Source organism: Variovorax sp. 10L421, assembly GCF_056395365.1.
On sequence record NZ_JBFTJJ010000012.1, the window covers coordinates 56,781 to 112,932 of the forward strand.

Annotated in this window: 52 protein-coding genes (2 of these 52 only partly in view); 32 read left to right on the forward strand and 20 right to left on the reverse strand. The window is 67.9% G+C overall.

All coding sequences use genetic code 11. The features are described 5' to 3' along the window. The 4 genes from ssb to AC1DFC_RS17010 all read left to right on the forward strand — a co-directional run. Nucleotides 1-19, forward strand: partial view of a single-stranded DNA-binding protein gene (gene ssb / locus AC1DFC_RS16995; RefSeq protein WP_413312380.1) — the end only. The gene continues 533 nt to the left of window position 1, outside the view; 19 of the gene's 552 nt are visible here — the last part of the coding sequence; its start codon lies beyond the left edge, outside the window; it ends in the stop codon at nt 17-19. A 235-nt stretch (nt 20-254) separates the two neighbouring features. Beyond that, on the forward strand, nt 255-3,575 hold the full coding sequence (locus AC1DFC_RS17000; protein WP_478179671.1) for a bifunctional diguanylate cyclase/phosphodiesterase: 3,321 nt from the start codon (nt 255-257) through the stop codon (nt 3,573-3,575). Nucleotides 3,576-3,645: 70 nt separating this feature from the next. Continuing rightward, nucleotides 3,646-4,464: a glycine-rich domain-containing protein gene (locus AC1DFC_RS17005; protein ID WP_413312383.1), complete on the forward strand. Its 819-nt coding sequence runs from the start codon at nt 3,646-3,648 to the stop codon at nt 4,462-4,464. Between the two features lie 231 nt (nt 4,465-4,695). Continuing rightward, on the forward strand, nt 4,696-6,942 hold the full coding sequence (locus AC1DFC_RS17010) for a LamG-like jellyroll fold domain-containing protein (RefSeq protein WP_478179635.1): 2,247 nt from the start codon (nt 4,696-4,698) through the stop codon (nt 6,940-6,942). Nucleotides 6,943-6,952: 10 nt separating this feature from the next. Here the strand turns inward: AC1DFC_RS17010 and AC1DFC_RS17015 are convergent, their stop codons facing one another. The 8 genes from AC1DFC_RS17015 to AC1DFC_RS17050 all read right to left on the reverse strand — a co-directional run bounded on the left by AC1DFC_RS17015 (nt 6,953) and on the right by AC1DFC_RS17050 (nt 16,748). Further along, complete coding sequence (locus AC1DFC_RS17015; RefSeq protein ID WP_478179636.1) at nt 6,953-8,443, reverse strand: NAD-dependent succinate-semialdehyde dehydrogenase; 1,491 nt, start codon at nt 8,441-8,443, stop codon at nt 6,953-6,955. Between the two features lie 23 nt (nt 8,444-8,466). Then, a complete protein-coding gene (locus AC1DFC_RS17020; RefSeq protein ID WP_042672651.1) occupies nt 8,467-9,555 on the reverse strand; it encodes a tartrate dehydrogenase in 1,089 nt (362 codons plus the stop codon). A gap of 11 nt (nt 9,556-9,566) precedes the next feature. Beyond that, nucleotides 9,567-11,192, reverse strand: a complete 1,626-nt coding sequence (locus tag AC1DFC_RS17025) for an ABC transporter ATP-binding protein (protein WP_478179637.1) — start codon at nt 11,190-11,192, stop codon at nt 9,567-9,569. A 117-nt stretch (nt 11,193-11,309) separates the two neighbouring features. Continuing rightward, nucleotides 11,310-12,218, reverse strand: a complete 909-nt coding sequence (locus AC1DFC_RS17030) for an ABC transporter permease (protein ID WP_413312390.1) — start codon at nt 12,216-12,218, stop codon at nt 11,310-11,312. Between the two features lie 10 nt (nt 12,219-12,228). Continuing rightward, on the reverse strand, nt 12,229-13,185 hold the full coding sequence (locus AC1DFC_RS17035; protein WP_478179638.1) for an ABC transporter permease: 957 nt from the start codon (nt 13,183-13,185) through the stop codon (nt 12,229-12,231). Nucleotides 13,186-13,207: 22 nt separating this feature from the next. Continuing rightward, nucleotides 13,208-14,830, reverse strand: a complete 1,623-nt coding sequence (locus tag AC1DFC_RS17040; protein WP_007828495.1) for an ABC transporter substrate-binding protein — start codon at nt 14,828-14,830, stop codon at nt 13,208-13,210. Nucleotides 14,831-14,894: 64 nt separating this feature from the next. Beyond that, the gene (locus AC1DFC_RS17045) at nt 14,895-16,187 is read right to left on the reverse strand and encodes an NAD(P)/FAD-dependent oxidoreductase (protein ID WP_007828493.1); all 1,293 of its coding nucleotides are present in this window, start codon (nt 16,185-16,187) and stop codon (nt 14,895-14,897) included. A gap of 78 nt (nt 16,188-16,265) precedes the next feature. Then, the gene (locus AC1DFC_RS17050) at nt 16,266-16,748 is read right to left on the reverse strand and encodes a hypothetical protein (protein ID WP_478179639.1); all 483 of its coding nucleotides are present in this window, start codon (nt 16,746-16,748) and stop codon (nt 16,266-16,268) included. Between the two features lie 38 nt (nt 16,749-16,786). Here AC1DFC_RS17050 and AC1DFC_RS17055 point away from each other — a divergent pair, with 38 nt between their 5' ends. The 7 genes from AC1DFC_RS17055 (at nt 16,787) to AC1DFC_RS17085 (ending at nt 23,813) form a co-directional block, all read left to right on the forward strand. Then, nucleotides 16,787-17,662, forward strand: a complete 876-nt coding sequence (locus AC1DFC_RS17055) for a GNAT family N-acetyltransferase (RefSeq protein WP_007828491.1) — start codon at nt 16,787-16,789, stop codon at nt 17,660-17,662. Nucleotides 17,663-17,781: 119 nt separating this feature from the next. Beyond that, nucleotides 17,782-18,717 (forward strand): 2-hydroxyacid dehydrogenase, encoded by a 936-nt coding sequence (locus AC1DFC_RS17060; protein WP_478179640.1) that lies wholly within the window; start codon nt 17,782-17,784, stop codon nt 18,715-18,717. A 164-nt stretch (nt 18,718-18,881) separates the two neighbouring features. Further along, on the forward strand, nt 18,882-20,285 hold the full coding sequence (locus AC1DFC_RS17065) for an aminotransferase class III-fold pyridoxal phosphate-dependent enzyme (RefSeq protein WP_478179641.1): 1,404 nt from the start codon (nt 18,882-18,884) through the stop codon (nt 20,283-20,285). Nucleotides 20,286-20,361: 76 nt separating this feature from the next. After that, complete coding sequence (locus AC1DFC_RS17070; RefSeq protein WP_007828485.1) at nt 20,362-20,856, forward strand: Lrp/AsnC family transcriptional regulator; 495 nt, start codon at nt 20,362-20,364, stop codon at nt 20,854-20,856. Nucleotides 20,857-20,875: 19 nt separating this feature from the next. Further along, a complete protein-coding gene (locus tag AC1DFC_RS17075; RefSeq protein ID WP_478179642.1) occupies nt 20,876-21,256 on the forward strand; it encodes a (2Fe-2S)-binding protein in 381 nt (126 codons plus the stop codon). A 5-nt stretch (nt 21,257-21,261) separates the two neighbouring features. Beyond that, on the forward strand, nt 21,262-22,662 hold the full coding sequence (locus AC1DFC_RS17080; protein WP_478179643.1) for an FAD/NAD(P)-dependent oxidoreductase: 1,401 nt from the start codon (nt 21,262-21,264) through the stop codon (nt 22,660-22,662). Then, nucleotides 22,659-23,813 carry an NAD(P)/FAD-dependent oxidoreductase gene (locus tag AC1DFC_RS17085; protein WP_007828479.1) on the forward strand — a complete coding sequence of 385 codons (1,155 nt, stop codon included), beginning with the start codon at nt 22,659-22,661 and terminating at the stop codon, nt 23,811-23,813. The genes AC1DFC_RS17080 and AC1DFC_RS17085 overlap by 4 nt, the downstream gene beginning before the upstream one ends. Before the next feature lie 39 nt (nt 23,814-23,852). Here the strand turns inward: AC1DFC_RS17085 and AC1DFC_RS17090 are convergent, their stop codons facing one another. From AC1DFC_RS17090 to AC1DFC_RS17105, 4 genes are all read right to left on the reverse strand, one after another. Beyond that, a complete protein-coding gene (locus tag AC1DFC_RS17090; RefSeq protein ID WP_478179644.1) occupies nt 23,853-24,524 on the reverse strand; it encodes a haloacid dehalogenase type II in 672 nt (223 codons plus the stop codon). Nucleotides 24,525-24,635: 111 nt separating this feature from the next. Further along, nucleotides 24,636-25,334, reverse strand: coding sequence for an HAD-IA family hydrolase (locus AC1DFC_RS17095; protein WP_478179645.1), 699 nt, complete (start codon nt 25,332-25,334; stop codon nt 24,636-24,638). A 138-nt stretch (nt 25,335-25,472) separates the two neighbouring features. Further along, nucleotides 25,473-25,871, reverse strand: a complete 399-nt coding sequence (locus AC1DFC_RS17100) for a GFA family protein (protein ID WP_007828473.1) — start codon at nt 25,869-25,871, stop codon at nt 25,473-25,475. A gap of 14 nt (nt 25,872-25,885) precedes the next feature. Then, nucleotides 25,886-26,599 (reverse strand): YebC/PmpR family DNA-binding transcriptional regulator, encoded by a 714-nt coding sequence (locus tag AC1DFC_RS17105; RefSeq protein ID WP_478179646.1) that lies wholly within the window; start codon nt 26,597-26,599, stop codon nt 25,886-25,888. 98 nt (nt 26,600-26,697) lie between these two features. On the opposite strand from AC1DFC_RS17105, the gene AC1DFC_RS17110 reads away from it, so the two are divergent. From AC1DFC_RS17110 to AC1DFC_RS17130, 5 genes are all read left to right on the forward strand, one after another. Then, the gene (locus AC1DFC_RS17110) at nt 26,698-28,407 is read left to right on the forward strand and encodes a M14 family zinc carboxypeptidase (protein WP_478179647.1); all 1,710 of its coding nucleotides are present in this window, start codon (nt 26,698-26,700) and stop codon (nt 28,405-28,407) included. A 96-nt stretch (nt 28,408-28,503) separates the two neighbouring features. Next, nucleotides 28,504-29,343, forward strand: coding sequence for an isocitrate lyase/PEP mutase family protein (locus tag AC1DFC_RS17115; protein ID WP_413312410.1), 840 nt, complete (start codon nt 28,504-28,506; stop codon nt 29,341-29,343). Nucleotides 29,344-29,385: 42 nt separating this feature from the next. Further along, complete coding sequence (locus AC1DFC_RS17120) at nt 29,386-30,132, forward strand: energy-coupling factor ABC transporter ATP-binding protein (RefSeq protein ID WP_007828457.1); 747 nt, start codon at nt 29,386-29,388, stop codon at nt 30,130-30,132. Then, entirely contained in the window at nt 30,125-30,718 is a 594-nt protein-coding gene (locus tag AC1DFC_RS17125) for an energy-coupling factor transporter transmembrane component T family protein (protein WP_478179648.1), read from the forward strand. Before AC1DFC_RS17120 ends, AC1DFC_RS17125 begins: the two co-directional genes overlap by 8 nt. Before the next feature lie 31 nt (nt 30,719-30,749). Next, nucleotides 30,750-31,343: a biotin transporter BioY gene (locus AC1DFC_RS17130; RefSeq protein ID WP_042672653.1), complete on the forward strand. Its 594-nt coding sequence runs from the start codon at nt 30,750-30,752 to the stop codon at nt 31,341-31,343. Between the two features lie 9 nt (nt 31,344-31,352). Here AC1DFC_RS17130 and AC1DFC_RS17135 read toward each other — a convergent pair whose 3' ends face one another. Beyond that, nucleotides 31,353-31,838, reverse strand: a complete 486-nt coding sequence (locus AC1DFC_RS17135; protein WP_478179649.1) for a DUF6314 family protein — start codon at nt 31,836-31,838, stop codon at nt 31,353-31,355. A 258-nt stretch (nt 31,839-32,096) separates the two neighbouring features. Here AC1DFC_RS17135 and AC1DFC_RS17140 point away from each other — a divergent pair, with 258 nt between their 5' ends. After that, a complete protein-coding gene (locus AC1DFC_RS17140) occupies nt 32,097-32,477 on the forward strand; it encodes a hypothetical protein (RefSeq protein ID WP_007828449.1) in 381 nt (126 codons plus the stop codon). 78 nt (nt 32,478-32,555) lie between these two features. On the opposite strand, the gene AC1DFC_RS17145 is transcribed toward AC1DFC_RS17140, so the two are convergent. Further along, on the reverse strand, nt 32,556-33,278 hold the full coding sequence (locus AC1DFC_RS17145) for a hypothetical protein (protein WP_478179650.1): 723 nt from the start codon (nt 33,276-33,278) through the stop codon (nt 32,556-32,558). A 218-nt stretch (nt 33,279-33,496) separates the two neighbouring features. Between AC1DFC_RS17145 and AC1DFC_RS17150 the strand changes: the two genes are divergently transcribed. Further along, on the forward strand, nt 33,497-34,102 hold the full coding sequence (locus AC1DFC_RS17150; RefSeq protein ID WP_007828446.1) for a DUF6891 domain-containing protein: 606 nt from the start codon (nt 33,497-33,499) through the stop codon (nt 34,100-34,102). A 72-nt stretch (nt 34,103-34,174) separates the two neighbouring features. Next, nucleotides 34,175-35,167, forward strand: a complete 993-nt coding sequence (locus tag AC1DFC_RS17155; protein WP_478179651.1) for an LLM class flavin-dependent oxidoreductase — start codon at nt 34,175-34,177, stop codon at nt 35,165-35,167. A 6-nt stretch (nt 35,168-35,173) separates the two neighbouring features. On the opposite strand, the gene AC1DFC_RS17160 is transcribed toward AC1DFC_RS17155, so the two are convergent. Then, a complete protein-coding gene (locus AC1DFC_RS17160; protein ID WP_478179652.1) occupies nt 35,174-36,904 on the reverse strand; it encodes a long-chain-fatty-acid--CoA ligase in 1,731 nt (576 codons plus the stop codon). A 188-nt stretch (nt 36,905-37,092) separates the two neighbouring features. On the opposite strand from AC1DFC_RS17160, the gene mnmA reads away from it, so the two are divergent. Continuing rightward, nucleotides 37,093-38,199 (forward strand): tRNA 2-thiouridine(34) synthase MnmA, encoded by a 1,107-nt coding sequence (gene mnmA / locus AC1DFC_RS17165; RefSeq protein ID WP_413331811.1) that lies wholly within the window; start codon nt 37,093-37,095, stop codon nt 38,197-38,199. A 1-nt stretch (nt 38,200) separates the two neighbouring features. On the opposite strand, the gene AC1DFC_RS17170 is transcribed toward mnmA, so the two are convergent. The 3 genes from AC1DFC_RS17170 to AC1DFC_RS17180 all read right to left on the reverse strand — a co-directional run bounded on the left by AC1DFC_RS17170 (nt 38,201) and on the right by AC1DFC_RS17180 (nt 39,952). Next, on the reverse strand, nt 38,201-38,692 hold the full coding sequence (locus tag AC1DFC_RS17170; protein ID WP_413331812.1) for an NUDIX hydrolase: 492 nt from the start codon (nt 38,690-38,692) through the stop codon (nt 38,201-38,203). 13 nt (nt 38,693-38,705) lie between these two features. Beyond that, nucleotides 38,706-39,140 (reverse strand): DUF4019 domain-containing protein, encoded by a 435-nt coding sequence (locus AC1DFC_RS17175; protein WP_007828441.1) that lies wholly within the window; start codon nt 39,138-39,140, stop codon nt 38,706-38,708. 98 nt (nt 39,141-39,238) lie between these two features. Next, the gene (locus AC1DFC_RS17180; RefSeq protein WP_042672645.1) at nt 39,239-39,952 is read right to left on the reverse strand and encodes a response regulator transcription factor; all 714 of its coding nucleotides are present in this window, start codon (nt 39,950-39,952) and stop codon (nt 39,239-39,241) included. Nucleotides 39,953-40,392: 440 nt separating this feature from the next. Between AC1DFC_RS17180 and AC1DFC_RS17185 the strand changes: the two genes are divergently transcribed. The 10 genes from AC1DFC_RS17185 (at nt 40,393) to AC1DFC_RS17230 (ending at nt 51,661) form a co-directional block, all read left to right on the forward strand. Continuing rightward, nucleotides 40,393-41,523, forward strand: coding sequence for a Re/Si-specific NAD(P)(+) transhydrogenase subunit alpha (locus tag AC1DFC_RS17185; protein ID WP_007828439.1), 1,131 nt, complete (start codon nt 40,393-40,395; stop codon nt 41,521-41,523). A 24-nt stretch (nt 41,524-41,547) separates the two neighbouring features. Further along, the gene (locus AC1DFC_RS17190; protein WP_007828438.1) at nt 41,548-41,877 is read left to right on the forward strand and encodes an NAD(P) transhydrogenase subunit alpha part 2; all 330 of its coding nucleotides are present in this window, start codon (nt 41,548-41,550) and stop codon (nt 41,875-41,877) included. Then, complete coding sequence (locus AC1DFC_RS17195) at nt 41,874-43,301, forward strand: NAD(P)(+) transhydrogenase (Re/Si-specific) subunit beta (protein WP_007828437.1); 1,428 nt, start codon at nt 41,874-41,876, stop codon at nt 43,299-43,301. The genes AC1DFC_RS17190 and AC1DFC_RS17195 overlap by 4 nt, the downstream gene beginning before the upstream one ends. A gap of 100 nt (nt 43,302-43,401) precedes the next feature. Further along, complete coding sequence (locus AC1DFC_RS17200) at nt 43,402-45,081, forward strand: long-chain-fatty-acid--CoA ligase (protein ID WP_413331813.1); 1,680 nt, start codon at nt 43,402-43,404, stop codon at nt 45,079-45,081. Between the two features lie 50 nt (nt 45,082-45,131). After that, complete coding sequence (locus AC1DFC_RS17205; protein ID WP_056515149.1) at nt 45,132-46,136, forward strand: ABC transporter permease subunit; 1,005 nt, start codon at nt 45,132-45,134, stop codon at nt 46,134-46,136. A gap of 4 nt (nt 46,137-46,140) precedes the next feature. After that, nucleotides 46,141-47,049: an ABC transporter permease subunit gene (locus AC1DFC_RS17210; RefSeq protein WP_007828433.1), complete on the forward strand. Its 909-nt coding sequence runs from the start codon at nt 46,141-46,143 to the stop codon at nt 47,047-47,049. A gap of 118 nt (nt 47,050-47,167) precedes the next feature. After that, the gene (locus AC1DFC_RS17215; protein ID WP_042673286.1) at nt 47,168-48,193 is read left to right on the forward strand and encodes an ABC transporter ATP-binding protein; all 1,026 of its coding nucleotides are present in this window, start codon (nt 47,168-47,170) and stop codon (nt 48,191-48,193) included. Next, a complete protein-coding gene (locus AC1DFC_RS17220; protein ID WP_478179653.1) occupies nt 48,190-49,221 on the forward strand; it encodes a dipeptide ABC transporter ATP-binding protein in 1,032 nt (343 codons plus the stop codon). Before AC1DFC_RS17215 ends, AC1DFC_RS17220 begins: the two co-directional genes overlap by 4 nt. A 37-nt stretch (nt 49,222-49,258) precedes the next feature. Continuing rightward, a complete protein-coding gene (locus AC1DFC_RS17225; RefSeq protein WP_007832675.1) occupies nt 49,259-50,890 on the forward strand; it encodes an ABC transporter substrate-binding protein in 1,632 nt (543 codons plus the stop codon). A 3-nt stretch (nt 50,891-50,893) separates the two neighbouring features. After that, the gene (locus AC1DFC_RS17230) at nt 50,894-51,661 is read left to right on the forward strand and encodes a 5'-methylthioadenosine/adenosylhomocysteine nucleosidase (RefSeq protein WP_007832677.1); all 768 of its coding nucleotides are present in this window, start codon (nt 50,894-50,896) and stop codon (nt 51,659-51,661) included. Here the strand turns inward: AC1DFC_RS17230 and AC1DFC_RS17235 are convergent. Both AC1DFC_RS17235 and corA read right to left on the reverse strand, forming a co-directional pair. After that, a complete protein-coding gene (locus tag AC1DFC_RS17235; RefSeq protein ID WP_007832679.1) occupies nt 51,654-52,406 on the reverse strand; it encodes a YoaK family protein in 753 nt (250 codons plus the stop codon). The two genes, AC1DFC_RS17230 and AC1DFC_RS17235, sit on opposite strands and share 8 nt — an antisense overlap. Before the next feature lie 57 nt (nt 52,407-52,463). Then, nucleotides 52,464-53,450, reverse strand: a complete 987-nt coding sequence (corA, locus tag AC1DFC_RS17240; RefSeq protein ID WP_007832681.1) for a magnesium/cobalt transporter CorA — start codon at nt 53,448-53,450, stop codon at nt 52,464-52,466. A gap of 223 nt (nt 53,451-53,673) precedes the next feature. Here corA and AC1DFC_RS17245 point away from each other — a divergent pair, with 223 nt between their 5' ends. After that, nucleotides 53,674-55,794, forward strand: coding sequence for an ATP-dependent helicase (locus AC1DFC_RS17245; protein WP_478179654.1), 2,121 nt, complete (start codon nt 53,674-53,676; stop codon nt 55,792-55,794). A gap of 328 nt (nt 55,795-56,122) precedes the next feature. Next, on the forward strand, nt 56,123-56,152 hold the 5' end (the start) of the coding sequence (hpf, locus tag AC1DFC_RS17250; protein ID WP_007832687.1) for a ribosome hibernation-promoting factor, HPF/YfiA family. The gene runs 300 nt beyond the window's last position; only the first 30 of its 330 coding nucleotides appear in the window; its start codon is at nt 56,123-56,125; its stop codon lies off the right edge, out of view.

Consider the following 56,152-nt stretch of genomic DNA (forward strand, 5'->3'; position numbering starts at 1 on the left):
TGACGACATTCCGTTCTGAACGGGCCTTTTTACTTTTTGAACAAGAGCCAGGCGTCGCGAGACGCCTGGCTCTTTGCAATTGGGGAGATGACTGGGCAGAGCTAATACTTTGATTTTCAAAATTAGGCAAAAATCATTTGTAACGCCCTTACATCCCCCGTATATTGTTCCAAAATGCAACCGTTGCGTTCTCTACCGTGCCACACTGTTGTCCACGGAGCTACCCGGCTCGTACAAGCGACAGGATCAAACCCATGTCTTTGTCCGTCTGGGCCAGGATTCGCCTGCCGCTGGTAATTTTCATCCTCGGCGCGGCGCTATCGATCGCCCTCAGCATTTCGGCGCGCCAGGAGATCGGGCGCAGCGCCCAGGTGCGCTTCGACGCAACCGCGTTCGATCTGGCACGCAAGGTCGAGGCTCGCTTCGACGACTACATTGCCGTCCTCATCGGCCTGCGTGCGCGATTCAACACCTCCGAGGCCGTGACGCGAAGCGATTTCAGGGACTACGTCGCGGGGCTGAACCTTGCGACCGCGTACCCCGGTTTCCAGGCCGTCACCTATGCGCCCCGCGTTGCGGCGGGCGACAAGCAGTTCTTCGAGGCACGGGTCCGTGGCGATGCCAGTCTCGACGCCAGCGTTGCCTCCCGCTTCGCCATCAAGCCGCCCGGCGAGCGTGACACCTACTACCCGCTGATCTACATCGAACCGCAGGCCGGCAACGAGAAGCTGCTCGGCAACGACCTGGGCGCGATGCCCGACAGGGGGGACGCGCTCGAGCAGGGGCGTGACACCGGCGGGCTCGTCTCCTCCGGGCGCAAGGTGCGCATCCCGGGTCGCGAGTCCGACATCGGATTGGCGATGCGGCTGCCGGTCTATCGCACGGGGCAGCCGCTCGATACGCTCGAGCAGCGGCGCAGCGCCTATATGGGTTCGGTCGGCGCGGGCTTCAGCATCGCAGGCATGCTGCGCGACATGGTGGGCGACGATGCCGCGAGGACGCTCCGGCTGCGCCTGATCGATGCCGGCCCGGGCCAGGGGGCGGTCGGCACGCGCGTCGAGACCAGGTTCGTGAAGCCGACCCCCTTCGGCGAGCGGCAACTGCTGTTCGACAGCGCGGCCTTGGCGAAGTCGGCCGTCGCACCGGCGCGCAGCCTCGAGCGTGTGCTCGGCTTCGAGTTGGGCGGCCACTCCTGGCTGGTCGAGGTCGGCCAGGACGAGCGCCAGGTCTTCGGTCCGCTCGACAAGGCCATCCCCTGGTTCATCGTCCTCGGCGGCCTGGCCACCAGCATGCTGATTGCCGGCATCGTCTTTTCGCTGACCACTTCACGCAGCCGGGCCCAGGTCCTGGCGACCGAGATGACCAGCCACCTGCGCACCAGCGAACGACAGTTGGAGGATGCCCAGCACCTGGCGAGCCTGGGCAGCTGGATCCTCGATCCCGAAACCGGAGCCCTGCAATGCTCCGAGGAAGCCCGGCGCATCCTCGGTTTCGAGACCGACCTCTTGCTGCCAGACCTGCCGGCGCTGCTCTCGCGAGTTCCGGACTCGGAACGCTCCGAGGTCGAACGACAGATCGCGCAGGCCTCCCGGTCCATGGAACGCAGCGAATTCGAGCACCGCCTGTGCCTGCCCGATGGCACCGAACGCTGGCTGCACGTCATTGCGCAGTCGGCCGAGGAAGACGGAAAGACGCTGGTGCGCGGCACCGTGCGCGATGCCACGCGGCGCCGCAAGGATGCGTTGCGCCAGAAGCTCGAGTACGAGATCGCCCGGCTGCTTGCCGGCGATGGCGCGGCAGAGACGGTGATCACGCAGGCGCTGGAGGCGGTATGCACCGAGTTGCGCTGGGACTGCGGCATGTTGTGGCGCGTCGGCGACGACGGCCTGGTTCGCTGCGCCGCCGCCTGGCATGCCGACAGCGGCCCGGCCGTGCGGCAATTCGTCAGCGACAGCCGCTCGCTCGAATACCGGCCTGGCGAAGGCTCGCTGGGCCGCGCCTGGGGGACCGGTGGCGTCGTGCAAATCGACACCCGGGCAGCCCCGGGCGACTTTGTGCGCGATGCGATGGCGGGGCAGGCCGGACTGGCTGGCGGCCTCGTTGTGCCGATGGTCACCACCGGTGTGACCACCGCGCTGGAGCTTTTTGCCCGCAATCCGTACGTGGACGACGCCGAGACGCTGGAGTCGCTGCGTGTGATCGCCCTGCAGATTGCCCAGTACGAGCAACGCAAGCTGGCCGAGCGAAATCTTCGTTTCATGGCCAGCCACGACGAACTCACCGGGTTGTTCAACCGCGCCGCGCTGCAACACGAGCTTGATCGCGCCATCAAGCGCAGCAACCGCCATCAGAAGCAGTTCGCGGTGATGTTCGTCGACCTGGATCGCTTCAAGCACATCAACGACACGCTCGGCCATGGCGTGGGCGACGAGATGATCAAGACCTGCGGCGAGCGCCTCACGGCGCTGCTGCGCGAGGACGACGTGGTGGCGCGTTTCGGCGGCGACGAGTTCGTGCTGCTCCTGGAGAACCTGTCCAGCGCGAACGATGCCGCGGTACTCGCCGAAAAGGTGCTGGCCTGCTGCGCCGAGCCTTTCGTCATCGAGGGGCGCGAACTGCACGTCAGCGCCAGCGTCGGCGTGAGCATCTACCCGGACAACGGCGGCGACGTCGAAGCGTTGCTGAAGAACGCCGACACCGCGATGTACCGGGCCAAGGAAAGAGGCCGCAACACCTTCCGGTTCTACGCGGCGAAGATGAATGCACAGAGTACCGAGCGGCTGATCCTGGAGAGCGCACTGCGCCATGCCGTGGAACGAGGCGAACTGGAGATGCACTATCAGCCGAAGATGAATCTGCAGACCCGGCGCATCGTCGGTGTCGAGGCGCTGATGCGCTGGCACCATCCGGTTCTGGGCATGATCCCGCCCGTGCAGTTCATTCCGATCGCCGAAGAGATCGGCTTGATCGTGTCCATGGGCCGGTGGGCGCTGGAGAGGGCCTGCGCCGATGCGCGCGCGTGGCGGAATTACGGTCTGCCGGACGTGTTGATGAGCGTCAACCTGTCGCCGCGCCAGTTCGAAAGCCAGACGCTCGTCGCCGACATACGGGGCATCCTGGAAGCCTCGGGCCTGGAGCCGGCGCTGCTCGAGCTGGAAATTACCGAAGGTGCGGTGATGGAGAACCCCGAATATGCGGCCAATTTGCTCCGGACGATTCGAGACATGGGCGTCGGCCTCGCCATCGACGATTTCGGAACGGGCTATTCCTCGCTCTCCTATTTGAAGCTTTTCCCGCTGTCGACCGTCAAGATCGACCGTTCCTTCATCAACGATCTCTCGCAGGACGCCGATGCACGGGCGCTCATCGACGGCATCATCACCCTGGCCCACGGGCTGCGAATGAAGGTGGTGGCCGAGGGCGTGGAAACCGAAGCACAACTCGACTACCTGCGCATCCGCGGATGCGACGAGGTCCAGGGCTATTGGCTGTGCAAGCCCGTGCCCGCCGACGAGGCACGCAATTTCATGGCGCGTCACCTGCGCAACCAGTTTGCTCCGTCGGTAGCGGCCTGACGGCCGGACCTTCGGGCAATCGTCACCGGGCACGTTGCTCGGACCTACTCGCAACTTCACAGGAGCATTCATGATCGATTCCACCCAAGGCAAGACGCTCGAGCAGACGATCGCCGCCATCCAGGCCCTCGACCTCACGCTGATCAAGTTCAAGGCCAGCCGCAAAGAGGACGGCTACGGCTGGTCGGCCGGCTACGCGGACCAGATGGAGGTGGCCTACAAACGCTACCTGATACTGCACGCCAAGCACCCCGACCTGACGCTTGCTCCTGAGCAGGACGTCGACCGCTTCTGGCACATGCACATCCTCGACACGAGAAAGTACGCAGCCGATTGCGAAGCCACCTTCGGCCATTTCCTGCACCACTTCCCGTACCTTGGCCTGCGCGGCGAGGATGACGCCAAGGCGCTGCAGGAGGCCTTCCTGGAAATGCAGCGCTTGTCTGCCGAGGAGTTCGGCGAGCCGATGCCCCATCGCGAGCCGGGCAAGGATTCAGCCGCATGGTGCTCGCTCGAAGCGGGCAAGCCTTCAGCCGCATGGTGCTCGCTCGAGGCGGGCAAGCCTTCGGCCGCATGGTGCTCGCTCGAGGCGGGCAAGCCTTCGGCCGCATGGTGCTCGCTCGAGGCGGGCAAGCCTTCAGCCGCGTGGTGCTCGCTCGAGGCGGGCAAGCCTTCAGCCGCGTGGTGCTCGCTCGAAGCGGGCAAGCCTTCAGCCGCGTGGTGTTCGCTCGAGGCGGGTAAACCTTCAGCCGCGTGGTGTTCGCTCGAGGCGGGCAAGCCTTCGGCCGCATGGTGTTCGCTCGAGGCGGGCGCCGCGGCAGGAGCTTCGGTGAAGGCCGGTGTGTATGAGTCGGCAGCTTCGCGTGCGGGTTCGAATCTGCGCGAATAAATGAAGGAATAGCGGCGCCACCGCGAAGGCGGTGCTGGCGCCGCATCCCGGCTCGCTGACATTCCTGGCTTCGCCGGAGGCCTCGCGTGACAACGAATGTCATCCGGAATGCGCGCATCGCCGATGCAGCGGCGCCCATGTATCCATCGGTGTTACCGGCAACGCCAGTTCGCCCGGAGCCAGCGAGTGGCATGCATGTTGCTGAATCATTTTTTTACAATGTATTCGGCAATGACGCATTCGTTGGATGACGGGAGCCGTGTCTCCCTGGACCGCCGTGTTTTCTTTCTCGGCGCGGCAAGCGCCCTCGCGCTGGGAACGACGGCCTGCGGAGGTGGGGGTGGAGGCGGTGGCGCGGGGTGGCTCGCCGGTGCTTCGGGCGCCGTGCCGCAACAGGCGGCGGCCGCTTCGGGCGATGCGGTGGTTGCCGACACCGACGCGGTCGTCCCAGGGGCGACCGACCCGGTGCCCTCGCCGCAGGCGCGCAAGTTCGTCCACCCCGGCCTGCTGCACACCGAGGCCGACTTCGAACGCATGCGCCAGAAGGTCGGGGCCCAGGCGCAACCCTGGCTCGGCGGCTGGAACGCGCTGACTTCCAACGGCCGCTCGCAGCTGGGCGCCACGCCCCGCCCGCTGGCAACGGTGATCCGCGGCGGAGACGGCCAGAACTTCGCGCAGATGTACATCGACATCGCGCGCGCCTATCAGCTGGCGCTGCGCTGGAAGGTCTCGCAGGACAAGCGCTACGCCGACCTGGCGGTGGTCTTCCTGAATGAATGGTCGTCCACGCTGACCACGCTCACCGGCAACGCCGACCGCTTCCTGGCGGCAGGCATCTACGGCTACCAGTTCGCCAACGCGGCCGAGATCATGCGCACCTACGAGGGCTGGGCCGCGAGCGACTTCGCGCGCTTCCAGAACATGATGCTCACCGTGTTCTATCCGCTCAACCACAGCTTCCTGATCAACCATAACGGCTCCGAGATCACCAACTACTGGGCCAACTGGGATCAGTGCACGCTGGCTTCGATGCTGGCCATCGGCGTGCTGTGCGACCGGCAGGACATCTACGACGAGGCCATGGGCTACTACAAGACGGGCCAGGGCAACGGTGCGGGCCTGCAGGCGGTCTACCAGGTGCATCCGGGCTACCTCGGCCAATGGCAGGAAAGCGGCCGCGACCAGGGCCATTGCACGCTGGGCATCGGCCTGGCGGGCGCGTTCCACGAAATGGCGTGGAACCAGGGCGACGACACGTACGGCTACGAGAACAACCGCTTCCTCGCGGGCGCCGAGTACGTCGCCAAGTCCAACCTGACCGACGGCGCCGGCAATTTCTACACAGTGCCTTTCCTCACCAACATCAACAGGCAGGGCACGCAGTCGGTGCTGTCGACGGCGGGCCAGGGGCACCGGCGCGGCATCTGGGAAAGCGTCTACAACCACTATGCGAACCGCCTCGGCGTCGCCGCGCCCTACACCGCGCTGCAGGCCCTGCAGATGCGGCCCGAGTCGGACGGCGGCAACGGCGACCAGCTGGGTTTCGGCACGCTGACCTTCACGCGCGATCCGCTCGCGGCGCAGGGCATGCCGAGCGGGCTCACGGCGCGGGTGCGTGCCACGCAGGTGGTGCTGTCGTGGTGGGGCTGCCCCGACGCGCAGAGCTACACCGTCAAGCGCGCGAGCACCTCGGGAGGGCCCTACACCGCCATCGCCTCGGGCATCACCGACACGCTGACTTTCACCGACAGCGGCGTCGCGGCCGGCGGTGTCTGGTACTACGTGGTCGTCGCCGTGGGCGCTTCGGGCGAGAGTGCCGCCTCCAACGAGGAAAGGGCAGCACTCGAGGCCGAACTGCTGCTGCAGCTCAAGTTCGACGAATCGACCGGCACCCAGGCCGCCGACGCCACCGGGCGGTTCGCCGCCAGCGAGCTGCAGGGCGGCGCGGCCTGGACCGCCGGACGCCGGGGCAACGCCGTCGGCCTCACGGGCACGGGCGGCCATGTCGCGCTGCCGGCGGGCGTGGCGAAGGGCCTCGCCGACTTCAGCATCAGCGCCTGGCTGTACATCGACAGCCTGGCGACCTGGTCGCGGGTCTTCGACTTCGGCTCGAGCACGCGCCGCTACATGATGCTGACGACCCGCAGCAACAGCGGCACGCCGCGTTTCGCGATCTCCACGGTCCATGGCTACAACGAGCAGGTGATCGACGGTTCGGCGGCGCTCCCCACCGGGCGGTGGGTGCACGTCGCGGTGACCGTGTCCGGCGCGCTCGGGACCCTCTACGTGGACGGCGTGGAGGCCGGCTCCAACACGCAGATGGGCTTTGCGCCCATCGACCTGGGCGCCACCACGCAGAACTGGCTGGGCCGCTCGCAATATTCCAGCGACCCGTACCTGAAGGGCCGCATCGACGACTTCCGGATCTACGGCGGCGCGCTGGGCAGCGCGGAGGTGGCGGCGCTGGCTGCCGCGTAGCGGGCTTCTTCTAGACCAGCCCCGCCAGCTGGCCCTGGCAGACGTACTTGGTGTGCATGTAGTCGTCCAGGCCATGCACCGAGCCTTCGCGGCCGTAGCCCGATTCCTTCACACCGCCGAAGGGCGCCGCTTCGGCCGCCAGCGCGCCTTCGTTGATGCCGACGATGCCCGACTCCAGCGCGTCGGCCACGCGCCAGATACGCCGCACGTCGCGCGAGTAGAAGTACGCCGCGAGCCCGAAGGGCGTGTCGTTGGCGGCGGCGATCACCTCGGCCTCGCTCTCGAAGCGCGTGACCGGCACCACGGGTCCGAAGGTTTCCTCGCAGCTGCAGGCCATCGTCGCATCGGCGCTCACCAGCACGGTAGGCGCGTAGTAGTTGGGGCCGTCGCAGCGCGCGGAGCGCAGCCGCTCGCCGCCGACCACGATGCGCGCGCCCCTGGCCACGGCGTCGCGCACGTGCCGCTCGATCTTCTCCACGGCGCGCGCGTTGATCATCGGGCCGATCTGCGAGCCGGGCTCGGTGGCGGGGCCGACCTCGAGCGCGCCGACCCGCGCAGCCAGCTTGTCGACGAACGCGTCGTGCACACGGGCCTGCACGAACACCCGGTTCGGGCTCACGCAGGTCTGGCCGCCGTTGCGGAACTTGGCGGCCATCAGGCCCTCCACGGCGGCATCGACGTCGGCGTCGTCGAACACGATGAAGGGCGCATTGCCGCCGAGTTCCAGCGACAGCTTCTTGAGCGTATCGGCCGAACGCCTTGCGAGGTGCTTGCCGACCGGCGTCGAGCCGGTGAACGTGACCTTGCGCACGCGCGCATCGTCGAGCCAGGCATCGACCACCTCGGGCGTGCGCTCGCGCGAGGCCGTCACGATGTTGAGCACGCCCGGCGGCACGCCGGCTTCTTCGGCCAGCGCCACCAGCGCGAGCGAGGTCAGCGGTGTGTCTTCCGCCGGCTTGCACACCACCGTGCAGCCCGCTGCGAGGGCCGGTGCGATCTTGCGCGCGATCATGGCCGCCGGAAAGTTCCATGGCGTGATCGCCGCGATCACACCCACGGGTTCCTTCAGCGCGAACATGCGCCGGCCCGGCACGGACGCCGGGATGATGTCGCCGTTGGCACGCGTGGCCTCCTCGGCGAACCATTCGATGTAGCTGGCCGCATAGGCGACTTCGCCGCGGCCCTCGGCCAGCGGCTTGCCCTGCTCGCGCGAGATGAGGTGGCCCAGGTCTTCCTGGTACGCGATCACGAGGTCGTTCCAGCGCTTGAGGATCTGCGCGCGCTGTTTGGCCGGCACCGCGCGCCATGCGGGAAAGGCGGCGTGCGCGGCATCGACGGCGGTGCGCGCATCGGCGGCCGTGCCGTCGGGCACGCTCGCGAAGACGGCGTCGGTGGCGGGATCGCTGACGTCGAGGCGGCGCGAATCGCTCGCTTCGCGCCATTCGCCGCCGATGAGCTGGCGTCCGGGCATCAGGTTCCTGTATTCGGGTTCGAGTGTCATGGTCGGAGGGTCTTTCTCTTCATTCAGGATGCGGTTACGCGTTCGGCGATCGCGATGCCCACCTCGGTGGTGCTGGCCGAGCCGCCGAGGTCGGGCGTGCGCGGCCCCTCGCGCAGCACCGCCTCGATCGCGCCCAGGATCGCGTCGTGCGCGGCGCGGCCCGCGCCCTGGCCCTGCGTGAGGAAGTCCAGCATCAGCGCGCCGGACCAGATCATCGCGATGGGGTTGGCGATGTTCTGGCCATGGATGTCGGGCGCCGAGCCGTGCACCGGCTCGAACAGCGACGGGAACTTGCGCTCCGGGTTGAGGTTGGCCGATGGCGCGAGGCCGATGGTGCCGGTGGTCGCGGGCCCGAGGTCGGACAGGATGTCGCCGAACAGGTTGCTCGCCACCACCACGTCGAAGCGCGTGGGCTGCAGCACGAAGCGCGCCGACAGGATGTCGATGTGCTGCTTGTCGACCGTCACCTCGGGGTAGTCGAGCCCGACGGCGTCGGCGCGCCGGTCCCACCACGGCATGCTGATCGCGATGCCGTTGCTCTTTGTGGCCACCGTCAGGTGCTTGCGCTTTCGTGCCCGCGCGGTCTCGTAGGCGTAGCGCAGCACGCGGTCGGCGCCATGGCGCGAGAAGACCGACTCCTGGATCACGATCTCGCGCTCGGTGCCCTCGTACATCACGCCGCCGAGCGAGGTGTATTCGCCCTCGGTGTTCTCGCGCACCACGAGGTAGTCGATGTCGCCGGGCTTGCGGCCGGCGAGCGGGCAGGGCACGCCCTCGAACAGGCGCACCGGGCGCAGGTTGATGTACTGGTCGAACTCGCGGCGGAACTTCAGCAGCGAACCCCAGAGCGACACGTGGTCGGGCACGGTGGCGGGCCAGCCGACGGCGCCGAAGTACAGCGCGTCGACGCCCTTGAGCTGTTCCTTCCAGTCGTCCGGCATCATCTGGCCGTGCTGCGCGTAGTAGTCGCAGCTGGCCCAGTCGACGGTGCGGCAGTCGAGCTCGAAGCCGAAGCGTTCCGCGGCGGCCTGCACCACGCGCAGGCCCTCGGGCATCACTTCCTTGCCGATGCCGTCGCCGGCGATCAGCGCGATGCGGAAGGTGGGTGTCATATCGGTCTTTCTCATGAAGCGTGGACGGCCGCGCGGTCCATCTCGTCGAGCCAGCCGCGGCGCAGCTCGGGTACCGAGCGCGCCAGCAGCTCGTAGTAGGGGTGGTGCGGGCCGCGGTCATAGTCGGCGCGCACCACCTGCGCGAGCTTGCGGCCGTGCTGCATGACAACGATCTCGTCGCACACGGCGCGCACGGTGTGCAGGTCGTGGCTGATGAAGAGATACGACACGCCGAGTTCTCGCCGCAGCTGCGCGATCAGGTCGAGCACCGCCGCGCCGACCACGGTGTCCAGCGCCGACGTGACTTCGTCGCACAGGATCAGGTCCGGGTCGGCCGCCAGCGCGCGAGCGAGGTTCACGCGCTGCTTCTGCCCGCCCGAGAGGCCGCCCGGCAGGCGCCCGGCCACGGTCTGCGGCAGCTGCACCAGGTCGAGCAGCTCGCGGATGCGCCGCTGCAGCGGCTCGCCGCGCAGGCCCTTGTAGAACTGCAGCGGCCGCGCCAGGATGCGCTCGATGGTCTGCGACGGGTTCAGCGCCGTGTCGGCCATCTGGAACACGATCTGGATCTGGCGCAGCTCTTCCCGCTCGCGCTGTGCCAGCGTTGGCTTGAGTGCGCGGCCGTTGAACAGCACGCTGCCGTGGCACGGCTTGAGCAGGCCGGCGACGGCGCGCGCCAGCGTGGTCTTGCCCGAGCCCGACTCGCCGATCACGCCGATGGCCTGGCCCCGGTAGAGCTTGAGATCGATGTTCTCCAGGATCATCTTGGCCGGCCGTCCCTGTGCGTCGACAGGGCCATAGCCGGCGGAAAGCTCGCGCACCTCGAGCAGCAGCTCGGCGCCGCCCGGGGTCGCGCCGGATTCGCGCGGCGCCGGGCGGGCGGCGGCCAGCAGGCACTTCGTGTACTCATGGGCCGGCGTCGCGAGAATCTGCTCGGTGGCATTCACCTCCTGCATCCGGCCGTTGCGCAGCACCAGGATGTGGTCGGCCATCTGTGCCACCACCGCGAGGTCGTGGCTCACGTACACCGCGGTCGCGCGGCGCTCGCGCACCACACGGCGGAAGGCGCGCAGCACCTCGATCTGCGTCGTCACGTCGAGCGCGGTGGTCGGCTCGTCGAGGATCACGAGATCGGGGTCGGCGATCAGCGCCATGGCCGCCATCAGCCGCTGCAGCTGGCCGCCCGACACCTGGTGCGGGTAGCGCGTGCCGATGGTCTCCGGCTCGGGCAGCGCGAGCTCGCGGAACAGCTGGATCGCCTTCGCCTCGGCCTCGGCGCGCGTGCACAGGCCATGGATGCGGCACGGCTCGACCACCTGGTCCATGATCGTGCGCGAGGGATTGAAGGAGGCCGCCGCGCTCTGCGCGATGTAGGTGACCGTTCGTCCGCGCAGCGCGCGCTGCCGGGGTGCATCGAGCGCCAGCACGTCGGTGCCGCCGATGCGCACGCTGCCTGCCGAGATGCGGCAGCCTTGGCGCGTAAAGCCCATCAGCGCGAGCGCCGTGGTGGTCTTGCCGGAGCCCGATTCGCCGATCAGCGCCAGCACCTCGCCGGGCTGCACGGAGAAGCTCAGGTTGTCGACCAGCGTGCTCGCGCCGGCCGCGATGCTCAAGTCGTTGACGATCAGTGTTGCGCCCATGTCAGTGGCTCCCGTTTGCGCCGGGAACACCGCGGAACCGGCTTTGCCGGGCCGCTGGTGTTGCCCCCGGAGAGGGGGTGGGAGGCCACACGAAGTGGGCAAGCCTGGGGGTGAGCTTCATCTTGCTCCTCGTTCGCGGGCGGCGCGGCCCGGCAGGTTGTCGATGACGAGGTTGACCGAGATGGTCAGGCTCGCGATGGCCAGCGCCGGCACGATCACCGAGGCGCCGCCCATGGCCAGTGCGCCGATGTTCTCGCGCACCAGCGAGCCCCAGTCGGCCGCCGGCGGCTGGATGCCGAGGCCGAGGAAGCTCAGGCTCGCCAGCAGCAGCACGGTGTAGACGAAGCGCAGGCCGAGGTCGGCCAGCATCGGCCCGAGGATGTTGGGCAGGATCTCGCGCAGCATGATGTAGAGCGTGCCCTCGCCGCGCGTGCGCGCCACGGTCACGTAGTCGAGCGCGTTGATGTTGACGGCCAGCGAGCGTGCGATGCGATAGGCGCCCGGCACGTAGATGATGGCCGCCGTCACGACCAGCATCGGCACCGAGGAGCCGAAGCCCGCCACCATGATGAGCGCGAACATCTTGCTCGGTATCGCGGTCAGCGTGTCGAGGCAGCGGCTGAGCAGCGTGTCGGTCCAGCGTCCGCTGGCCGCGGCCAGCAGCGCCAGCGTGGTGCCGGTGCCGCTGGCCAGCAGCGTGGCGAGCAGCGCGACGCCGACCGTATAGCGTGCGCCTTCGACGATCAGCGCCAGCATGTCGCGCCCGAGGTAGTCGGTGCCCAGCCAGTGCGCCGCGCTCATGGGCGCGAAGACGCTGTTGCCGCCCATGGTGCCCGAGGAGTGCGACAGCAGCCAGGGCCCGAGCGCGGCCGCGAGCAGCCAGAACAGCAGCACCGCGAGGCCCAGCAGGCCGGAGACGCCGAAGCCGCGAAGCCAGCGCAGCGGATGCCGCCCGCGTTGCTCGCTCGGCGCTGCGACGGCGGTGGCCGTGGCGCCCAGGGCCGATGAGGAGGTGGATGTTTCCATGGGGCTCGCCTCAGCGGTGGCGCAGTCGGGGGTTGGCGACGATGCCGCAGATGTCGGCTGCCGTCACGAGGATCAGGTAGCCGGCGCAGAAGATCATGGCGCAGGTCTGCACCAGCGGCATGTCGCGCTGCGAGACGCCGTCGACCATCAGCTTGGCGATGCCGGGATAGTTGAAGATCGTCTCGACGATGATCACGCCGCCCAGCAGGTACGACAGGCTCAGCGCCACCGCATTCGCGATCGGGCCGACCGCGTTGGGCAGCGCATGCGCCAGCACCATGCGCATCGGCGAGGCGCCCTTGAGCCGCACCATCTCGATGTAGGGCGCCTCGAGCTGGTCGATCACCGCGGCGCGCGTCATGCGCATCATCTGCGCGACGATCACGCAGCACAGCACCAGCACCGGCATCGCGAAGGCGCGCAGCAACTGTCCGACCGACTCGATCTCGTTGACGAAAGAGAGCGCCGGCAGCCAGTGCAGCTTGACCGCGAACACCAGCACCGCGAGCGTCGCGACCAGGAACTCCGGCACCGACACCACCGCCACCGCCGACGTGGAAGCCGCGCGGTCGAACCAGGAGCCGCGCCACACGGCCGAGGCGATGCCCAGCGCCAGCGCGATCGGAACCGAGAACAGGGCCGTCACGGCCGCGAGCAGCAGCGAGTTGGGAAGGCGGCTTGCCACCAGCTCCGACACCGGCATCTGCGTGGTGGCCGAGCGGCCGAGGTCGCCCCTGGCCATGCCGAGCAGCCATTGCGCATAGCGCCGCGGCGCCGGCACGTCCAGCCCCATCTGCGTGCGCAGCGCGGCCAGCGCCTCGGGCGTGGCTTCCTGGCCGAGCTGCTCCTGGGCTGCATCGCCCGGCAGCACGGCGGTGATCGAGAACACGATCACCGACACCGCCAGGAGCGACAGCAGCGCCAGCGCGATGCGCTGGACGAGGAGCTTGAGGATCACATGGTTCATGAAGAATGTTCCGGCGCGCGGATCAGGCTTCCAGCCACACGTTCTCGGCGAAGTTGTAGCCCATCAGCCCGCCCAGCGGAATCGGCGACAGCCCCTTGAGCTTGGAGCTATGGCCGTCGATGCTCGCAAGGAACAGCGGGATGCCGATGCCGGCGTCCTGGTGGATCATGGTCTGCATGTCGGCGTACATCTGCTTGCGCTTGGCCAGGTCGGTCTCGGCGCGCGAGGCCAGCAGCAGCTGGTCGAACTTCTCGTTCTTCCAGCGCGACTCGTTCCAGGCCGCACCCGACTGGAAGAACTGCGTCAGCAGCACGTCGGCGCTCGGGCGCGGGTTGACGTTGCCGAAGCCCACCGGGCTGTTGAGCCAGTGGTTCGACCAGTAGCCGTCGGCCGGCATGCGCTTGATGTCGATCTCCAGGCCCGCGCGCTGCGCGGTCTGCTGCAGCATCAGCGCCATCTCCACCGAGTAGAGCGCTGCCGGCGAAGCCACCATCGGCACCTTGCCGGTGACGCCGGACTTCTGCAGATGGAACTTGGCCTTGTCGAGGTCGAACGGGCGCTGCGGCAGGCCCGCGAAGTAGAAGCGGTTGGTCGGATCGATCGGCTGGTCGTTGCCGAGCACGGCGTAGTCGAGCGCGATCGTCTTCTTCATCTGCGCACGGTCGAACATGTACTTCATCGCGAGCACGAAGTCGGGGTTGGCGCCGGGGCCCGTGTCCTTGCGCATGATGAGGTCGGAGTACTGGCCCGACTGGGTGAGGAAGATGCCGAACCCGGGCGTGCCCTTCACGCGCTCCACCGAGCGCGGATTGACCGAGCCCACGAGGTCCATGCCGCCGGACAGCAGCGCGTTGACGCGCGCGCTCTCGTCGCCGATGCCCACGAACTCGATCTCGTCGAGGTAGGGCTTGCCGGGTTTCCAGTAGGCGTCGTTGCGCACCATCAGCGAGCGCACGCCGGGCTTGAATTCCTTGAGCTTGTACGGGCCGGTGCCGATGCCTGCGTTGAAGTCGGTGGTGCCCTCCTTGACGATCTGGAAGTGGAAGGTGCCCAGGATCACCGGCAGGTCGGCGTTCGGCGCGCTGAGCACCATCGTCACCTCGTTCGGGCCGCTGGCCTTGACGCTCTCGATCTGGTCGGCGAGCACCTTGGCCTTGGAGGCGGTGGCGGGGTCCTTGTGGCGCATGACCGAGAACACGACGTCGGCGGGCGCGAGCGCCTTGCCGTCGTGGAAGTTCACGCCCTTGCGCAGCGTGAACACCCAGGTCTTCGCGTCCTTGGTGGTGAACGATTCGGCCAGCGCGGGCTGCGGCGCGAGGCTGCCGTCGAGCGAGGTGAGGCCGTTGTAGACCATGTTGCAGCGCGAGTAGTCGGTCTGGTTCGACTGCTTGGCCGGATCGAGCGTGTCGGTCGCCGCGGCGGTGGCGCCGGCCACCCGGAGGCGGCCGCCCTTCCTGGGCGTCTGCGCATGGGCGGACATCGCCGCGCCCGCGATGCCGCCGGCCAGCGTGGCCTGCATGCCGCCGGCCATCAGCATCGAAAGGATGTCGCGCCGCGTGGCGCCGCGCTTGAGCGACTCCATCATGCGCAGGCTTTCGCCGGGGCCGACGAGTCTGTCGAAACTCTTGTTGCTGCTGTCGCTCATGATGAAGTGCTCCTGGGGCCGTGGGTTGGAAAAAAACGAACGCGTGTTGCGGGACTGCGGGCCCTCAGGCCAGCCTGTCCTTGAGCCGGTAATAAAAGCCCACCGCCGGCAGGAACCACGGCGGGCCGAAGTGGCCGGGAATGGCGGGCCAGTCGCGGCCTCGCCAGGGGTTGGCGGACGCGTCGCCGTTCATCACGGCGGCCATGCGTTCGCCCATGTGGACCGACATCTGCGTGCCGTGTCCGCTGTAGCCCATCGCGTAGTAGAGGCCGTTGCGCTCGCCGGCATGCGGCAGGCGGTCCTGCGTCATGTCGACCAGTCCGCCCCAGCAATAGTCGAGCCGCACCGCGCCGAGCTGCGGGAAGGTCTCGGCCAGCCCCGCGCGCAGGATGTCGCCGCTCGCGGCATCCGACTGCGGGCTGGAAATCGCGAAGCGCGCGCGCCCGCCGAACACCAGCCGGTGGTCGGCCGTGAGCCTGAAGTAGTGGTGGATGTTCGCGATGGTCGTGTAGGTGCGCCGGGCCGCGAGCAGCGCCTGCGCGCGCTCCGCGCCGAGCGGTTCGGTGACCACGATGAAGCTGCCGATCGGCACGATGCGCCGGCGCAGCCAGCCGAAGCTGCCGTAGCCGCCATGGCGCGTCGCGCCCGTGGCCAGCAGCACCTGCTGCGCAGTGACCACGCCGCGCGCGGTGTGCAGCCGGTGGGCATGGCCCTGGCCCAGGCGTTCGATGCGGCGCACTTCCGTGTCCGTGTGGATCGCGGCGCCGTTGCGCTGCGCGGCCACCGCCAGCCCGTGCGCGAAGCGGCCCATGTGCATCTGGGCGCTGCGCTTGTAGAGCAGGCCGCCGTGGAAGCGCTCGCTCTGCACCTCGGCGCGCACGCGCGGTGCGTCGAGGATCTCGACGTCGTTGTCCACGCCGTCGTCGATCAGGCGTTGCACGCTGCGTTCGAGCGCGGCCATCTGGTTGGCGCGCGTGGCGAGCTTGAGCTTGCCGTGGCGCATGAAGTCGCAGTCGATGGCCTCGTCGCGCACCAGCCGCGCCACGGTGTCGACCGCGTCGTCGTAGGCGTTGTACCAGCCGCGCGCCCGCTCGACGCCGACCTTGGCCGCCACATCGGCGTAGTCGACCGCGAGGCCGTTGTTGACATGCCCACCGTTGCGCCCCGAGGCTTCGGCCGCCACGCGCGGGCCGGCTTCCAGCACCGCGACCCGGGCGCCGCGCCTGGCCATTGCCAGTGCGGCCGAAAGGCCGGTGAAGCCGCCGCCGACGATCGCGACATCGACCTGCGCCGGCAGCTCCTGCGGCGCGGCCAGAAACGCGGGGGCCGAATCGGTCCAGTAGGAGTCGAGCTTCATGGCATCCGGCCCACGCAGGAGCGAGCCGGCATGCCGCGGCGATCGAGGGCGATTTGCCTGGGGCGGGGGCTCATGGTTTCAAGTTCCTTGGACGACAAATGCGACAAGCTCATGACGAAGTGATTGCAGCACGCGGCCGTGCCGCAGGTATTGGGAAATACGGCATCCGGCGCATGAAAGCTGCGGTTTGGAGGGGGTGCGGCGGCATGCCGTGCGGTCTGCCCCTGGCGCGTGCGGCCATGCACCTCGGTGCGTCGCGGCGAAGTCGATCGGCACGCTTTTGAAGCGCAGGCCGGCATCGGGGACGAGGCGTCCGCCGATGAACTGCCCCGGAGGCACGCGGATCTTGAGCGGGCGACGACTTGCATGGGAAGAATGGAAGGAGGCCACGATGGCACCGGAGAATGGACGGACGATGCTAGGCAGGTCGGCGCGGCATTTGTGTGCGTAAGCGAACCTGTGGCGGCAGCGAATTGCAAACCCCGGGCCCTTGGCAGGCGAAGCTTGCGAGTTGCGCCGGCAGGCGATTTCGGTCTGGCATCGGGCGCTGATGTCGTCCAAGATGCAAGGGACATCCCCTTCGCTACAGAGACCCTTCAATGCCCGATCAGACCCCGAATGCACCCGACGACGGCGTGGTGCTCCGACCGATGACGTCCGCCGACTTGCCCTCCACGCATGCGCTGTCGGCCCAGTTGCGCTGGCCGCACCGGCTGGCCGACTGGGCGCAGGTGTTCGCGCATGCCGAGGGCATCGTGGCCGAGCGCGACGGCGAGATCGTCGCCACCGCACAGCGCTGGCACTGGGGCGAGCGCCATGCGAGCATCGGCCTCGTGATCGTGACGCCGGCCTGCCAGGGCCGGCGCATCGGGCACAGGCTGATGAGCGCGATGCTCGAAGGCCTGGAGGAACATACGGTACTGCTGCATGCCACCGCCGAAGGGCGCGGCCTGTACGAGCGGCTGGGCTTCGTGCGAACGGGTGAACTGAGGCAGCACCAGGGCATCGCGCAGCCGGCGCCGCTGGTTGCGCTGCAGCCGGGCTGGCGCCTGCGGCCCGCCGGCCTGAACGAGGCGGCCACCCTGCAGGCGCTCGACGCTGCGGCGCGCGGCATGCCGCGCGATGCGCTGATCGCCGACCTGCTGGCCAACGCCGATGCCTGCGTGGTACTCGACCACGACAACGAAGCGCGCGGCTTCGCGATGCTGCGCCGCTTCGGGCGCGGGCATGTCATCGGGCCTGTGGTTGCGCCCGACCTCGACGGCGCGAAGGCGCTGATCGCTCATCTCGCCAGCGTCAACGCCGGGCACTTCACGCGCATCGACATCGACTTCGACAGCGGGCTGGCCGAGTGCCTGGAGAGCATCGGGCTGCTGCGCGTTGATGCGCCTACGACGATGGTGCGTGGTGTGCCGCTGGTTACGCCGGCTGGCGGGCCTTCGCTCTTTGCTGTTGTTACTCAGGCTGTTGGGTGAAGACTTGCTCTTTGGTGGGGCGATCACGCCGACGGGGTACCTTGCTCCGCGAATGTCCCCGGCGGCCTGTGCACGCACCCCGAATACAGCGCCCGAAAACGCACCCACAAACAAAACCCATGACCACCACCACCTTCCTCTACAAATCCGATCCCGTGCGAGGCCGCCTGTGGGCCGAAGTGTTCCGCCGCCGCGCCCCCGACATCGACTTCCGCATCTGGCCCGACATCGGCGATCCCGCACAGGTTCGCTTTCTCGCCGCCTGGGAGCCGCCGGACGATCTGGCCGAGCGCTTTCCGAATCTCGAAGTGCTGTTCTCCTCGGGCGCGGGCGTCGACCAGTTCGACTTCGCCGCGCTGCCGCCCGCGCTGCCCGTGGTGCGCATGGTGGAGCCCGGCATCGTGGGCGGCATGGTCGAGTACGTGACGCATGCGGTGCTCGGCCTGCATCGCGACATGCCGCAATACAGGCGCCAGCAGCAGGAAGGGCAGTGGAAGCCGCTGCCGGTACGGCCCGCGGGTGAACGGCGCGTCGGCGTGCTCGGGCTCGGCTCGCTCGGGCAGGCCGTGCTGGCGCAACTCGTCGGCATGGGTTTTGATTGCGCGGGATGGAGCCGCTCGCGGCACACGGTCGACGGCGTGCAATGCCATGCCGGTGCCGACGAGCTGCCGGCCTTTCTTGCGCGCACCGACATCCTCGTGTGCCTGCTGCCGCTGACCGATTCGACGCGCGGCTTCCTCGACGCGCGGCTGTTCTCGATGCTGCCTGCCGGTGCCGGCCTGGTGCATGTGGGCCGCGGCCCGCAACTCGTCGACACCGACCTGCTGGCCGCGCTCGCCAGTGGCCAGGTCGGCGAAGCCGTGCTCGACGTGACCGACCCCGAACCGCTGCCGCCGGCGCATGCCTTCTGGCGCCATCCGCATGTGCAGCTCACGCCGCACATCGCGAGCATGACGCAGCCGCTCAGTGCCGCCGAAGCGGTGCTCGACAACGTGCAGCGCTTCGCCGCGGGCGAGCCCATGGTCGGGCTGGTCGATCGCCAGAAGGGGTACTGAGCGCGAGTTGCCGGAGGCACGCCGCACGATCTGCTGTCGCGGCACGCACAACGGCAGCGTGCTTCGTGCAGAGGCCTCAAAGCAGCACCAAGCCGAGGGTCGCGCATCCTAAGCTGGGGGCATCGAAAGCCTCCTTCGCCACCAGCTTCCTCCGGACACAGCCCATGACGCATCCCTCCGCATTGCCTCACCAAGCCGCGCTCGACGCGATCGATCGTGCGCACCTGATCCACCCCGTCTCGCCCTGGCGCGTGCATGAGCAGCGCGGCCCCACCGTGCTGGCCTCGGGCCGCGGCGCCTGGCTGACCGACAGCAACGGCCACGAACTGCTCGACGCCTTCGCCGGCCTGTGGTGTGTGAACGTAGGCTACGGGCAGGAGAGCGTGGTGCAGGCCGCGGCCGAGCAGATGCGCCGGCTGCCCTACGCGACCGGCTACTTCCACTTCAGCAGCGAGCCGGCCATCCGCCTTGCCGAAAAGCTGGTGCAGATCACGCCGGCATCGCTGACCCGCGTGTACCTCACGCTGGGCGGTTCCGAGGCGGTCGATGCCGCCGTGCGCTTCATCGTGCAGTACTACAACGCAACCGGCCGGCCGTCGAAGAAGCACTTCATCGCGCTGGAGCGCGGCTACCACGGCTCGTCGTCCACCGGCGCGGGCCTGACCGCGCTGCCGGCCTTCCACCGCGGCTTCGACCTGCCGCTGCCCACGCAGCACTACATTCCTTCGCCGAATCCGTACCGCCAGCCGGACGGGGCCGACGCGCAGTCATTGATCGCCGCATCGGTCGCGGCCCTGCGCGCCAAGGTGGCCCAGCTGGGCGCGGACAACGTGGCCGCATTCTTCTGCGAGCCGATCCAGGGCTCGGGCGGCGTCATCGTGCCGCCCAAGGGCTGGCTCAAGGCCATGCGCGAGGCGGCGCGCGAGCTCGACATCCTCTTCGTGGTGGACGAGGTCATCACCGGCTTCGGCCGCACCGGCCCGATGTTCGCGTGCGAGGCCGAAGGCGTGGAGCCCGACCTCATGACCATGGCCAAGGGCCTGACCGCCGGCTACGTGCCGATGGGCGCCACGATGATGTCGGAGAAGGTCTATGCCAGCATCGCCGATGGCGTGCCCGAAGGCGCCCTGGTCGGGCACGGCGCGACCTATTCGGCGCACCCGGTCAGCGCCGCGGTCGCGCTCGAGGTGCTGCGGCTCTACGAAGAGGGCGGCGTGCTCGCCAACGGCCAGCGCGGTGCGGCGCACTTTGCGGCCGGGCTCGACGCGCTGCGTGCGCATCCGCTGGTGGGCGATGCCCGCCAGCGCGGCCTGCTGGGCGCGCTGGAACTGGTGAGCGACAAGGCGAGCAAGCGCGGCTTCGACGCATCGCTCGGACTGCCGGAGCGCATCTTCGCCGCCGCCTACCGCAATGGCCTGGTGTTCCGCGCCTTCGGCGACCACGTCCTCGGCTTCGCGCCCGCGCTCACCTTCACCGAGGATGAGTTCGCGCAGCTGTTCGCGCGGCTGAGGAAGACGCTCGACGAAGTGCTCGACGCGCCTGACGTCCGCGCCGCGCTGGCGGCCTGAACAAGCCGGTACACATAGGCCCCGCAAGACCCGGCGGCGACGCAGAATCGGACTTTCCTTCTCTCCAGGCACCGCCATGTCAGAAGCTTTCAAGATCGACCGACTCGACCTGCGCATCCTGGCCCAGCTGCAGAAGAACGGGCGCATGACCAACGTCGACCTGGCCGATGCGGTGGGGTTGTCGCCCAGTCCCTGCCTGATCCGCGTGAAGCGGCTGGAGCAGGCCGGCTACATCGCGGGCTATGGCGCGCACCTGCGGCTCGAAAAGCTCGGCGACACGCTGACCGTGTTCACCGAGGTCACGCTGTCGGACCACCACCGCGAGGACTTCGTGCGCTTCGAGGCCGCGATCCGCGAGGTCGACGAGGTGCTCGAATGCCACCTCGTCAGCGGCGGCTACGACTACCTTCTGCGCTTCCTCACGCGCGGCGTGAATCACTACCAGGAAGTGATCGAGGGGCTGCTCGAACGCAACATCGGCATCGCGAAGTACTTCAGCTACATCGTCATCAAGTCGCCGTTCATCAAGACGCACTGTCCGATCGAACGGCTTTTTCCCCATGAGCGCTGACCGGCGCCTTCATCCATCCATGCCCGAAACCCATCCTCCCTCTGCTTTGCCCAACCGCTTCGTGCGGCTCGCGGAGACCGACCGGCCCGCGTTGACCCTGCACATCGACGGCGAGGCCCGCACCGCGCTGGCCGGCGACACCCTGCTGGTGGCGCTGCTGAGCAACGGACGGCGCGTGCGCGACAGCGAGTTCGGCGACGGACCTCGCGCCGGCTTCTGCCTGATGGGCGCCTGCCAGGATTGCTGGGTGTGGACGCCGGCGGGCGAGCGGCTGCGCGCCTGCTCGACGCCCGTCGAGGCGGGGATGTCGGTGCTCACGCGGCCGCCCGCGGCCCATTGGCCCGCCACGCCCGACCTGCAGCAGCTGCTGGCGCGCGGCGCCGCGGCGGCCGTGCGGTGAGCGCGATGCCGCCAACTTCGCCCTCGCCACGCATCGTCGTGGTCGGCACCGGCCCCGCGGGCGTGCGCGCCGCGCAGGCGCTGGTGCGCGCCGGCGTACGGCCCGTGGTGGTGGACGAAGGCCGGCGCGACGGCGGACAGATCTACCGCCGCCAGCCCGAAGGCTTCAAGCGGCCCTACGCCAAGCTCTACGGCACCGAAGCCGCGAAGGCACAGGCGCTGCACCACGACTTCGACGCGCTGCGCGCCCACATCGACTACCGCGGCGAGACGCTGGCCTGGAACGTGAGCGAGGGCGCGCTGCACGTCGTGCATGCCGGCAAGCCGCAGGTGCTGCCGTTCGATGCCTTGCTGGTCTGCAGCGGCGCAACCGACCGCCTGATGCCCGTGGCGGGCTGGCACCGCGCCGGCTGCTACAGCCTGGGCGCCTCGCAGATCGCGCTGAAGGCGCAGGCCTGCGCCATCGGTTCGCGCGTGGTCTTCATGGGCAGCGGCCCGCTGCTGTATCTCGTGGCGTCGCAGTATGTGCAGGCCGGCGCTCAGGTGGCGGCGGTGCTCGACACCGCGCCGGCCGCCAAGTCCTGGAGTGCCGTGCGCGGGCTGCTCGCGCGGCCGCGGCTGGCGCTGCGCGGGCTCGCGCTGATCCGCGGGCTGCGCAGCGCGGGCGTGTCGGTGCTGCAAGGCGTGGTGCCGCTCGCCATCGACGGCGACGACAGCCGCGGCGTGCAGGCCGTGGCCGTACGCGATGCCCAGGGGCGCGAGCAGCGCTTCGCGTGCGATGCCGTCGGCCTCGGCTGGCACCTGCGCGCAGAGACGCAGCTGGCCGATCTGGCGCGTTGCGAGTTCGACTTCGAACCCGTGAGCCGGCAGTGGCTGCCGCACATCGATGCCGACGGCCGCAGCAGTACGCGCGGCGTGTACCTGGCTGGTGACGGCGTCCGCATCCTCGGTGCCGACGGCGCCGAGGCCGCCGGCCGGCTGGCCGCGCTCGCAGCGCTGGCCGACCTCGGCCACGTGCCGGGCCGCGCGCTCTACGACACGGAGTTCGCCGCGCTGCGCCGCACGCTGGCGCAGATGAACCGCTTTCGCGAAGGCCTCGCGCGCGCCTTTCCGTGGCCGCATGCGCAGGCTGCGGCACTGCCCGACGAGGCGGTCGTGTGCCGCTGCGAAGCCGTGACGGCGGGCGAACTGCGCCGCTGTGTCAACGAGATGGACAGCCACGAAGTCAATCGCGCCAAGGCCTTCAGCCGCGTCGGCATGGGGCGCTGCCAGGGCCGTTTCTGCGGCCATGCGTCGGCCGAGATCGTGGCGCAGGCCAGCGGCGTGCCGGTGCATCTGGTGGGTCGCCTGCGTTCGCAGGCGCCGGTCAAGCCATTGATGATGAATACGCGCGAGGTCAGTCCATGAGCGAAACCACGAACACCGACGTGCTGGTGCTCGGCGGTGGCCTGATGGGCACCACCGCCGCCTTCTTCCTGCGCCGCCAGCACGGCCTGTCGGTCACGCTGCTCGAGCGCGAACTGGTGGGCCGGCAGGCCAGCGGCACCAACTTCGGCAACGTGCGCCGCCAGGGCCGCGTGCTGGCGCAGATGCCGCTGGCCAACCGCGCGCGCGCCGTCTGGGGCCGCGTGAACGAACTGCTCGGCGAAGACCTGGAGTTCGTGCCCTACGGCCACCTGCGCGTTTGCTACACCGAGCAGCAGGCCGTGGTGCTCGAGCAGCACGCGAGAGACGTGAAGCCGCTGGGCCTCGACCTGGAGCTCTTCAGCGCCGCGCAGCTGCGCAAGCGCTGGGGCATCTTCGCGCCCGAGGTGGTGAGCGGTTCGCTGTCGCCGAACGACGGCCATGCCAACCCGCGCCTGGCCGGACCGGCCTTCGCGCGGGCGGCGCGGCGCGCGGGCGCGAACATCGTCGAGCATGCCGAGGTGATGAAGGTCGAGCGTGACGGCGGGGGCTTCGCGGCGCACACCGCGGACGGCCGGCGCTTTCGCGCGCCGCAGCTGCTTGTGGCCTGCGGCGCCTGGTCGAACCGCATGGCCGAGCAGTTCGGCGAGCCCGTGCCGATGGAGGCGCGCGGACCGCAGATGGGCGTGACCGAGCCGCTGCCCTATGCGGTAGGTCCGTCGATCGGCGTCTCCTCGCCGATCGAGCAGGAGGGGCTGTACTTCCGCCAGATCTCGCGCGGCAACATCGTCTTCGGCGGCGGCTTTAAGGGGCCGGCGCACGCCGACCGTATCCGCGCCTACGTCAAGCCCGACAACGTGCTGCGCCAGATGCGCGAACTGCGCCGCGTGGTGCCGGCGTTCGAACACGTGCAGCTGATCCGCGTGTGGAGCGGCATCGAGGGCTACATCGCCGACTGGCAGCCGGTGATGGGACCCAGCGCCCGCGTGCCCGGCCTGCACTACGCCTTCGGCTTCTGCGGCGAGGGCTTCGCGATCAGCCCCGGCGTGGGCGAGACCATGGCCGAGCTGATCGCCACCGGCCGCACGTCGACGCCGATCGAGAGCTTCTCCATCGGGCGCTTTGCGGCGGCTTCGCAGAAACGGGCGGCTTGAAAGAAGCGATCGCCGGCATGACCGGCGATCGCGCCAGACTCAGAGGCCGACCAGCGCCGGCAGGCCGCCGATGTCGGAGATCTCGGTCGTGCCGTAGGCTGGAACACCGGGTTCGTGCTTGCGATTGACGAAAGCCTTGTCCTTGATGCCCACGTCGCGCGCCGACATGTGGTCATAGCGCATCGACGACGACACGTGCAGGAAGTCTTCCGGCTTCGCGTTCAACGAGTCGATCATGTATTCGAAGGCGCGCAGGCGGGGCTTGTAGGCCTTGGCCTGCTGCGCCGTGTAGACCCGGTGGAAGGGCACGCCGAGCAGCTTCACGTTGTGCACGAGCTGCGCGTCCATGGCGTTCGAGATGATGACCAGAGGGATCTTGTCGGCGATCCTGGCCAGGCCCGCGGTCACGTCCGGGTGCGGGCCCCAGGTGGGCACGGCGCTGTAGATTTCCGAGACGTCGGCCTCGCGGAACGGCACGCCCCAGCGGTTGCAGGTGCGCAGGACCGAGTTGTAGACGACGTCGTAGTAGGGCTGCCAGTCGCCCAGCACCTCGTCGAGCCGGTAGGCCGCGAAGTCCTCGCAGAACCGCTCGATGTTTTCCGGACTGACGCGGTCGGCGAAGAGCCTGCGCGCCATCGGTGCCATCTGGAAGTTGGTGAGAGTGCCGTAGCAATCGAAGCTGATGTACTTGGGCCGGAAGACAGTGGTCATGGAAGCTCCTCGTGAATATTCGAATCGCGATATGGGAATGGATCGATGGCAGGCAGGGTGCCTTGGGCGGTCATCATGACGAAGGCGTTGCGATGGCGATGGCCGCCGTGCTCAGCGCCCCGCCTCGACCGCATCGGCCAGCTCGGCCAGCGTGTGGAAGTGATGGTCGGGCACGGTGTGCTTCGACTCGATGGTGCCGCCGGAGCCCTTCTGCGCATGGCGGCGCTCGATCCAGCAGGTGGCAATGCCGAGCTGTTTCGAGATGCCGATGTCGTGGTACTGGCTTTGCGCCACGTGCAGGTTGTCCGCCTGCTTGAACCCCCAAGCGCCTTCGAAGCGGCCGCGGGCGTAGGCGAAATAGCGCGCGTCGGGCTTCTCGCACAGTGCGTCGTCGCAGCCCAGCAGCATGTCGAAGGGCGAGCCCAGGGTCTTGTCGAAATGCGCCAGCGCCCAGGCCTGCGCGTTGGTCATCGTCACCAGCTTGAAGCGCTTGCCGAGCCGCTTCAGCGCTTCCACCGAATCGGGGAACGCCGGCCACCGGGCGACCGAGTCGCGCAGGCCCTTCGCAATGGCATCCGTGTCGGGCAGGCCCAGCGCGGGGGCGATGGCGTGCCAGCAGCGCTCGAGGTCGTCGGGATACCAGCCGGCGCTGCCATCAGCGCGGGCTCGCCGGTAGGCGGCGAGGAAGTCGTCATCACTCACGTCGGCATCGGGCGCCGCGCTGCGCAGGTAGGCGAGCATGCCGCCCTCGAAGTCGATCAGCGTGCCGACGACATCGAAAGTGAGGACCTTGAAATCTTGCAGTGACATGGGAAAGCTCCACGGATGAAGAAAGAGAGTTCATCGAGCATAGGAGCGCTCCCTGCTTGCGCAGGCCCGAACTGGGGCCGCGCTACGGCACAGGATGTCGTTGTCGGCGCCGGGCCGGCATCTTCTTGCGCGGGCGGTTCAGTTCCCGCCGGCGTGGCCCTTGTGTTGCGGCAGGTCGTCCGTGATCGTGAACCACGGAGCCTTCGAGCCGACGAAGATGTGCGCGCTCGGCCGGACGGTGGGCGTGTCGACCAGCGTGCCCAGCGTGACGTGCACGAACTGCCCGCCTCGCACGACCGAGCACAGCAGCGAGCCGCACTTGGCGCAGTGCAGGTCGCCCGCGTCAGGCTTGCCGTAGACCGTGATGCTGTTCTCGCCCTGCGTGATGGCGAACTTGCCGCGCTCGATGCCCGCGAAGGGCTTGAAGGCCGAGCCCGTCGCGCGTCGGCAGTCGGAGCAATGGCAGTTCAGCGCGTAGGCAAACTCATCCGCCACCGAGTAGTGGACCGCGCCGCACAGGCATCTGCCGGCGAGCATGCGCGGCCGGGAGCTCAACCCGCCAGGCCCACGAACACGTTCTGCACGTCGTCGTTCGCGTCGATGGCCGCCAGAAAGGTTTCGACTTCTTCCAGGTCTTCCGCGCTCAGGCTCGCCGGATCGACCGGGTTCTTCGGCTTGTAGCCCAGCTTGGCCGACAGCACGGTGAAGCCCTGGGCCGGCAATGCGCGGCTCACGAGGTCGAGGTCGGTGGGATCGGTCAGGAAGACCGCCGCATGGTCTTCGCCGGCCGGCTCGAAGTCTTGCGCGCCGGCTTCGATGGCGGCCACTTCGGGGTCGGCGTCGGGCCTGGCGGGTTCGGCTTCGATCATGCCGACGTGGTCGAAGTCCCACGACACCGAGCCCGAGGTGCCCAGCTGGCCCTTGCGGAACAGCACGCGCATTTCAGGCGCGGTGCGGTTCACGTTGTCGGTCAGGCACTCGACCATCACCGGCACGCGGTGCGGCGCGAAGCCTTCGTAGATCACGTGCTCGAAATGCACCGCCTCGCCCGTGAGTCCCGCGCCCTTCTTGATGGCGCGGTCGAGCGTTTCCTTGGGCATCGAGACCTTGCGGGCCTGCTCCACGACCAGCCGCAGGCGCGAGTTGGAGGCCGGGTCGGCGCCCGCGCGCGCGGCGATCATGATTTCCTTGGCGAGCTTGCCGAAGAGCCGGCCCTTGGCATTGGCCGCCAGGTCCTTGTGTTTTGCTTTCCATTGGGCGCCCATGTCTGATTCCTCGAATGTGTGTTGCGGCCTTGTCTGGCTCTTTTGCAGAAAGAAGGGCTGGACGACCGGATTGGGGCGACTACTGTAGCCTTCTTCCCATGACCTCTTCACGAGCCACACCGTACTCCACGCCGTTCGAGGCAGGCAACGGCAACCAGACCACCACCTGGGCCGAATGCGTGGCCTTCTACCAGCGGCTGGCCGACCACTTTCCCGGCGTGCTGCACTGGGGCGAGATCGGCGTGTCGGACACCGGCGTTCCCCTTCACGCCGGCGTGGTCACTGCGGACGGCGTGTTCGACCGCGAGACGCTCAAGCAGCAGGGCCGCCCGGTGTTCTTCAACAACAACGGCATCCACCCCGGCGAGCCCGAGGGCATCGACGCCTGCATGGCGCTGGTGCGCGATTTCTGCACCCGGCCCGAGCAGCTCGCGGCGCTGGGCGGCACCGTGTTCCTGTTCATTCCGGTCTACAACGTGGACGGCTGCATCAACCGCCAGGACACCTCGCGCGTGAACCAGCTCGGCCCCGAGTCGTTCGGTTTCCGCGGCAACGGCCGGCACCTCGACCTGAACCGCGACTTCATCAAGTGCGACAGCCTCGCCGCGCAGGTGTTCAACAAGTTCTTCACCGCGTGGGACCCGGACGTGATGGTCGACACCCACACCTCCAACGGCGCAGACTACAGCTACACCATGACGCTGATCCCGACCCAGCCCGACAAGCTGGGCGGCGGGCTGGGACAGTTCCTGCGCGAGAGCATGCTGCCGGCGATCTACGCCGGCATGGACCGGCGCGGCTGGCCAACCTGCCCATACGTGAACCTGCTGGCCGAGACGCCGGACGACGGCATCGAGGATTTCCTCGACCTGCCGCGCTTTTCCACCGGCTATGCCGCGCTGCACCACACCATCGGCTTCATGCCCGAGACCCACATGCTCAAGCCCTTTGCCGACCGCGTGGCTGCCATGCGGACGCTGGTCGAGGTGGTGCTGGAGTTCACCGTGGGGCATGCGGCGCGCATTCAGGAACTGCGCCGCGAGGCCCGGGCCGCAACGGCGCAACAGGCGCGCTGGCCGCTGACATGGCGCAACGACCGCAGCCGGCCGGCGAGCCTGCGCTTCAAGGGCTATCGCGCGGTTCGCACGCCCAGCCGGCTGGGTACTTATGAGCGCCTGGCCTACGACCGCGGCCAGCCTTGGGAGAAGGACATCGTGCACTTCGACCGCTGCGTCGAAGTCGCGTCCGTCGCCGCGCCCAAGGCCTATCTCGTGCCCCGGGCCTGGCGCGAAGTGATCGAGCGGCTGGCGTGGAATGGCGTCGAGTTGCAGCGTCTCGAAGCGGACCGGCTGTTCGATGCGGCGCGCGTGTACCGCATCCGGAGCGTGGCCTCCCGCGCGAACGCCTACGAAGGGCACATGTTCCATGACGAGGTGGTGCTCGCTGCGCACACCGAGCCCTTCCAGGCGCATGCGGGCGACGTGTGGGTGCCGCTGGACCAGGCCAATGCCCGCTACGTGGTCGAGACGCTGGAGCCCGAAGCCCACGACAGCTTCTTCCGCTGGGGCTTCTTCAACAGCGTGCTGGAGAAGAAGGAGAACTTCTCGGCCTACGTCTTCGAGGACACCGCGCTTCGGATGCTGGAGGAAGAACCCGCGCTGAAGCGGCAGTTCGAGCAATGGAAGGTCGATCACCCCGACAAGCTGTCCGATCCGCAAGCGGTACTGGGTTTTCTCTTCGCCCATGGACAGCGCCATGCGGAGCCCGGGTGGCGGCGCTATCCGGTGGTGGCGCTGATGGCTTCCTGAGCGGCGCAGAGCGCGGCAGGAGCAAGTTTCTCCAAGTCCTGGATGCGGGACACCCTTACGCTGCAGTCATTCCACAACGCCCTCGGGCCATCACACATGCATTCCGCCGAATCGTCACGGCAGCAAGCCGGCATCTTTCATCGCCTGCACGCCGGGCCCGACCCATTGGTGCTGGTGAACGCCTGGGACGCCGCCAGCGCGCGCATCGTCGAGCGCGCCGGGGCCACGGCCCTCGGCACCACCAGCGCGGGCATGGCCTGGTCGCTCGGCTACGCGGACGGCGAGCGCATGCCGGCGAGCGAGTTGCTCGCGGCCTGTGCGCGCATCTGCCGCGTGGCGGGCGTGCCGGTGAGCGTCGACATCGAAAGCGGCTTCGGCGACAGCGCGCAGGCGGTGTGCGACGTGGCGGGCGCGCTGATCGACATGGGTGCGGCCGGCATCAACATCGAGGACGGCACGCGGCCGGGCACGCGCGAGCTGGCGTCGCCGGAGGTGCTGTGCGAGCGCATCGCCGCCATCCGCAAGCTGGACGCGCGCTTTTTCATCAACGCGCGCACCGACGCCTACTTCGTGCCTTGGGACGACCCGGCGGCGCGCTTCGAGGAGGCGAAGCGCCGCGCTCGGCTCTACGCGGCGGCGGGCGCCGACGGCATCTTCGTGCCCGGCATGTCCAGCCTCGAAGAAATCGCCGGTATGGCCGGTGCGGTGAGCCTGCCCGTGAACGTGTATGCGGGCTATGCCGGTGCGCCGCCGGCCGAGGGCTTTGCGCGTGCCGGCGCGCGGCGCATCAGCCTCGGCTGCGGCCCGCTGCAGTCGGCGCTGGGGCTGGTCGGCCGCATCGCCAGGGAGGCCTTCGAGCATGGCCGCTTCGGCGCGATGGGCGAGGGCATGCTGTCGGTCGGTGAGATCAACGGGCTCTTCGCCGCCACGCCCTGAGCTCCGCGCCGCAAGGGTGCGTTCGGGTACAGTGGGCGCCCCTTGCCGCAGCCGACCCCGCCCGAACCCGATTCCCCGCACAGCATCCGCCTCGAAGCGGTGACGCTGGTGCGCGGCAGCCAGCATGTCTTCGAGGGGCTGACGCTCCACCTGCAGGAGGCGCGCATCGGCCTGATCGGCGACAACGGGGCGGGCAAGAGCAGCCTGTTCCGCCTGATCAGCGGGCTCGACCAGCCGCAGCAGGGCCGGGTGGTGGTGCATGGCTGCGACACGCAGGCCGACCGCAGGCAGCTGTCGAAGCACGTGGGGCTGATGTTCCAGAACCCCGACGACCAGATCATCTTTCCGACCGTGGCCGAGGAACTGGCCTTCAGCCTCACCGCGCGCGGCGAAACGCGGCAGGCGGCGCGGCAGCAGGCGCGCGACTTTCTCGCGCGGCGCGGGCTCGAGGCCTGGGCCGCTCGCGCGGTGGGCGAGCTGAGCCAGGGCCAGCGCCAGCAGGTTTGCCTGCTGGCCTTGCAGATCAGCGAGCCCGCCACGCTGCTGCTCGACGAGCCCTTCGCCAGCCTCGACCTGCTGAGCCAGGCGCGGCTGGCCGCGCAGCTCGACGCCAGCGATCACCAGATCCTCGTGTCCACGCACCTGCTCGAACACGTCTACGACTTCGAGCGCGTGCTGTGGCTCGAACAGGGCAGGGTGCGCGCCGACGGGCCGGGCCGCGAGGTGTGCGAGGCCTACGCCGAGAACGTGCGCGAGCGCGCCGCATCGGAGCGGGGCCGCCGTGCGTAGCCTCTACTCGGAGCAGCCGACGTGGATGCATGCGATCGCCGCGTGGGTCAAGCTCGCGCTGCTGTCGGTGTGCGGCACGCTGCTGGTGCTGGTCGAACGGCCGGTGCACCTGGCCATCGCCTGTGCGGTGGTGCTGCTGATCTTCGCCTCGCTCGGGCGGCCCGCATGGCGCCGCGTGCGCATGCTGCTCGGCGTGGCGATCGCCGGCGGGATGATCGTCGGCTTCCACTGGGCGATGGGCACGACCCCGCTCGGCGTGGCCAGCGCGCTGCGCCTTGCCAGCGCGGCCACGCTCGCGCTGATGCTCACCCTGACCACGCGCTTCGAAGACCTGCTGGCGGTACTCGAGGCCGTGCTGCACCCGCTGCAGCGCTTCGGTGTGCCGACCGAGCGGATCGCGCTCGGGCTTGGCCTGATGCTGCGCTTCGCCGAGAATTTCTACGTGCAGTGGCAGCGCCTCGACGACGCCTACCGCGCGCGTTCCGGCCACGGCGGCGGCCTGCGGCTGCTGGCACCGCTGACCATCCGCACGCTGCAGACGGCGGAGCGCGTGGCCGATGCGCTGGCCGCGCGGCTCGGGCGCTGAACTCCAGTCCTATTCCTCGAAAGCGATCGCCATGACCACCACCACAGGCTCCCTCACTTCGTCCCGCTCGCTCTCCTACATCGCTCTGTTCGCGGCGCTGATGGCGGTGTTCGGCCTGATCCCGAAGATCGACCTGCCGTTCGGCGTGCCGATCACGCTGCAGTCGCTGGGCGTGATGCTGGCGGGCTGCCTGCTGGGGCCGCGCCGCGGCTTCCTGGCCATCGCGCTGTTCCTGCTCGCGGTGGCGCTGGGCCTGCCGTTGCTGCCCGGCGGCCGAGGCGGCCTGAGCGTGTTCGTGGGGCCGACGTCGGGCTTCCTGTTCGGCTGGATGTTCGGCGCCTTCGCCTGCGGCCTGCTGATGCGCCTGGCGGTGCGCCGCATGGCTGGCGCCACGGGCCTGCCCCTGCTGGCGGCGGCCTTCCTGTCGTCGGTGGTCGGCGGCATCTTCGTGATCTATGCCTTCGGCATCGTCGGGCTGTCGTGGGTGGCCCACATGCCGCTGCCGAAAGCGGCGCTGGCCATGCTGGTCTTCATTCCCGGCGACCTGATCAAGTGCGGCCTCTGCGCGATGCTCGTGCAGACCGTGATGCGCGGCATGCCGGGCTGGCGGCTCGACCGCGACTGACCGGTCGATCTAGCCGCTGCGCCGTGTGAAGACGGTGGCCGAGAGATAGTCCTTGCGCGGGCCGCGCACCGCGTGGCGGATCGTGAAGGAGCCGTCCGGCAGAAAGCGGTAGCCGCTGTCGTAGGTGTCGGGCGTGCACAGGTGAGTGGCCGACCCCGCGAGCACATCGCCGTCGCGCACGATGCCGATGGCATGGAACAGGCGCGTCGGGCTCTCGGCAAAGTGCACCGCGAAGCCACCGGGAGTGCGCTCGAAGAAGTATTCGCGATGCCCGTCGAACTCCTTGCCGTCGGCCAGCCGGATCCGGCCCTCTTCGCGGTACTTCAGCATTCCAGCCTCGAGCGGCGTGAACACCGCGACGCCGCTCATGGAGGCCTGGTCCTCGATGGTCCGCTCCAGGTCCCACGCGCCTGCCAGCCCGTCGAAGACGGTGTCCGCAGTGCCCCAGGCCGCCAGGGGTGGGAGGGGTGGAAGAGGGGGGGCGGGCTCGCGCATGCAAAGACTCTACGGCAAGCCGCGATCTCCTCCGGAAACGGGTGATTGTTTCCAACGTGTGAACGCCGTGGTTCTGTTTGCTAAGGGTTTTTACTTAGATAACGGCGCACAATTCATCTCACAGACCGGCCCCAAGCCGATCTGGGTGAACAGGGCCCCGAGCGAGGTGGCCGCCCCCCGACGGGGCGGTGACCCACCCAAGACCGGTTCGAAATCATCCAAGTGCAAAAGAACTGAAACGAATTGAAGGACATCCAAATGACCGCCTCGAAGCTCCTCTCCGCTATCTCCATCGCCCTGCTGGCCGCTGCCGGCGCCGCTCACGCTGAATCGTACGAAGGCGTGCACCAGCTGACCTCGGCCGCCAGCCGCGCCGACGTCGCCGGCCAGGCCGTGGTTGCTGCCCACAGCGCCAACCCCTACGCCACCGGTGCCGATGCCGGCCCGGCCCGCGCGATCGTCTCGACCGTCAGCCGCGCCGCCGTTCGCGCCGATGCCGTGGCCGCTGCGCACAGCGCCGATCCGTATGCCGAAGGCGCTTCCGCCGTTGCGGCACCGGTCTTGGCCAGCACGGTGGACCGCGCCGCGGTGCGTGCCGCCGCCCGCGCTGCAGCCCGCGGCGACAGCCTGCCGCTGTAATCCGCCGCGGCAGCCTCCCGCCTGGCGAAAGACAGAAACCGGGCCATGCGTTTGCATGGCCCGGTTTTTTTGGCCGGCTCAGCCCGAAGGCAGTTCCCGCAGCGCCGCCACGAGGAAGGGCGGGCCGCCGGGCAGCGCCGCGTCGTGCAGCGTGATGAACCATTGCGTCGCGCCTTCGTGCGCTGGGCCCGCGCGCAGCGTCCACGCATAGACCCGCCGGCTGCCGCGCGCATCGTCGGTGGCTTCGCAATGCGCCACCGTTTCGCCGCGGCACTCGTCGACCAGCACGGCGTGGCCGTCGGGGTCGTGGCGGATCGCGCGCTGCATCAGGCGCACGCGGATGCGCTCCGGCGCCGCGGTGCGTTCGCCGTCCCGCGCGGGCGGCACTGTCGCGCGCAGGCGCTGGTCCAGCGGCATGTCCGCGCGGAAGCCTTCGCCGCGTTCGAGCGACATGTTTTCGAGTGCCACGCGCACGCGGCGGCGCTCGCGCAGCGTGGTCACGAGGAACATCACCGTCGACGCCGAGAAGATGCCGGAGAACGGCAGCCCCACCAGCAGCCAGAGCCACTGCCAGCCGCCGCGCAGCGACCACGTGATGGCCTGGAAGCCGAACGCGGCCATGAAGGCCAGCACCGCCAGCGCGACCAGCCATGCGATCCGGTCGGAGAACGGCTTCTGCATGCGCTCGGTGGCCTGCGGCGCGTCGGAGCACCATTCGGTGGGCACGTGTTCGTCGAAAGGCGGCAGCCCGGCCACGCGAGGGTGGGCGATCAGGTCGATGGAAGGATGGCGCTGCGGCATGAAGAGCCGCCGAGCATAGCCAGCCGCAGGGGGCCGCGTTGCATTGCCTTGTCCTGGCGCATCCTTCATGATGGCGCGGCGCGGAAGGGGTGGCCGCAGGGGCTCATGCTTTCGCATTACTGCGCCGTCCTGGTGCGGTGGGCGAAAATAAACCGCTCCCGCCAACAGACAAACAAGAAAGCACGATTCGTCGCCGCCGATGCGGCAACCCAACACGCATGGCCCTCACTCTCGATCCCGAAGACACACGCGGACGCATCCACGATCTTGTGTGGAGCGGCTTCCATCCCGATGCCGACGTCGAATGGATGATCACCGACGAGTACCTCGATCCGGATGAGCTCTCCGCCGAGGACCGTGCCTGGGTGAAGGCCGAGGCCGCACGCGCCTGCGCCGCCAAGCGCGCGGCTGAATCCGGGTGGCCCGCGCAGACCGAATACGACCGGCTCGAAGCGGTATTCGCGCAGCTGCGCGGCGAGAAGATCATTGCGCTGCATCGCGCGGGCAACACGCTGGCCGACGGCCACGACGACGTGCGCGAGCAGTGGCGCGCCGCGGGGCGGCTGGCCTCGGGCGTTCGCGGCTGCTGCTTCTATCACTCGCAGGACCTCGACACCGCGGTGCGCACCGGCCGCCTGCGCCTGGCCTTCAGCGGCGGCATGATCCCCGAGATCGAACAGCGCGAAGCCAACACCGTGGTGGTGGGCCACCGCATCGTGGAGTTGCTGCGCGCGGCCGGCTTTGGCGCGCATTGGAGCGGCAACGTCGACGAGCGCATCGAAGCCGACCTCGGCCAATGGCGCAAGCGGAGCCCCGGCGCGTGAGCGTGATGACGCCATACCCAACCGAATAGCCCCTCGCGCGACGGCTTCGGCGGTTCGCGCCATGATCGCGCCATGATTCCGTTATCGATCCTCGACCTTTCCCCGATCACCGAAGGCAGCGACGCCGCGCAGTCGTTCCGCAACTCGATCTCGCTGGCGCAGCATGGCGAGAAGCTGGGCTACACGCGCTACTGGCTGGCCGAGCACCACGGCATGCCGGGCATCGCGAGCGCGGCCACTGCGGTGCTGCTGTCGTATGTGGGGGCGGGCACGTCGACCATCCGCATCGGCGCCGGCGGCGTGATGCTGCCGAACCATTCGCCGCTCGTGATCGCCGAGCAGTTCGGCACGCTGGAGTCGCTGTACCCGGGGCGCATCGACCTCGGCCTCGGGCGCGCACCGGGCTCCGACCAGCGCACCGCGCGGGCCTTGCGGCGCAACCTCGAATCGGACGCGGACCAGTTTCCGCAGGACGTGATCGAGCTGATGGACTTCATGTCGAAGACGCCGCAGCAGCCGGTGCGTGCCGTGCCCGGCGCGGGGCTCGAGGTGCCGGTGTGGATCCTCGGTTCGAGCACCTTCGGCGCGCAGCTCGCGGCGCACCTGGGCCTGCCCTACGCCTTTGCCTCGCACTTCGCGCCGCAGCAGATCATGCAGGCCATCCAGATCTATCGCGAGACCTTCAAACCCTCGGCGCAGCTGCAGAAGCCGTACGTGATGCTGGGCTTCAACGTGTTCGCGGCCGACACCGATGCCGAAGCCGAGTTCCGCGCCACCTCGTGGCAGCAGGCTTTCGTGAACCTGCGCAGCGGCCGGCCGGGGCGCCTGCCGCCGCCGGTGGAAAACTACCGCCAGAAGGTCGGGCCGGCGGAGAACGCATTGCTCGACTCCGTGCTCTCGTGCTCGGCGGTCGGTTCGGTCGACACGGTGAAGAAGGGCGTGGAAGCCTTCGTCGCGCGCACCGGCGCGGACGAACTCATGATCACCTCGCAGGTGTTCGACCACGTCGCCCGGCTGCGCTCCTACGAGCTGCTGGCCGAGGCGTTCGGGCAGACGAAGCGGTAGCTGCGGTCAAGCTGCCCGCTTGCGGGCTTCCTCGTCGACGAGATCCTTCTTCGAGAGCTTGCCCACGGGTGTCTTGGGCAGCTCGGCGCGGATCTCCAGCGCGCCGATCATCTCGTGCTTGCCGAGGCGGTTCTTCAGGAAGATCTTGAGTTCGTCGAGCGTCAGCTCGGGCGCGCCTTCCTTCAGCTTCACGAAGGCCTTGGGCGACTGGCCGCGGTACTCGTCGGGGATGCCGATCACGCAGACCTCGGCCACCGAGGGATGCTCGTACACCGCCTCTTCCAGCACGCGCGGATAGACGTTGTAGCCGCCGCAAAGCAGCATGTCCTTGGTGCGGTCGACGATGTAGATGTAGCCGTCGGAATCCATCATCGCCACGTCGCCGCTGCGGAAGTAGCCGTCGGCCGTCATCGACTCGGCCGTGGCCTTGGGATTGTTCCAGTAGCCCTTCATCACGTTCGGGCCCTTGATGCAGAGCTCGCCAGCCTCGCCGAAGGCGGTGACGTCCTTCGAGGGATCGTCCAGGCTCACGAGCTTGATGCGCACCTGCGGCAGCGGCATGCCGCACGAGCCTGCCTTGCGCAGGCCGCGTGCGGGCGTGAAGGTGCCCACGGGCGAGGTCTCGGTCATGCCCCAGCCCTCGTTGAGGTGGCAGCCGGTGAGCTCGAAGAAGCGCTGCTCCACTTCCACCGGCAGCGGCGCGCCGCCGGAGCCGCAGAACTTGAGCGAGCGCAGGTCCATCTCCTTCGCCTTGGGGTGCGAGAGGATGGCGGTGTACATCGTCGGCACGCCGGGGAACACGCTGATCCGGCTGGCGGCGAGCTCGTCCATCACCGCGTCGACGTCGAAGCGCGTGTGCAGCACCAGCGCCGCGCCCAGGCGCACGCCGAGCAGCATCGCGGCGCTGAGCGCGAAGATGTGGAAGAGCGGCAGCACCACCAGGAAGCGCTCGGTGCCCTCGGCCAGGATGGGCGGATCGCCCTTGGTCGACTCGTAGTACTGCGCCGAGGCCGACGTGAGATTGGCGTGCGTGAGCATCGCGCCCTTGGGCAGGCCGGTGGTGCCGCCGGTGTACTGGAGCACCACGATCTCTTCGGCGAGGTCGCCCAGCGGATAGGCCTTGTGGGCGCCTTCGCTCCTGAGCAGGTCGGTGAAGCGCACGTGCCGGTCGTCCACGGGCACGGGGGCGATCTGGCCGGCGCCCTGCAGCTGGGCCTGCACCTTGTCGCCCATGGCGCCGTAGTCGCCGAGGCTGCCGACCACCAGCGTCTTCAGGCGGGAGTTGTCGAGCAGGCGCGCCATCTGCGGGTAGAGGTTGACGAGGTCGAGCGTGATGAGGATGTCGGTGCGGCTGTCCTCGATCTTGTGGGCCAGCACGCGCTCGGCGTCGAGCGGCGAATAGTTCACCACCGTGCCGCCGGCTTTCAGCACGGCGAAGAAGGCGATCGGGTAGTGCGGCGTGTTCGGCAGGTAGAGGCCCACGTGCACGCCGGGCTTCACGCCCAGGTCCTGCAGGCCCTTGGCGGCACGCTCGACGGCGGCGCCGAGTTCGCGGTAGGTGATGACCTGGCCCATGAACTCGACGGCGGAGCGCTCGGGCCAGCGCTCGACGGCCTCGTCGAGCATCTGCTGCACCGGCTTCACGGGCAGCTCGGCGTCCCAGCGCATGCCCGCGGGGTAGGCGCGTGTCCAGGGGAGGGTGTCGCCGGAATTCGAGGCGGTGGAAGGTGTGGCCATGCGTCTTGTCTCCGCTTGCGGTGGTCTCGTGAATGGCGTGGCGGGTCTTGCTGCCGCCTTCGTCCGGAATCACTTTAGCGCCGGCCCTCCCGTCGATGGCCCGTGCGCTGACAAACCGGCGACACGGGTTTTCCCGATTTCCCACACGCCGGAAGCCCCTTCGACGGGGCTGGGACAATAGGGGGCTTATGGCAAAGCATCGGATCGTTGTGGGACTGAGTGGCGGAGTGGACTCCGCGGTGACGGCGCACCTGCTCAAGCAGCAGGGGCACGAGGTGGTCGGCATCTTCATGAAGAACTGGGAAGACGACGACGACAGCGAATACTGCTCGTCGAACATCGACTTCGTGGACGCCGCCAGCGTGGCCGACGTGCTGGGCATCGAGATCGAGCACGTCAACTTCGCGGCCGACTACAAGGACCGCGTGTTCGCCGAGTTCCTGCGCGAATACAAGGCCGGCCGCACGCCGAACCCCGACGTGCTGTGCAACGCCGAGATCAAGTTCAAGGCCTTCCTCGACCATGCCATGCGGCTCGGTGCCGAGAAGATCGCGACCGGGCACTATGCGCGCGTGCGCCTGAACGAGGGCACCGGCAAGCACGAACTGCTCAAGGGGCTCGATCCGTCGAAGGACCAGAGCTACTTCCTGCACCGCCTGAACCAGGCGCAGCTGTCGAAGACGCTGTTCCCGGTCGGCGAACTGCACAAGACCGAGGTGCGCCGCATCGCGGAAGAGATCGGCCTGCCCAACGCGAAGAAGAAGGACTCGACCGGCATCTGCTTCATCGGCGAACGGCCGTTCCGCGAGTTCCTCAACCGCTACATCTCCAAGGAGCCCGGCCCCATCAAGGACGACCGCGGCCGCAAGCTGGGCGAGCACCAGGGGCTGAGCTTCTACACGCTGGGGCAGCGGCAGGGGCTGGGCATCGGCGGCGTGAAGGAGAGGGGCGCACAGCGCGGCTCGGGCGACCATTCGCCGTGGTTCGTGGCGCGCAAGGACGTCGAGAAGAACACGCTGTGGGTGGTGCAGGGGCACGACCATCCGTGGCTGCTGTCGTCGGCGCTGAAGGCGGACGATGCGAGCTGGGTCTCCGGCGAGCCGCCGGCGCCGGGCAGCTACGGCTCGAAGGCGCGCTACCGGCAGGCCGATGCGGCCTGCGAAATGGATGCCGGGGAAGACTCCGGCGCCGCCTTCGCCTTGCGCTTCGGTGAGCCGCAATGGGCCGTCACGCCTGGGCAGTCGGCCGTGCTCTACGACGGTGAACGCTGCCTTGGCGGCGGCGTCATCGTCTGACTCAGGGCGCCGAGCGCACCGATTCGTCGACGTGGACCACGTCCAGCGGGTGGCGCTTGCCCGCCAGATGGTCTTCGATGCACTGCAGCAGCAGCGGGCTGCGGTGCCGCGCCACGCTGGCGCGGATTTCATCCGCCGTCATCCAGACGGTGCGCACGATGCCTTCATCGAGCGGGCGGCCTTCTTCGAACGCGCCCAGCGTGCCCGCGAAGGCGAAGCGCATGTAGGTGGTGTCTTCGCCCCGTTCGGCCAGCGGCCGGGAGCGCGCCATGTAGACGCCGATGAGCGCCGTTGGCGTGAAATGATGGGCGGTTTCCTCGAGGGTTTCGCGCACGCAGCCCTCGGCCGGGGATTCGCCGGGGTCGAGGTGCCCCGCGGGCGTGTTGAGCCGCAGGCCATCGGCAGTCTGCTCCTCGACCAGCAGGAAGCGCCCGTCGCGCTCGATCACCGCGGCCACGGTGACGTTGGGTTTCCAGCGCGGGCCTGCTGCCATGTTTTCGGCCTTCTTATTTCAGCGCGTAGCCGCTGAAGCGCCAGACACGATCGCTGTCGAGGTGAAAGCTCACGAGTTCGCGCAAGGTGCCGTCGGGCTTGTTCGCGAAGCGGGTCTCGTATTCGACGCTGACGTACTGGCCGGCCGTATCGCCGTCGGCGTCGGCCACGATCTGGCGGTTGACCGACACCCAGATGCGCATCTGCGGTGCGCCGATCGGGGCGCGACTCCTGGCGATCTGGGTGGTGAAATCGTTGCGCGTCACGCGCTTGCGGGCGGCGGGGGTGGCGCCGTCCCACAGTTCGCCGGCCTTGCCCTGGTCGATCATCTGGATCACCTGCATGCCGCCTCGCACCATGTCGCTGGCTTCGACCTCTTGTGCGGCGGCCGGGCCGAACCAGCTCCAGAGCAACGTGGCTGCGAGCAGCAATCGGATCATCGGGTTCATTCGTCTCAATCTTTCTGGGGGCTCACAGCCAATCCTGCAAGGCTGGGGGCGCAACGGTGGAAACCGTTCGAGACTTTAGCGTGCCGGAGATTCCCGGCTCAGCGCACGCCGGTCCCCGACAGCGCATCGGCCTCGATCGTTTCCAGCCTGTACCCCAGGCCGTAGATGGCCAGCAGCAGGAAACCATTCGCGGGGCGCAGGTCGAGCTTGGTCCGCAGGCGCGAGATGTGGGTGTCGAGCGATCGCGACAGCGCCTCGACGCCAAGGCCCCAGACGGCCTCGTGCAGGTGTTCGCGCGAGAGCAGCCGCCCGAGGTTCTGGAACAGGAACAGCGCGAGTTCGTACTCCCGGTTCTTCAACTCGACCTGCACCCCGCGAACCTTCAGGAGCCGCGAGGGCGGATAGAAGTGGTAGGGGCCGAAGATCAGCTCGGCCTCGTGCTGGGCCGGGTAGGAGCGGCGCAGCAGCGCATTCACGCGAGCTTCGAGTTCACCGGCGCGGGCGGGCTTGACCATGAAGTCGTCCGCGCCCGCATTGAGGCCTTCGACCAAATCTCCCTCGTCGTGCCTGTCGGTCACGAAAAGAATGGGAAGCCGGCTATTGAGTTCGCGGCGGATGGACTTCACGACGTCGGGGCCCTTCATGTCGGGCAGATTCCAGTCGAGTATCAGCAGGTCGAAGGTCTGCCGGCGCATCGCCTGCAACAGCGCCCTTCCTTCCGTATAGGAATGGCACTCGTGCTCGAGTGCCGTCATGGTTTGGCTGATCCGCTTGGGTTGATCTACACCGTCGTCGAGTACTGCAATTCGCATTCCATCCCCTTCTTCCTCCTTCGTCAGTCTCGGTGAGCTGACGATTTGGGGTCGAAGTGTATCCATCTGCGACTAACGTAAAGTTCAAAGGCCGCAACTAATGCACGCAAATCGCGTTTTCCAGATTAATTGTTAATAAATTTGGTGACGATTGGATGCAAATGGCAGATTTGATTGTGAATCTCATTAATGACTGTTAACAATTTTTTACTGGACAAACAGCCTTAATTTTCTTGGCCAGTCGAGGATGGACGCGTGTCGCCTCCCTCGAACGCGCTATCGAATATCCGAATTCGCTATTGAATGAATAGCGGTGGCGACAACGTTCATCGGCACTTTGGGGCGAAAACCACAGAGCGTTTTTGCGACAACGAAGGCTTGTAATCTTGCTGTAAGCTCTGCCCGCGTTCCGTTTGCCCCCTTGCTCTGAGGAGATCTCTATGCTGATAGGCGTGCCTGCCGAGACACTGGCTGGCGAAACCCGCGTGGCTGTTACACCCGAAACGGTGAAGAAACTGGTGGCCTCGGGGCACACCGTACGGGTGCAGTCGGGGGCTGGCGTTGCCGCCAGCGTCACCGATGCCGCCTACCAGGCCGCCGGTGCCGAGATCACCAACATGAACGCCGCATTCGCCGCCGACATGGTGCTCAAGGTGCGCACGCCCACCGATGCGGAGACCGCGCTGCTGAAGTCCGGCGCCGTCGTCATCGGCATGCTCAATCCCTTCGATGCCGCGGGCCTGCAACGCCTGGCCTCTGCCGGTGTCACCGGCTTCGCGCTCGAAGCCGCCCCGCGCACCACCCGCGCCCAAAGCATGGACGTGCTCTCGTCGCAGGCCAACATCGCCGGCTACAAGGCCGTGATGATCGCGGCCGACAAATACCAGCGCTTCTTCCCCATGCTGATGACCGCCGCCGGCACCGTGAAGGCTGCACGCGTGGTCATCCTGGGCGTCGGCGTGGCGGGCCTGCAGGCCATTGCCACCGCCAAGCGCCTGGGTGCCGTCATCGAGGCTTCCGACGTGCGTCCCAGCGTGAAGGAGCAGATCGAATCGCTGGGCGGCAAGTTCATCGAAGTCTCCTACGACACCGATGAAGAAAAGGAAGCAGCCGTCGGCGTCGGCGGCTACGCCAAGCCGATGCCCGCGAGCTGGCTCGCGCGCCAGCAGATCGAAGTCGCCAAGCGCGTGGCGCTCGCCGATGTCGTCATCAGCACTGCACTCATCCCGGGGCGCGCCGCGCCGACGCTCATCACCGAGGACATGGTCAAGTCGATGAAGCCGGGTTCCGTCATCGTCGACATCGCAGCCGGCAAGGGGCCCGACGGCGTGGGCGGCAACTGCCCGCTGTCGGAGGCCGACAGGACCGTGATCAAGCACGGCGTGACCATCGTGGGCGAGACCAACCTCGCGGCGCTGGTGGCGGCCGATGCGTCGGCGCTCTATGCGCGCAACGTGCTCGACTTCCTCAAGCTCATCGTCACCAAGGAAGGTGCGCTGAAGATCGACCTCGAGGACGACATCGTCGCCGCCTGCCGCGTCACGCAGGACGGCCAGGTCACGAAGAAGTAAGCGAACACGCGAGGAGAAGAACCCATGGATCCCGTTTCCCATACCGTCATCAACCTGATCATCTTCGTGCTGGCCATCTACGTGGGCTACCACGTGGTGTGGACCGTCACGCCCGCGCTGCACACGCCGCTGATGGCCGTGACCAACGCCATCTCGGCCATCGTGATCGTGGGCGCCATGCTGGCGGCCGCGCTCACCGAAACAGGCCTGGGCAAGACCATGGGCGTGCTCGCGGTCGCTCTCGCGGCGGTGAACATCTTCGGCGGCTTCCTCGTCACGCGGCGCATGCTCGAGATGTTCAAGAAGAAGGAAAAGAAGGCCGCACCGAAGGCTGACGCAGGAGCAGCCCAATGAGCATGAACGTCGTCACGCTGCTGTACCTGATCGCCAGCGTCTGCTTCATCCAGGCCTTGAAGGGCCTGAGCCATCCCACCACTTCGATCCGCGGCAACGTCTTCGGCATGGCCGGCATGGCCATCGCCGTGCTTACCACCGGCGCGCTGATCTACAACATCGCCGGCGGCCACCTCATGGGCCTGGCCTGGGTGCTGCTGGGGCTGGTGGCCGGCGGCGGCTACGGCGCCTGGCGCGCCAAGACGGTCGAGATGACCAAGATGCCCGAGCTGGTGGCCTTCTTCCACAGCATGATCGGCCTGGCGGCGGTGTTCATCGCGGTCGCGGCCGTGGTCGAACCCGCGGCCATGCTCGAAGGCATCGCCAAGGGCGCGCCCATCCCCACCGGCAACCGGCTCGAGCTGTTCCTGGGGGCGGCCATCGGCGCCATCACCTTCAGCGGCTCGGTCATCGCCTTCGGCAAGCTCTCGGGCACCTACAAGTTCCGCCTGTTCCAGGGCGCGCCGGTGCAGTTCGCGGGCCAGCACATGCTGAACCTCGTGCTCGGCCTGGCCATGATCGGCCTGGGTCTGGTGTTCATGTTCACCGAGAGCTGGCCGGCCTTCTTCGCGATGCTGGCGCTGGCCTTCGTGATGGGCGTGCTCATCATCATCCCGATCGGCGGGGCCGACATGCCGGTGGTGGTGTCGATGCTCAACAGCTACTCGGGCTGGGCGGCCGCGGGCATCGGCTTCAGCCTGAACAACGCGATGCTGATCGTGGCGGGCAGCCTCGTGGGCAGCTCGGGCGCGATCCTGAGCTACATCATGTGCAAGGCGATGAACCGCTCGTTCTTCAACGTGATCCTGGGCGGCTTCGGCGGCGAGGCGGTCAGCGCGGGCGGCGGTGCGAAGGAACAGCGTCCGGTCAAGAGCGGCAGCGCCGACGACGCGGCCTACATGCTGTCCAACGCCGAGACCGTGATCATCGTGCCGGGCTACGGCCTGGCGGTGGCGCGCGCGCAGCATGCGGTCAACGAGCTGGCGGAGAAGCTCACGCACAAGGGCGTGACCGTGAAGTACGCGATCCACCCGGTGGCCGGGCGCATGCCGGGCCACATGAACGTGCTGCTGGCCGAGGCCGAGGTGCCGTACGACCAGGTGTTCGAGATGGAAGACATCAACGGCGAGTTTGCGCAGGCGGACGTGGCGATCATCCTGGGGGCCAACGACGTGGTGAACCCGGCCGCGCTCACCAAGGGCACGCCGATCTATGGCATGCCGATCCTGGAGGCCTACAAGGCCAAGACCGTCATCGTGAACAAGCGCTCCATGGCCGCCGGTTATGCGGGCCTGGACAACGAGCTGTTCTACATGGACAAGACGATGATGGTCTTTGGCGACGCAAAAAAAGTAGTGGAAGATATGGGCAAGGCCATCGAATAGGCCGAAGGTCCACGCCCGCGCAGCGGGCGAGCTCTTCGCGGCGCCACCTCGTGCGCCGTTTTCGTTTTCAACAGTCCGACTCCCGGAGGAGACAAATCCAATGACCGATCGTCCCTGGCTCAGCAGCTATCCGCAGGGCGTGCCCGCCGATATCGATGCCTCGCAGTACACCTCGCTGGTCGCACTCATGGAAGAGAGCTTCGCGAAGTACGCCGACCGCACGGCCTACAGCTTCATGGGCAAGGACATCAGCTACGGCGAGACCGACAGGCAGAGCAAGGCCTTCGCAGGTTACCTGCAGAGTCTGGGCCTGGCCAAGGGTGACCGCGTGGCGGTCATGATGCCCAACTGCCCGCAGTACCCGATCGCGGTGGCGGGCACCCTGCGCGCCGGCCTGATCCTGGTCAACGTGAATCCGCTGTACACGCCCCGCGAACTCGAGCACCAGCTCAAGGATTCGGGCGCGAAGGCGATCGTCATCATGGAGAACTTCGGCACCACGCTGCAGCAATGCATCGCAGCCACGCCGATCAGGCACATCGTGCTGGCCTCCATGGGCGACCGCCTCGGCTTCCTGAAGGGTGCGCTCGTCAACTACATGGTGCGCAGCGTCAAGAAGCTGGTGCCCCAGTTCAGCCTGCCGGGTGCGGTGCGTTTCAACGAAGCGCTCGACAAGGGCGCGAGTGCTTCGGTGAAGCCCGTGGCCATCGGACCCGACGACGTGGCCGTGCTGCAGTACACCGGCGGTACCACCGGCGTGTCGAAGGGCGCAGTGCTGCTGCATCGCAACGTGATCGCGAACGTGCTGCAGTCCGAGGCGTGGAACGAGCCGGTCATGAACAAGGTGCCGGCCGGTGAGCAGCCCACCAGCGTGTGCGCCCTGCCGCTGTATCACATCTTCGCGTTCACGGTCGGCATGATGCTGAACATGCGCACGGGCGGCAAGCTGATCCTGATTCCGAATCCGCGTGACATCGCGGGCGTGCTGAAGGAGCTGTCGAAGCACACCATCCACAGCTTCCCGGCCGTCAACACGCTGTTCAACGGGCTGGCGAACCACCCCGACTTCAACACCGTCAACTGGAAGAACCTCAAGGTCTCGGTCGGCGGCGGCATGGCGGTGCAGGCCGCGGTCGCGAAGCTGTGGCTCGAGAAGACCGGCTGCCCGATCTGCGAAGGCTACGGCCTGTCGGAAACCTCGCCGTCGGCCACCTGCAACCCGACCAACAGCACTGCCTACACCGGCACCATCGGCCTGCCGCTGCCGAGCACCTGGCTCAAGCTGCTCGACGACGACGGCAACGAAGTACCGGCCGGCGAGCGCGGCGAAATCGCCATCAAGGGCCCGCAGGTGATGGCCGGCTACTGGCAGCGCCCCGACGAGACCGCCAAGGTCATGACGCCCGACGGCTACTTCAAGAGCGGCGACATCGGCGTGGTCGACGAGCGCGGCTACTTCAAGGTGGTCGATCGCAAGAAGGACATGATCCTGGTGTCGGGCTTCAACGTGTACCCGAACGAGGTCGAGGACGTGGTTGCACTGATTCCGGGCGTGCTCGAATGCGCCGCGGTCGGCGTGCCCGACGAGAAAACCGGCGAGGCCGTGAAGCTGGTGATCGTCAAGAAAGACCCTTCGCTCACGGAAGCGCAGGTGCGCGAATACTGCCGGGCAAACCTTACGGGTTACAAGCAGCCGCGAATCGTGGAGTTTCGTAGCGACATGCCGAAGACACCTGTCGGAAAGATCCTTCGCCGCGAGTTGCGCGACGCGAAGAAGTAAGGGTTCGGCCCGGTGAGGGCTGCGGCATCGATCTTGCATATTCGCGGTCGATGTTTCGATTCCTCCTGACCCGCGTGAGCCTGCTGGTGCCGACCTTCATCGGCATGACGCTGCTCGCTTTCTTCCTCATCCGGCTGGTGCCGGGCGACCCCATCGAGACGATGGCCGGCGAGCGCGGGATCGACCCCGTGCGCCACGCCCAGCTGCGCACCGCGTACGGCTTCGACAAGCCGGTGATCGTGCAGTACGGCATCTACATCGGGCGCGTGCTGCACGGCGACCTCGGCAAGTCGCTGATCACGCAGGACACGGTGATGAGCGAGTTCCTCGCGCTCTTTCCGGCCACGGTCGAGCTCGCGGCCTGCGCCATTCTTTTCGCGCTGCTGCTCGGGCTGCCGGCCGGCATCCTCGCGGCAGTGCGGCGCAATTCCATCTTCGACCACGGCGTGATGGCCACCTCGCTCACCGGCTACTCGATGCCGATCTTCTGGTGGGGGTTGCTGCTGATCCTGTTCTTCTCGGTGCAGCTCGGGTGGACGCCTGTGTCGGGGCGCATCGCGGTGCAGTACTACATCGAGCCCGAAACCGGCTTCCTGCTGATCGACTCCCTGCGCGCCGGTGACATCGGTGCCTTCTGGTCGGCATTGCACCACCTGATCCTGCCGGCCATCGTGCTCGGCACGGTGCCGCTCGCGGTCATTGCGCGCATGACGCGCTCGGCCATGCTCGAAGTGCTGGGCGAGGACTACATTCGCACCGCGCGCGCCAAGGGGCTGTCGCGCTTTCGCGTGGTGGGGCTGCATGCGCTGCGCAATGCGCTGATCCCGGTCGTGACCGTCATCGGGCTGCAGGTGGGCGTGCTCTTCACGGGCGCCATCCTCACCGAGACCATCTTCTCCTGGCCCGGCGTCGGCAAGTGGCTCATCGAGGCCATCGGCCGGCGCGACTATCCGGTGCTGCAGGGCGGCATGCTGCTGCTCGGAGGAATCGTGATGCTGGTCAACCTGTTGGTCGACGTGGCCTACGGCGTCATCAACCCGCGCATCAGGCACTGAAGCCATGGCGACGACACAACAAGCAGTCCCGGCCGGCACAAGAAGCGCGGCGCCCCCAGGACCCTGGCGCGAGTTCTGGACGGCCTTCTCTGCCAACCGCGGCGCGGTCATCGGGCTCGCCACCATCGTCGTGCTGCTGCTGGTCGCGCTGTTCGCGCCGTGGATCGCACCGCACGCGCCCAACGAGACCAACAGCGCCGTCTTCCTGCTGCCGCCAGCTTGGCAGCAGGGCGGTTCCGCGAGCTACCTGCTCGGCACCGACGCGATCGGGCGCGACATCCTCTCGCGCCTGATGCACGGCGCACGGCTGTCGCTGTCCATCGGCGTCGCGGTGGTGGCCATTTCGGTGGCCGTGGGCGTGGTGCTCGGGCTGATCGCGGGCTTCTTCCGCGGCGTGCTCGAGATCGCGATCATGCGGTTGATGGACATTGTGCTCACGATGCCGAGCCTGCTGATGGCGATCGTGATCGTCGCGATCCTCGGGCCGGGGCTGATCAACGCGATGATCGCCGTGGCCATCGTCGTGCTGCCGCACTATGTGCGCATCACGCGTGCGGCCGTCATCGCCGAAATCTCGCGCGACTACGTGACCGCTGCTCGCGTGAGCGGCGCCGGCACGCTGCGCCTGATGTTCCGCGAGGTGCTGCCCAACTGTGCCGCACCGCTGATCGTGCAGGCCTCGCTCGGCATCTCGACCGCCATCCTCGACGCGGCCGCGCTCGGCTTCATCGGCCTGGGGGCGCAGCCGCCGTCGCCCGAATGGGGAACCATGCTGGCCGACGCGCGCGAGTTCGTGCTGCGCGCCTGGTGGGTCGTCACCTTCCCGGGCCTGGCGATCCTTGCGGCCGTGCTGGCCTTCAACCTGCTGGGCGACGGGCTGCGCGATGCGCTCGACCCCAAATTGAAACGATGAACAGTATTGACCGCCTCATTCCAGGGATACCGCGGAACCGGCTTTGCCGGGCCGCAGGTATCGCCCCCTGCAAGGGGGTTGGCGCAGCGACACGAAGTGCGCGAAGACTGGGGGTGAGATGAGTCTCCTGGACATCAAGGACCTGCACGTCGAGTTCCCGACGCAGGGCGGCGTGCTGCATGCGGTGGACGGCGTGAGCCTCACGCTCGAAGAAGGCGAGGTGCTCGGCATCGTCGGCGAGTCGGGTTCGGGCAAGAGCGTCACGATGATGGCGCTGATGGGCCTCGTCGGCTTTCCGGGCCGCGTGCGCGCCGAGCACATGCGCTTCGCGGGCAAGGACCTGCTCGGCATCTCCGACAAGGCGCGCCGCGCGTTGGTCGGCAAGGAGGTCGCGATGATCTTCCAGGAGCCGACCACCAGCCTCAACCCCTGCTTCACCATCGGCTTCCAGCTCATGGAAACGCTGCGGCTGCATCTGAAGCTCGACAAGCGCGAAGCGAAGAAGCGCGCGACCGAACTGCTCGAGCAGGTGGGCATTCCGGCCGCATCGTCGCGCCTGGGCAGCTATCCGCACCAGCTCTCGGGCGGCATGAACCAGCGCGTGATGATCGCCATGGCCATCGCCTGCAATCCGCGCCTCCTGATCGCCGACGAGCCGACCACCGCGCTCGACGTGACCATCCAGGCGCAGATCCTCGACCTGCTGCGCGAGCTGCAGAAGGAGCGCGGCATGGCGCTGGTGCTCATCACGCACAACATGGGCGTGGTGAGCGAGATGGCGCAGCGCATCGCCGTGATGTACGCGGGGCAGGTGATGGAGCACCAGCGCGTCGACCGGCTCTTCGCATCGCCGCAGCATCCGTACACCGAGGCCCTGCTGGCGGCGCTGCCGGAACGCGCTGCGCCCGAGGGGCGGCTCGCCACCATCAGCGGCGTGGTGCCGGGCGTGCACGACCGGCCCGCGGGCTGCCTGTTCGCGCCGCGCTGCGGCTACGTCACCGAGCGTGCCTGCCAGGTGCGGCCGGCGCTGCGCGAATCGCAGGGCGCCGAGGTGCGCTGCCACTTTCCGCTCGGCGAACCGGGGCGCATGGCGGCCATCGCGCAAGACCCGCCGCGGCAACAGGCGATCGAGGTGCTGCCATGAGCGGGGCATCGAACGCCGTTTCGACCGAAGTGGTCGTGGAGGCGAGCAACCTCCAGCGCACCTACGACATCCGCCGTGGGCTGTTTCGGGCGCCCGCGCACCTGCGGGCCGTGGGCGACATTTCCTTTCGCATCGAGCGCGGGCGCACGCTGGCCGTGGTCGGCGAGTCGGGCTGCGGCAAGTCGACGCTGGTGCGCATGGTCGCGCTGATCGAGAAGCCGACCGCGGGGCAGCTCACGCTGGTGGGGGCCGACGCGGTGAACCCGCCGTCCGAACGCAGGCGCGAGCTGCGCCAGGCCGTGCAGCTGGTGTTCCAGAACCCCTACGGCTCGCTCAATCCGCGCAAGAAGATCTCGACGGTGCTCGAGGATCCGCTCGCCATCAACACCACCATGGGCAAGTCGGAGCGCGCCGCCAAGGCCGGCGACATGCTCGCGCGCGTGGGCTTGCGGCCCGAGTACGCCAACCGCTACCCGCACATGTTCTCGGGCGGCCAGCGCCAGCGCATCGCCATCGCGCGCGCGCTGATGCTCAACCCGCGCCTCCTGGTGGCCGACGAGCCGGTGTCTGCGCTCGACGTGTCGATCCAGGCGCAGGTGCTCAATTTGCTGGCCGACCTGCAGGCCGAACTGGGCCTGGCGTACCTTTTCATCTCGCACGACCTGGGCGTGGTGCGCCACATCGCGCACGACGTGCTCGTGATGTACCTCGGCCACGCGGTGGAGCAGGGCCCCAAGTCGCGCATCTTCGCGCGGCCGCTGCATCCGTACACGCAGGCGCTGCTGGCGTCCACGCCGGGGCTCAGCAGCCGGCGCATCGTGCTCAAGGGCGAGCTGCCGTCGCCGCTGAGCCCGCCTCCCGGCTGCGTCTTCAGCACGCGTTGCCCGCACGTGCAACCGCGCTGCCGCGAGGAGCGGCCGCTGCTGCGCTTACTCGACGAACGTCTGGTGGCCTGCCACTACGCCGAGCAGTTTCTCGATGGCGCGGCCCCCGTGCGCGCCGATGGTCCCGTGCTCGCCGCGCCGTAGGCGGCGGCTTTTCTCAACCCTGTCTCAAGGAGTCCCCATGAAGACCCAGCCCACCGTTTCGCGCCGCTCACGAAGCCTGGCGCTCCTGGCGCCGACAGCGCTTGCAGCCCTTACCCTGGCCTGCGGCGCGGTGTCTGCCAAGACGCTGGTGTATTGCTCCGAAGGAAGCCCGGAGAACTTCTACCCCGGGATGAACACCACCGGCACCTCGTTCGACGTGACCACGCAGGTCTACAACACCATCGTCGAATTCGAGCGTGGCGGCACCAAGGTCGTGCCGGGCCTGGCCGAGAAGTGGGACATCTCCGCCGACGGCACGCAGTACACCTTCCACCTGCGCAAGGGCGTGAAGTGGCACAGCACCAGCAAGAGCTTCAAGCCCACGCGCGACTTCAACGCCGACGACTTCATCTTCATGCTCGAGCGCCAGTGGAAGGAGAGCGACCCGTTCTTCAAGGTCACGAGCCAGAACCACTCGTACTTCAACGACATGGGAATGCCCAAGCTGCTGAAGACGGTGGACCGCATCGACGACTACACGGTGAAGATCGTGCTCAACCAGCCCGAGGCGCCGTTCCTGGCCAACCTGGCGATGCAGTACGCCGGCATCCAGTCGAAGGAATATGCCATCGCCATGCTGAAGGCCGGCACGCCCGAGAAGGTCGACCAGGACCCGATCGGCACCGGCCCCTTCTACCTCGTGCAGTACCAGAAGGACGCGATCATTCGCTTCAAGGCCTTCCCGCAGTACTGGGGCGGCAAGGCCAAAATCGACGACCTCGTGTTCGCGATCACGCCCGACGCATCGGTGCGCTGGGCCAAGCTGCAGAAGGGCGAGTGCCACGTCATGCCGTACCCGAACCCGGCCGACCTCGACGCGATCCGCAAGGACCCGAACGTTCAGCTGCTCGAGCAGCCCGGCCTGAACGTCGGCTACCTCTCGTACAACACCACGAAGAAGCCCTTCGACGACGTGCGCGTACGCAAGGCCATCAACATGGCGATCAACAAGAAGGCCATCATCGACGGCGTGTACCTCTCGACCGGCGTGGCCGCGAAGAACCCGATTCCGCCGACCATGTGGTCCTACAACGACGCGGTGAAGGACGACCCCTACGACCCCGAAGCCGCGAAGAAGCTGCTGGCGCAGGCCGGCTTCCCCGACGGCTTCTCGACCGACCTGTGGGCCATGCCGGTGCAGCGCCCGTACAACCCGAACGCCAAGCGCATCGCCGAGCTGATGCAGGCCGACCTCGCCAAGATCAACGTCAAGGCCGAGATCAAGAGCTTCGAGTGGGGCGAGTACCGCAAGCGCCTGCAGGCCGGCGAACACCAGATGGGCATGCTGGGCTGGACCGGGGACAACGGGGACCCCGACAACTTCCTCTACACGCTGCTGGGTTGCGCTTCGGCCAAATCGGCCAGCGGCAGCAACATCTCGAAGTTCTGCTACCAGCCGTATGAAGACCTCGTGGTGAAGGCCAAGAGCGTCACCAAGCAGGCCGAGCGCGACGCGCTCTACAAGAAGGCACAGCTCATCTTCAAGGAGCAGGCGCCGTGGTTCACCATCGCGCACGCGGTGCAGCTGAAGCCGGTGCGCAAGGAGGTCGTCGACTTCAAGCTCAGTCCGTTCGGCCGCCACACCTTCTACGGCGTGGATATCAAGTAGCCGATGCACGCGCCCGTTGCCATCGTCGCCGCGATGCACGAGGAGTTGAGTGCGCTCCTTGCGCAGATGCCCGACGAGCAGCGCGTGCGCGTCGCCGGCCGCGACTTCTGGGTCGGCCACCTGCAGGGCCAGCCCGTGGTAGCGGTGCTGTCGCGCATCGGCAAGGTCGCGGCGGCGGTCACGGCCACGGTGCTGCTCGAACGCTTCGGCGTGCGGGCCGTCGTGTTCACGGGCGTGGCGGGCGGGCTCGCGCCGGGCGTGCGCGTGGGGGACGTGGTGGTCGCGACCGAACTGCTGCAGCACGATCTCGATGCATCTCCGATCTTCCCGAAGTACGAAGTGCCGTTGATGGGCCTGTCGCGTTTCGTTGCGGACCGCGTGATCGGCGATGCGCTGTCGGGCGTCGCCGCCAGCGTGCTGCGCGATCCAGTGGCACTGACGGGACGGGCGGCCGTCGAAGAGTTCGGCCTGCAGTCGCCGAAGGTGCACCGGGGCCTGCTGGCCAGCGGCGACCGCTTCGTGTCGACCACCGCCGAGAGTGAAGCGCTGCGGCGCGATCTGCCCGATGCGCTTGCGGTCGAGATGGAAGGCGCGGCGGTGGCGCAGGTGTGCCACGACTACGGCGTGCCCTTCGCGGCCATGCGAACGATCTCCGACCGCGCGGACGACGAAGCGCATGGCGACTTCGCTCGCTTCGTCTCGCTGGTCGCGAGCCGCTACAGCCTCGCGCTGGTCGGCGCCTGGCTCGCCACGCTGCCGGCCGTCAGCTGAGCGAGGCGCCGCGCCGCGGAATGTCGCGCAGCAGCGGCGGTATCGACAGTGCGAGCAGCAGCGCGGCCAGTGGCACGACGCAGACAAACCCCACGTACTTGAAGCCGAGCGCTCCCACCGCCCCGCCGAGCACGAACATGCCGACCAAGCCGCCCGCGCGGCGCATGCGGCGGCGGTCGTGGCGCACCGCCATCGGGGCGGATCCGGCGCGGCCGTTCCAGTAGAGCATCTTGCCGATCTCGATCCCCATGTCGGTGATGTTGCCCGTCATGTGGGTGGTGCGGATGCTGCCGCCCGAGGTCTTCGACGCCACCGCGTTCTGCAGGCCCATGATGAAGGACAGCAGCAGCACCGTGAGCGGCACGGCGAAGGGCGTGGGCCAGGTCAGCGTGATCGCGCCCATGAGCCCGAATGGGAACATCAGCGCAGCTTCGAGCATCAGCGGCAGGGCGTAGACGCCGTGCATGCGGTGCTGCCGGCCCCAGTTCACCAGCATGGCGCAGACCGCGGCGCCGGTCACGAAGGCCAGGATCGCGCCGAGCGCGTTCAGCAGCAGCTTGACGTTGCCCAGCACCATGCCGTCCGCCAGCTGCGAGGCGAAGCCGGTCATGTGCGAGGTGTACATGTGAAGCACGAGGAATCCGCCCGCGTTGACGGCCCCGGCATTGAAGGCCAGCAGCAGGCCCAGCGCGGTGTTGGTCGACGGCGCGCGGTGGCGGTTGGTGAGGAAGCGGATTCTGCGCACTGTGGCTCTCCGGGTCAGCGCTTGCTGCCAGCCACTCTAGCACCCGCCGCGCGGCGCCTACTTGAGCCAGCCGCGCCGGCGGAAGTACCACATCGGCACCAGCGCGCTGGCCGCCATCAGCACGATGGCATACGGATAGCCCAGCGACCAGTCGAGCTCGGGCATGAACTTGAAGTTCATGCCGTAGATGCTCGCGATCAGCGTGGGCGGCAGCAATGCGACGCTGGCCACCGAGAAGATCTTGATGGTCTTGTTCTGGTTGATGTTGATGAAGCCGACGGTCGCATCCATCAGGAAGTTGATCTTGTCGAACAGGAAGGCCGTGTGGTTGTCGAGCGACTCGATGTCGCGCAGGATCTGCCGCGCCTCCTCGAACTGCTCGGCGTTGAGCATGCGGCTGCGCATCATGAAGCTGACCGCGCGGCGCGTGTCCATCACGTTGCGGCGGATGCGGCCGTTCAAGTCTTCCTGGCGGGCGATGGCGCCCAGCACCTCGCCGGCCAACTCGTCGCTGACGTTGCCCTCGAGCACTTTCTTGCCCGCGATCTCGAGTTCGTCGTAGATGTTCTCGAGCGTGTCGGCCGAGTACTCGGCGTCGGCATCGAACAGCTTGAGCAGTACTTCCTTCGCGTCCTCGATGAGCCCGGGCGCGCGGCGCGCGCGCATGCGCAGCAGCCGGAACACGGGCACGTCCTCGTCGTGGATCGAGAACAGCACACCGCGGCTGCGAAGCTCGGTGTTGTGCTGGTTCAGGATGAACGCCACGCGCACCGAGCGCGGATCTTCGTCGTCGTCGATCAGGAAGTCGGAGCGGATGTGCAGCTCGCCGTTGTCTTCCTCGTAGAAGCGGGCCGACTCCTCGATGTCCTCGTCCATCGCGTCTTCGGGAATCGAGAGGCCGTAGTACTGCTTGATCCAGCGCTTCTCTTCGAGCGTGGGCGACTCGAGGTCGACCCAGATCGGCTGGAACCTGGAGAGCTCCTCGAGCGACTCGATCTCTTCCTGGACGAGGCGGCCGTTGGCGAGCGTAAAGATGTTGAGCATGGGCTCACTCCCGGGTATGACTGAAACGTTGGGCGAGGGAGGGGCGCTTTCAATTCCCGGGCCCGACGCGCGAAAAAAGCGTCAGTGAAAGGGAGTTGAAAGCTGCCGAGACGGGGCGGTTTCCATAGGAAGAATCTCCGGTTGCAGCGAGGCGCGATTATGTCACCGGCCACATGGCTGCCCCATGCTTGGGCTGGACGGACATACAGTAAAGTCGCTCTCCATGCAGACCGCTGCGCTCCCTGTTTTTCCCGCCGCGCCGAAGACCCAGGCCGAGCGCCTGGCCGCCGCGCTTGCGACGCTCAACGATGCGCAGCGCGCTGCGGTCGAGCATGGCGTGGGTGCTGCGATAGCCGAGCGCGACGAGCGGCCGCTGCTCGTCATTGCCGGCGCCGGCTCGGGAAAGACCAGCACGCTGGCGCACCGCGTCGCACACCTGATCGCGGGCGGTGTCGATCCGCAGCGGCTGCTGCTGCTGACTTTCTCGCGCCGCGCCGCGCAGGAGATGGAGCGCCGCGCCGGCCAGGTGCTGGCGCGGGTGCTCGGCCTGAAGTCCGAGGTGCCGCCCGCGCTGCCGTGGGCCGGCACCTTCCACGGCATCGGCGCGCGGCTGCTGCGCGAGTACGCGCCGCAGATCGGGCTCGGCGAGAACTTCACGATCCATGACCGCGGCGATGCCGAAGACCTGATGGGGCTGGTGCGCCATGAGCAGGGCCTGTCTTCCACCGTGAACCGTTTTCCGCGCAAGGGCACCTGCCTGTCGATCTACTCGCGCTGCGTCAACACGCGCGCGCCGCTGGCCCAGGTGCTGAAGGAAGCCTTTCCCTGGTGCGGCGAATGGGAGGCCGAGCTGAAGAAGCTGTTCGGTGCGTATGTCGAGGCCAAGCAGCAGCAGAACGTGCTCGACTACGACGACCTGCTGCTGTACTGGGCCGGGATGGCCGCCGAGCCCGCGCTGGCCGCGCACATCGGCGCGCGCTTCGATCATGTGCTGATCGACGAGTACCAGGACACCAACCTGCTGCAGGCCTCGATCCTGCTGGCGCTCAAGCCCGATGGACGCGGGGTGACGGTGGTGGGCGACGACGCGCAGTCGATCTACTCGTTTCGCGGCGCGACGGTGCGCAACATCCTCGACTTTCCGTCGCAGTTCACGCAGCAGGCCAGAGTCGTCACGCTGGAGCGCAACTACCGCTCGACGCAGCCGATCCTGGACGTCTCGAACCGCGTGATCGTGCAGGCCGCCGAGCGGCACGCCAAGACGCTGTGGACCGACAAGCCCTCGGCCGGCAAGCCGCTGCTGGTGCTCGTGCCCGACGAGGCCGGGCAGGCACGCTGGGTGGCCGACAAGGTGCTGGCGCACCGCGAAGGCGGGCTGGCGCTGAAGTCGCAGGCGGTGCTGTTCCGCACCTCGACGCACAGCGCGGCGCTCGAGCTCGAACTGGCACGGCGCAACATCCCCTTCGTGAAGTTCGGTGGGCTCAAGTTTCTCGAGGCCTCGCATGTGAAGGACCTGCTCGCGGTGCTGCGTTTTGCGCAGAACCCGCGTGGGCGCATGGCGGGGTTCCGTGTGACGCAACTGATACCGGGCATAGGCCCCGTGACCGGCGCGCGGCTGCTCGATGCGATGGACCAGGCGGCAGACCCGGCCGCGGCAGTGCGCGACTTCGTGCCACCGGCCACTGCTCGCGCGCAATGGGGCGACTTCGCTGCAGCCTACGCCGCCTTGCGCGCGCCGGCGCTGAAGTGGCCGGCCGATGTCGAACTGGCGATGGCCTGGTATCTGCCGCACCTGGAGCGCCTGTACGAGGACACGTCCGGCGTGCGACGCGCCGACGTCGAGCAATTGGCCCGCCTCGCCGCCGGGTATGCCTCGCGCGAACGCTTCCTCGCCGAACTCACGCTCGACCCGCCCGAGGCCACCAGCGACCGCCCGGGCCCGCCGCTGCTCGACGAGGACTACCTGATCCTCTCGACCATCCACTCGGCCAAGGGGCAGGAATGGAACTCCGTACATGTGCTCAACGTGGTCGACGGCTGCTTGCCGGCCGACGTGGCGCAGAGCGCGCACGAGCTGGAAGAAGAGCGCCGGCTGCTCTACGTGGCGATGACCCGGGCGCGCGACCACCTGCACCTGCTGGTGCCGCAGCGCTTCCACATCACGCAGCAGGCGGCGCGCGGCGACCGGCACCTGTATGCCAACCGCACGCGCTTCATTGCCGAAGCCGATCTGGCCGGCTTCGAGCAGCAGACCTGGCCCCCTCCGCCGGAGCGGCCGCCGGCCGTGCCGCCGCCGAGCGCGGTGATCGACCTGCGCAACCGGATGCGCGCGGCCTGGCGTTGACTGGGCAGCTGCCGGCCCTTCCGGCGGCAGGGTCACGCGCTGCCGGAAGATGAAACACTTGTTCCGGATGAATCGCCGCATCGCCTGCCCTGCGCGCGGCAGATGCTATCGATTCGCTAGCGTGTGAAATGCCGCACACAAAGCGCAGAAACCCCGGGCAACTCAGGTATTGCAATACCGTGACAGCTTGGGCATAGTGAATCGAACTTGCCCTCTGCCTTCTTCTTTTCTTCCCCCGCCCTCTCTCCCACAACTCCCGTTTCTCGCCGGCCAAGCTGCATTCCGCAGTGCGGTCATTTCCCCAACCGTCAATTCCAGGAGGTCATTCATGAATTTGACGATCAGCGGTCATCACCTC

Bases quoted from the DNA above. Each gene is read 5' to 3' on its own strand.
- AC1DFC_RS17000 (WP_478179671.1), top strand. From the start codon at position 255: ATGTCTTTGTCCGTCTGGGCCAGGATTCGCCTGCCGCTGGTAATTTTC.
- AC1DFC_RS17005 (WP_413312383.1), top strand. From the start codon at position 3,646: ATGATCGATTCCACCCAAGGCAAGACGCTCGAGCAGACGATCGCCGCC.
- AC1DFC_RS17010 (WP_478179635.1), top strand. From the start codon at position 4,696: ATGACGCATTCGTTGGATGACGGGAGCCGTGTCTCCCTGGACCGCCGT.
- AC1DFC_RS17015 (WP_478179636.1), bottom strand. From the start codon at position 8,443: ATGACACTCGAACCCGAATACAGGAACCTGATGCCCGGACGCCAGCTC.
- AC1DFC_RS17020 (WP_042672651.1), bottom strand. From the start codon at position 9,555: ATGACACCCACCTTCCGCATCGCGCTGATCGCCGGCGACGGCATCGGC.
- AC1DFC_RS17025 (WP_478179637.1), bottom strand. From the start codon at position 11,192: ATGGGCGCAACACTGATCGTCAACGACTTGAGCATCGCGGCCGGCGCG.
- AC1DFC_RS17030 (WP_413312390.1), bottom strand. From the start codon at position 12,218: ATGGAAACATCCACCTCCTCATCGGCCCTGGGCGCCACGGCCACCGCC.
- AC1DFC_RS17035 (WP_478179638.1), bottom strand. From the start codon at position 13,185: ATGAACCATGTGATCCTCAAGCTCCTCGTCCAGCGCATCGCGCTGGCG.
- AC1DFC_RS17040 (WP_007828495.1), bottom strand. From the start codon at position 14,830: ATGAGCGACAGCAGCAACAAGAGTTTCGACAGACTCGTCGGCCCCGGC.
- AC1DFC_RS17045 (WP_007828493.1), bottom strand. From the start codon at position 16,187: ATGAAGCTCGACTCCTACTGGACCGATTCGGCCCCCGCGTTTCTGGCC.
- AC1DFC_RS17055 (WP_007828491.1), top strand. From the start codon at position 16,787: ATGCCCGATCAGACCCCGAATGCACCCGACGACGGCGTGGTGCTCCGA.
- AC1DFC_RS17060 (WP_478179640.1), top strand. From the start codon at position 17,782: ATGACCACCACCACCTTCCTCTACAAATCCGATCCCGTGCGAGGCCGC.
- AC1DFC_RS17065 (WP_478179641.1), top strand. From the start codon at position 18,882: ATGACGCATCCCTCCGCATTGCCTCACCAAGCCGCGCTCGACGCGATC.
- AC1DFC_RS17070 (WP_007828485.1), top strand. From the start codon at position 20,362: ATGTCAGAAGCTTTCAAGATCGACCGACTCGACCTGCGCATCCTGGCC.
- AC1DFC_RS17075 (WP_478179642.1), top strand. From the start codon at position 20,876: ATGCCCGAAACCCATCCTCCCTCTGCTTTGCCCAACCGCTTCGTGCGG.
- AC1DFC_RS17080 (WP_478179643.1), top strand. From the start codon at position 21,262: ATGCCGCCAACTTCGCCCTCGCCACGCATCGTCGTGGTCGGCACCGGC.
- AC1DFC_RS17085 (WP_007828479.1), top strand. From the start codon at position 22,659: ATGAGCGAAACCACGAACACCGACGTGCTGGTGCTCGGCGGTGGCCTG.
- AC1DFC_RS17090 (WP_478179644.1), bottom strand. From the start codon at position 24,524: ATGACCACTGTCTTCCGGCCCAAGTACATCAGCTTCGATTGCTACGGC.
- AC1DFC_RS17095 (WP_478179645.1), bottom strand. From the start codon at position 25,334: ATGTCACTGCAAGATTTCAAGGTCCTCACTTTCGATGTCGTCGGCACG.
- AC1DFC_RS17100 (WP_007828473.1), bottom strand. From the start codon at position 25,871: ATGCTCGCCGGCAGATGCCTGTGCGGCGCGGTCCACTACTCGGTGGCG.
- AC1DFC_RS17105 (WP_478179646.1), bottom strand. From the start codon at position 26,599: ATGGGCGCCCAATGGAAAGCAAAACACAAGGACCTGGCGGCCAATGCC.
- AC1DFC_RS17110 (WP_478179647.1), top strand. From the start codon at position 26,698: ATGACCTCTTCACGAGCCACACCGTACTCCACGCCGTTCGAGGCAGGC.
- AC1DFC_RS17115 (WP_413312410.1), top strand. From the start codon at position 28,504: ATGCATTCCGCCGAATCGTCACGGCAGCAAGCCGGCATCTTTCATCGC.
- AC1DFC_RS17130 (WP_042672653.1), top strand. From the start codon at position 30,750: ATGACCACCACCACAGGCTCCCTCACTTCGTCCCGCTCGCTCTCCTAC.
- AC1DFC_RS17135 (WP_478179649.1), bottom strand. From the start codon at position 31,838: ATGCGCGAGCCCGCCCCCCCTCTTCCACCCCTCCCACCCCTGGCGGCC.
- AC1DFC_RS17140 (WP_007828449.1), top strand. From the start codon at position 32,097: ATGACCGCCTCGAAGCTCCTCTCCGCTATCTCCATCGCCCTGCTGGCC.
- AC1DFC_RS17145 (WP_478179650.1), bottom strand. From the start codon at position 33,278: ATGCCGCAGCGCCATCCTTCCATCGACCTGATCGCCCACCCTCGCGTG.
- AC1DFC_RS17150 (WP_007828446.1), top strand. From the start codon at position 33,497: ATGGCCCTCACTCTCGATCCCGAAGACACACGCGGACGCATCCACGAT.
- AC1DFC_RS17155 (WP_478179651.1), top strand. From the start codon at position 34,175: ATGATTCCGTTATCGATCCTCGACCTTTCCCCGATCACCGAAGGCAGC.
- AC1DFC_RS17160 (WP_478179652.1), bottom strand. From the start codon at position 36,904: ATGGCCACACCTTCCACCGCCTCGAATTCCGGCGACACCCTCCCCTGG.
- mnmA (WP_413331811.1), top strand. From the start codon at position 37,093: ATGGCAAAGCATCGGATCGTTGTGGGACTGAGTGGCGGAGTGGACTCC.
- AC1DFC_RS17170 (WP_413331812.1), bottom strand. From the start codon at position 38,692: ATGGCAGCAGGCCCGCGCTGGAAACCCAACGTCACCGTGGCCGCGGTG.
- AC1DFC_RS17175 (WP_007828441.1), bottom strand. From the start codon at position 39,140: ATGAACCCGATGATCCGATTGCTGCTCGCAGCCACGTTGCTCTGGAGC.
- AC1DFC_RS17180 (WP_042672645.1), bottom strand. From the start codon at position 39,952: ATGCGAATTGCAGTACTCGACGACGGTGTAGATCAACCCAAGCGGATC.
- AC1DFC_RS17185 (WP_007828439.1), top strand. From the start codon at position 40,393: ATGCTGATAGGCGTGCCTGCCGAGACACTGGCTGGCGAAACCCGCGTG.
- AC1DFC_RS17190 (WP_007828438.1), top strand. From the start codon at position 41,548: ATGGATCCCGTTTCCCATACCGTCATCAACCTGATCATCTTCGTGCTG.
- AC1DFC_RS17195 (WP_007828437.1), top strand. From the start codon at position 41,874: ATGAGCATGAACGTCGTCACGCTGCTGTACCTGATCGCCAGCGTCTGC.
- AC1DFC_RS17200 (WP_413331813.1), top strand. From the start codon at position 43,402: ATGACCGATCGTCCCTGGCTCAGCAGCTATCCGCAGGGCGTGCCCGCC.
- AC1DFC_RS17205 (WP_056515149.1), top strand. From the start codon at position 45,132: ATGTTTCGATTCCTCCTGACCCGCGTGAGCCTGCTGGTGCCGACCTTC.
- AC1DFC_RS17210 (WP_007828433.1), top strand. From the start codon at position 46,141: ATGGCGACGACACAACAAGCAGTCCCGGCCGGCACAAGAAGCGCGGCG.
- AC1DFC_RS17215 (WP_042673286.1), top strand. From the start codon at position 47,168: ATGAGTCTCCTGGACATCAAGGACCTGCACGTCGAGTTCCCGACGCAG.
- AC1DFC_RS17220 (WP_478179653.1), top strand. From the start codon at position 48,190: ATGAGCGGGGCATCGAACGCCGTTTCGACCGAAGTGGTCGTGGAGGCG.
- AC1DFC_RS17225 (WP_007832675.1), top strand. From the start codon at position 49,259: ATGAAGACCCAGCCCACCGTTTCGCGCCGCTCACGAAGCCTGGCGCTC.
- AC1DFC_RS17230 (WP_007832677.1), top strand. From the start codon at position 50,894: ATGCACGCGCCCGTTGCCATCGTCGCCGCGATGCACGAGGAGTTGAGT.
- corA (WP_007832681.1), bottom strand. From the start codon at position 53,450: ATGCTCAACATCTTTACGCTCGCCAACGGCCGCCTCGTCCAGGAAGAG.
- AC1DFC_RS17245 (WP_478179654.1), top strand. From the start codon at position 53,674: ATGCAGACCGCTGCGCTCCCTGTTTTTCCCGCCGCGCCGAAGACCCAG.